Source organism: Delftia sp. RIT313 (genome assembly GCF_000632165.1).
Classification (GTDB): Bacteria; Pseudomonadota; Gammaproteobacteria; order Burkholderiales; family Burkholderiaceae_C; genus Comamonas; species Comamonas acidovorans.
Genome location: NZ_JFYT01000030.1, coordinates 1 through 57,461, shown reverse-complemented (window position 1 = coordinate 57,461; position 57,461 = coordinate 1). Strand labels below are relative to the sequence as shown.

Annotated in this window: 45 protein-coding genes (1 of these 45 running past the window's edge); 21 read left to right on the top strand and 24 right to left on the bottom strand. The window is 70.0% G+C overall.

From position 1 onward, the window contains the following. The 4 genes from BW39_RS05280 to BW39_RS05265 form a co-directional block, all read right to left on the bottom strand. Positions 1-2,087, bottom strand: the 5' portion of a protein-coding gene (locus tag BW39_RS05280) for an efflux RND transporter permease subunit (RefSeq protein WP_043820374.1). The gene continues 1,087 nt to the left of window position 1, outside the view; 2,087 of the gene's 3,174 nt are visible here — the first part of the coding sequence; its start codon is at positions 2,085-2,087; its stop codon lies beyond the left edge, outside the window. A gap of 23 nt (positions 2,088-2,110) precedes the next feature. Beyond that, a complete protein-coding gene (locus tag BW39_RS05275; RefSeq protein ID WP_043820372.1) occupies positions 2,111-3,490 on the bottom strand; it encodes an efflux RND transporter periplasmic adaptor subunit in 1,380 nt (459 codons plus the stop codon). 30 nt (positions 3,491-3,520) lie between these two features. Next, entirely contained in the window at positions 3,521-4,855 is a 1,335-nt protein-coding gene (locus tag BW39_RS05270) for a TolC family protein (RefSeq protein ID WP_043820370.1), read from the bottom strand. A 167-nt stretch (positions 4,856-5,022) separates the two neighbouring features. Next, entirely contained in the window at positions 5,023-5,427 is a 405-nt protein-coding gene (locus tag BW39_RS05265) for a hypothetical protein (RefSeq protein WP_043780713.1), read from the bottom strand. Positions 5,428-5,591: 164 nt separating this feature from the next. Here BW39_RS05265 and BW39_RS05260 point away from each other — a divergent pair, with 164 nt between their 5' ends. The 3 genes from BW39_RS05260 to BW39_RS05250 are packed head-to-tail and all read left to right on the top strand — an operon-like array spanning position 5,592 to position 8,136. Beyond that, the gene (locus BW39_RS05260) at positions 5,592-6,281 is read left to right on the top strand and encodes a heavy metal response regulator transcription factor (protein ID WP_200871500.1); all 690 of its coding nucleotides are present in this window, start codon (positions 5,592-5,594) and stop codon (positions 6,279-6,281) included. After that, on the top strand, positions 6,278-7,672 hold the full coding sequence (locus BW39_RS05255; RefSeq protein ID WP_012203023.1) for a heavy metal sensor histidine kinase: 1,395 nt from the start codon (positions 6,278-6,280) through the stop codon (positions 7,670-7,672). Before BW39_RS05260 ends, BW39_RS05255 begins: the two co-directional genes overlap by 4 nt. 35 nt (positions 7,673-7,707) lie before the next feature. Further along, complete coding sequence (locus tag BW39_RS05250) at positions 7,708-8,136, top strand: hypothetical protein (RefSeq protein ID WP_016446659.1); 429 nt, start codon at positions 7,708-7,710, stop codon at positions 8,134-8,136. 7 nt (positions 8,137-8,143) lie between these two features. Here BW39_RS05250 and BW39_RS05245 read toward each other — a convergent pair whose 3' ends face one another. Genes BW39_RS05245 through BW39_RS05220 form a run of 6 tightly spaced genes read right to left on the bottom strand, consistent with a single transcriptional unit; the run spans position 8,144 to position 14,886 of the window. After that, a complete protein-coding gene (locus BW39_RS05245; protein WP_012203025.1) occupies positions 8,144-8,581 on the bottom strand; it encodes a PaaI family thioesterase in 438 nt (145 codons plus the stop codon). Further along, complete coding sequence (locus BW39_RS05240; protein ID WP_012203026.1) at positions 8,578-8,802, bottom strand: acetyl-CoA carboxylase biotin carboxyl carrier protein subunit; 225 nt, start codon at positions 8,800-8,802, stop codon at positions 8,578-8,580. The genes BW39_RS05245 and BW39_RS05240 overlap by 4 nt, the downstream gene beginning before the upstream one ends. Positions 8,803-8,813: 11 nt before the next feature. After that, on the bottom strand, positions 8,814-10,175 hold the full coding sequence (locus BW39_RS05235; protein WP_043820366.1) for an acetyl-CoA carboxylase biotin carboxylase subunit: 1,362 nt from the start codon (positions 10,173-10,175) through the stop codon (positions 8,814-8,816). After that, the gene (locus BW39_RS05230; protein WP_043820364.1) at positions 10,172-12,280 is read right to left on the bottom strand and encodes an acetate--CoA ligase family protein; all 2,109 of its coding nucleotides are present in this window, start codon (positions 12,278-12,280) and stop codon (positions 10,172-10,174) included. The genes BW39_RS05235 and BW39_RS05230 overlap by 4 nt, the downstream gene beginning before the upstream one ends. A gap of 10 nt (positions 12,281-12,290) precedes the next feature. Then, positions 12,291-13,310, bottom strand: coding sequence for a tripartite tricarboxylate transporter substrate binding protein (locus BW39_RS05225; protein ID WP_043820361.1), 1,020 nt, complete (start codon positions 13,308-13,310; stop codon positions 12,291-12,293). A gap of 28 nt (positions 13,311-13,338) precedes the next feature. Continuing rightward, positions 13,339-14,886 (bottom strand): acyl-CoA carboxylase subunit beta, encoded by a 1,548-nt coding sequence (locus tag BW39_RS05220; RefSeq protein WP_012203030.1) that lies wholly within the window; start codon positions 14,884-14,886, stop codon positions 13,339-13,341. 222 nt (positions 14,887-15,108) lie between these two features. Between BW39_RS05220 and BW39_RS05215 the strand changes: the two genes are divergently transcribed. Both BW39_RS05215 and BW39_RS05210 read left to right on the top strand, forming a co-directional pair. After that, positions 15,109-16,791: a sigma-54 interaction domain-containing protein gene (locus BW39_RS05215; RefSeq protein ID WP_043820359.1), complete on the top strand. Its 1,683-nt coding sequence runs from the start codon at positions 15,109-15,111 to the stop codon at positions 16,789-16,791. 114 nt (positions 16,792-16,905) lie between these two features. Further along, positions 16,906-17,907 carry an arsenic resistance protein gene (locus tag BW39_RS05210; RefSeq protein ID WP_043820356.1) on the top strand — a complete coding sequence of 334 codons (1,002 nt, stop codon included), beginning with the start codon at positions 16,906-16,908 and terminating at the stop codon, positions 17,905-17,907. On the opposite strand, the gene BW39_RS05205 is transcribed toward BW39_RS05210, so the two are convergent. Both BW39_RS05205 and BW39_RS05200 read right to left on the bottom strand, forming a co-directional pair. Next, on the bottom strand, positions 17,883-18,827 hold the full coding sequence (locus BW39_RS05205; protein WP_043820355.1) for a siderophore ABC transporter substrate-binding protein: 945 nt from the start codon (positions 18,825-18,827) through the stop codon (positions 17,883-17,885). The genes BW39_RS05210 and BW39_RS05205 overlap by 25 nt on opposite strands. 121 nt (positions 18,828-18,948) lie before the next feature. Then, entirely contained in the window at positions 18,949-20,976 is a 2,028-nt protein-coding gene (locus BW39_RS05200; RefSeq protein ID WP_043820351.1) for a ligand-gated channel protein, read from the bottom strand. On the opposite strand from BW39_RS05200, the gene BW39_RS31480 reads away from it, so the two are divergent. After that, the gene (locus BW39_RS31480; RefSeq protein WP_156517036.1) at positions 20,975-21,142 is read left to right on the top strand and encodes a hypothetical protein; all 168 of its coding nucleotides are present in this window, start codon (positions 20,975-20,977) and stop codon (positions 21,140-21,142) included. The genes BW39_RS05200 and BW39_RS31480 overlap by 2 nt on opposite strands. Positions 21,143-21,308: 166 nt before the next feature. Here BW39_RS31480 and BW39_RS05195 read toward each other — a convergent pair whose 3' ends face one another. After that, on the bottom strand, positions 21,309-22,613 hold the full coding sequence (locus BW39_RS05195) for a DUF445 domain-containing protein (RefSeq protein ID WP_081816128.1): 1,305 nt from the start codon (positions 22,611-22,613) through the stop codon (positions 21,309-21,311). A gap of 121 nt (positions 22,614-22,734) precedes the next feature. Here BW39_RS05195 and BW39_RS05190 point away from each other — a divergent pair, with 121 nt between their 5' ends. Next, positions 22,735-22,992, top strand: a complete 258-nt coding sequence (locus tag BW39_RS05190; protein ID WP_012203034.1) for a DUF3297 family protein — start codon at positions 22,735-22,737, stop codon at positions 22,990-22,992. Between the two features lie 51 nt (positions 22,993-23,043). On the opposite strand, the gene BW39_RS05185 is transcribed toward BW39_RS05190, so the two are convergent. Next, entirely contained in the window at positions 23,044-23,919 is an 876-nt protein-coding gene (locus BW39_RS05185; protein WP_043820350.1) for a ChaN family lipoprotein, read from the bottom strand. 160 nt (positions 23,920-24,079) lie between these two features. Here BW39_RS05185 and BW39_RS05180 point away from each other — a divergent pair, with 160 nt between their 5' ends. Further along, positions 24,080-25,978 carry a type IV pili methyl-accepting chemotaxis transducer N-terminal domain-containing protein gene (locus BW39_RS05180; RefSeq protein WP_043820417.1) on the top strand — a complete coding sequence of 633 codons (1,899 nt, stop codon included), beginning with the start codon at positions 24,080-24,082 and terminating at the stop codon, positions 25,976-25,978. Positions 25,979-26,006: 28 nt separating this feature from the next. Beyond that, entirely contained in the window at positions 26,007-26,678 is a 672-nt protein-coding gene (locus BW39_RS05175) for a response regulator (protein ID WP_012203037.1), read from the top strand. A 4-nt stretch (positions 26,679-26,682) separates the two neighbouring features. Here BW39_RS05175 and BW39_RS05170 read toward each other — a convergent pair whose 3' ends face one another. The 3 genes from BW39_RS05170 to BW39_RS05160 are packed head-to-tail and all read right to left on the bottom strand — an operon-like array spanning position 26,683 to position 31,021. Continuing rightward, the gene (locus tag BW39_RS05170; RefSeq protein WP_043820348.1) at positions 26,683-27,924 is read right to left on the bottom strand and encodes an MFS transporter; all 1,242 of its coding nucleotides are present in this window, start codon (positions 27,922-27,924) and stop codon (positions 26,683-26,685) included. Further along, positions 27,921-29,000, bottom strand: a complete 1,080-nt coding sequence (locus BW39_RS05165; RefSeq protein WP_043820345.1) for a class I SAM-dependent methyltransferase — start codon at positions 28,998-29,000, stop codon at positions 27,921-27,923. The genes BW39_RS05170 and BW39_RS05165 overlap by 4 nt, the downstream gene beginning before the upstream one ends. A 26-nt stretch (positions 29,001-29,026) precedes the next feature. Next, on the bottom strand, positions 29,027-31,021 hold the full coding sequence (locus tag BW39_RS05160) for a TonB-dependent receptor (RefSeq protein ID WP_043820342.1): 1,995 nt from the start codon (positions 31,019-31,021) through the stop codon (positions 29,027-29,029). A 130-nt stretch (positions 31,022-31,151) separates the two neighbouring features. Between BW39_RS05160 and BW39_RS05155 the strand changes: the two genes are divergently transcribed. From BW39_RS05155 to BW39_RS05100, 12 genes are all read left to right on the top strand, one after another. Next, positions 31,152-32,114, top strand: a complete 963-nt coding sequence (locus BW39_RS05155; protein ID WP_043820340.1) for a helix-turn-helix transcriptional regulator — start codon at positions 31,152-31,154, stop codon at positions 32,112-32,114. 156 nt (positions 32,115-32,270) lie between these two features. Then, a complete protein-coding gene (locus BW39_RS05150) occupies positions 32,271-33,593 on the top strand; it encodes an MFS transporter (RefSeq protein ID WP_043820338.1) in 1,323 nt (440 codons plus the stop codon). A gap of 16 nt (positions 33,594-33,609) precedes the next feature. Continuing rightward, positions 33,610-35,070, top strand: coding sequence for an MFS transporter (locus tag BW39_RS05145; protein WP_043820416.1), 1,461 nt, complete (start codon positions 33,610-33,612; stop codon positions 35,068-35,070). 47 nt (positions 35,071-35,117) lie between these two features. Further along, positions 35,118-38,903 (top strand): nitrate reductase subunit alpha, encoded by a 3,786-nt coding sequence (locus BW39_RS05140; RefSeq protein WP_043820335.1) that lies wholly within the window; start codon positions 35,118-35,120, stop codon positions 38,901-38,903. 18 nt (positions 38,904-38,921) lie between these two features. Further along, positions 38,922-40,463, top strand: coding sequence for a nitrate reductase subunit beta (gene narH, locus BW39_RS05135; protein WP_043820333.1), 1,542 nt, complete (start codon positions 38,922-38,924; stop codon positions 40,461-40,463). 11 nt (positions 40,464-40,474) lie between these two features. Further along, complete coding sequence (narJ, locus tag BW39_RS05130) at positions 40,475-41,188, top strand: nitrate reductase molybdenum cofactor assembly chaperone (protein WP_043820331.1); 714 nt, start codon at positions 40,475-40,477, stop codon at positions 41,186-41,188. Then, positions 41,185-41,922 (top strand): respiratory nitrate reductase subunit gamma, encoded by a 738-nt coding sequence (gene narI, locus BW39_RS05125; protein ID WP_043820328.1) that lies wholly within the window; start codon positions 41,185-41,187, stop codon positions 41,920-41,922. Before narJ ends, narI begins: the two co-directional genes overlap by 4 nt. Positions 41,923-42,016: 94 nt before the next feature. Continuing rightward, positions 42,017-42,838 carry a peptidylprolyl isomerase gene (locus BW39_RS05120; protein ID WP_017405246.1) on the top strand — a complete coding sequence of 274 codons (822 nt, stop codon included), beginning with the start codon at positions 42,017-42,019 and terminating at the stop codon, positions 42,836-42,838. A gap of 14 nt (positions 42,839-42,852) precedes the next feature. Next, positions 42,853-43,530: a carbonic anhydrase gene (locus tag BW39_RS05115; protein WP_013804384.1), complete on the top strand. Its 678-nt coding sequence runs from the start codon at positions 42,853-42,855 to the stop codon at positions 43,528-43,530. 55 nt (positions 43,531-43,585) lie between these two features. Beyond that, complete coding sequence (locus BW39_RS05110; RefSeq protein WP_043820325.1) at positions 43,586-47,179, top strand: LAGLIDADG family homing endonuclease; 3,594 nt, start codon at positions 43,586-43,588, stop codon at positions 47,177-47,179. Continuing rightward, positions 47,176-47,754 (top strand): hemerythrin domain-containing protein, encoded by a 579-nt coding sequence (locus BW39_RS05105; protein ID WP_052155281.1) that lies wholly within the window; start codon positions 47,176-47,178, stop codon positions 47,752-47,754. The genes BW39_RS05110 and BW39_RS05105 overlap by 4 nt, the downstream gene beginning before the upstream one ends. 71 nt (positions 47,755-47,825) lie before the next feature. After that, positions 47,826-48,920, top strand: a complete 1,095-nt coding sequence (locus tag BW39_RS05100; RefSeq protein ID WP_043820322.1) for an AbrB family transcriptional regulator — start codon at positions 47,826-47,828, stop codon at positions 48,918-48,920. An 8-nt stretch (positions 48,921-48,928) separates the two neighbouring features. On the opposite strand, the gene BW39_RS05095 is transcribed toward BW39_RS05100, so the two are convergent. From BW39_RS05095 to BW39_RS05065, 7 genes are all read right to left on the bottom strand, one after another. Further along, positions 48,929-49,495, bottom strand: a complete 567-nt coding sequence (locus BW39_RS05095) for a glycerol-3-phosphate responsive antiterminator (RefSeq protein WP_012203049.1) — start codon at positions 49,493-49,495, stop codon at positions 48,929-48,931. Between the two features lies 1 nt (position 49,496). Continuing rightward, positions 49,497-51,047: an FAD-binding oxidoreductase gene (locus BW39_RS05090; protein ID WP_043820319.1), complete on the bottom strand. Its 1,551-nt coding sequence runs from the start codon at positions 51,045-51,047 to the stop codon at positions 49,497-49,499. Beyond that, entirely contained in the window at positions 51,041-52,723 is a 1,683-nt protein-coding gene (locus BW39_RS05085; RefSeq protein WP_043820317.1) for a glycerol-3-phosphate dehydrogenase/oxidase, read from the bottom strand. Before BW39_RS05085 ends, BW39_RS05090 begins: the two co-directional genes overlap by 7 nt. After that, positions 52,720-54,261, bottom strand: coding sequence for an FGGY family carbohydrate kinase (locus BW39_RS05080; RefSeq protein ID WP_043820314.1), 1,542 nt, complete (start codon positions 54,259-54,261; stop codon positions 52,720-52,722). The genes BW39_RS05085 and BW39_RS05080 overlap by 4 nt, the downstream gene beginning before the upstream one ends. Before the next feature lie 13 nt (positions 54,262-54,274). Continuing rightward, complete coding sequence (locus BW39_RS05075; RefSeq protein ID WP_043820313.1) at positions 54,275-55,723, bottom strand: MFS transporter; 1,449 nt, start codon at positions 55,721-55,723, stop codon at positions 54,275-54,277. A 241-nt stretch (positions 55,724-55,964) separates the two neighbouring features. Next, positions 55,965-56,258: a BTH_I0359 family protein gene (locus BW39_RS05070; RefSeq protein ID WP_012203054.1), complete on the bottom strand. Its 294-nt coding sequence runs from the start codon at positions 56,256-56,258 to the stop codon at positions 55,965-55,967. 205 nt (positions 56,259-56,463) lie between these two features. Further along, positions 56,464-57,461 (bottom strand): DUF3108 domain-containing protein (locus BW39_RS05065; RefSeq protein WP_043820311.1); only part of this gene is annotated, 998 nt, incomplete at its 5' end.

Sequence of the window (57,461 nt, the reverse complement as noted above, 5' to 3'; positions counted from 1 at the left end):
ACGGCCATGTCGTCGCCGAAGATCTTCACGGCCACGTCGCTGCGCACGCCCGAGATCAGCTCGTTGAAGCGCAGCTGGATGGGCTGGGAGAACTCGTAGTTGTTGCCAGGGATGCGGTCCACCGACGCCTGCACGGCGGCCAGCAGCTCATCGCGCGGGCGCGCCGGGTCGGGCCACTCGCTGCGGGCTTTCAGCATGATGTAGCCGTCGGAGATGTTGGGCGGCATGGGGTCGGAGGCGATCTCGGCCGTGCCGGTGCGCGCGAACACGCGGTCGATCTCGGGGAACTCCTTCTTGAGCGCCTTCTCGATCTGCATCTGCATTTCCAGCGACTGCGTAAGGCTGGTGCCGGGGATGCGCAGCGCCTGGATGGCGAAGTCCCCCTCGTTGAGGTTGGGCGCGAACTCGCTGCCCAGGCGCGTGGCCAGCAGCAGGCTCAGCGCCACGGCCACGGCGGCGGCCGTGAGCACCACGGCGGGCGCGGCCATGACGCGCGCCAGCACGGGCGCATAGCCGCGGCGTGCCCAGCCCATGAGGCGGTTTTCCTTCTCGGCCACCTTGTCGCCCATGAACAGCGCAATCGCCGCCGGGATGAAGGTGATGGACAGCAGCATGGCGCCGGCCAGCGCAATGACCACCGTGAGCGCCATAGGATGGAACATCTTCCCCTCCACGCCCGTGAGCGCGAAGATGGGCAGGTAGACCACCATGATGATGAGCTGGCCGAACAGCAGCGGGCGGCGCGCTTCCTTCGCGGCGGCGAAGACTTCATGGAAGCGTTCGCTGCGCGTCAGCGACCGTCCGCGCGCCTCCTGCGCATGGGCCAGGCGGCGCACGCAGTTCTCCACGATGACCACGGCCCCGTCGATGATGATGCCGAAGTCCAGCGCCCCCAGGCTCATGAGGTTGGCGCTGACCTTGTAGTGCACCATGCCCGTGAAGGTGAACAGCATGGACAGCGGGATGATCAGTGCCGTGATCAGCGCCGCGCGCAGGTTGCCCAGGAACAGGAAGAGGATGACCACCACCAGGGCCGCGCCCTCCACCAGGTTCTTCTTGACCGTGGCGATGGCCTTGTCCACCAGGTTGGTGCGGTCGTAGACGGTGATGGCCTTGACGCCAGGGGGCAGGCCCCGGTTGATCTCGGCCATGCGCTGGTCCACGGCGCGCGAGACGGTGCGGCTGTTCTCGCCGATCAGCATGAACACCGTGCCCAGCACCACCTCGCGGCCGTTGTCGGTGGCCGCGCCCGTGCGCAGCTCCTGCCCCAGGCCGACCTCGGCCAGGTCGCGGATGCGGATGGGCTGGCCCTGGGCCGAGCCCACGATGACCTCGCGGATGTCGGCGATGCCGCCGACCTGGCCCGGCGCGCGGATCAGGTACTGCTCGCCCTGGCGCTCGATATAGCCCGCACCCACGTTGCTGTTGTTGCGCTGCAGGGCGGTGACGATGTCGGCCAGCGTGAAGCCGTAGGCGGCCAGCTTCTCGGGCGCTGGCGCCACCAGGTACTCCTTGGCGTAGCCGCCGATGGAGTTGATTTCGGTCACGCCGGGCACGTTGCGCAGCTGCGGCTTGATGACCCAGTCCTGGATCTCGCGCAGGTCCATGGGCGTGTAGGGCGTGCCGTCGGGCTTTTTCGCATCGTCCTCGGCCTCCACGGTCCACAGGTAGATCTCGCCCAGGCCCGTGGAGATGGGGCCCAGCGTGGGCGTGATGCCCGCAGGCAGGCTGTCGCGCGCCTGCTGTATGCGCTCGCCCACCAGCTGCCGTGCGAAGTAGATGTCCGTGCCGTCCTTGAACACCACGGTGACCTGGGACAGGCCGTAGCGCGACAGCGAGCGCGTCTGCTCCAGATGGGGCAGGCCGGCCATCACCGTCTCTATGGGATAGGTGACGCGCTGCTCGGTCTCCAGCGGCGAGTAGCCGCTGGCCTGGGTGTTGATCTGCACCTGGACATTGGTGATGTCGGGCACGGCGTCGATGGGCAGGCGCTGGTAGTTGTAGATGCCCAGCCCTGCCATGGCCAGCACGGCCAGCAGGACCAGCCAGCGCTGCTCTATGGCAAATCGGATGATGCGTTCAAACATGGAGTTCTCCGTTCATGCCCGCATCAATGGGAGTGCTCGGCCGTGGCCTTGCCCAGCTCGGCCTTGAGCATGAAGCTGCCCTCGGCCACGTAGGATTGGCCGGGTTTCAGCCCTTCCAGCACCTCGGTGGTCTTGCCGTCGGCGCGGCCCACGCGCACGGGCTGGGCGCGAAAGCCCCCCTGCACGGGCACGAAGACCACGGTCTGCTGCTCCATCTTCTGCAGTGCCTGCGTGGCCACGGCCAGCGGCGCCTGCCGGGACGATGCCGTCAGCTCCACGTTCACGAACAGGCCCGGGCGCCACACGCCATCAGGGTTGGGCAGGGTGATGCGCGCGGGGGCCGTGCGCGTGTCCTGGCCGATCAGTGCGCCCACATAGGCCACCTCGCCCGTGGCCGAGGAGTCGAAGGCCGTGGCGCGCACCGTGGCCTTCTCGCCCACGCGCACGGCGGGCAGGTCGGGCGCGGCCACGCGCATCTCGGCCCAGACGCTGCGCAGGTCGGAGATGGTGAAGACCTGGGTGGTGTCCTGCACGGCCTCGCCCACGGACAGGTGCTTTTCCACGATCACGCCGTCAAACGGCGCGCGCAGCTCGAAGCGGTTGAGCCCGCCCGCACCACCGCCGGCACCGGCGCCCGTGGCGGCCAGCTTCTGCTGGGCATTGGAGACGGCGATCTCGGCCTCGCGCAGCGCCTGGCGCGCCTGCAGGTAGTCCTGCTCGGCCGAGACTTTTTCCTCCCACAGCTGCTTTTCACGTGCGTAGGTGGTGCGGGCCAGCTCCAGGCGCTTGCTGGCGGCCAGCAGTTCGCTGCGCTGCTCGGACACGGCGGCGCTGCTGAGCACGGCCAGCAACTGGCCCTTCTTCACGTTCTGGCCCAGGTTGGCGGGAACGCTCTCGGCAATGCCGGCCACGCGCGGCACGACGTGGGCCGTGCGGTCTTCGTTGAAGCGGATCTCCCCGGGCAGCTGCAGCACGGAGCGCACGGTGGCCGGGCCGGCCTCGGCCAGGCGCACGCCGGCCGCCTGCATGCGCTGGGCGTCCATGGCGATCAGGCCTTCCTCGTCGCCATGGCCGGCTTCTGCAGCCGGTTTGGCGGCAGGTTGGGCGGCAGGCCTGGCCTCGGCTTTTTCCGCCTTGGAGTCTTCATGGTGTTCATCGTCGGCATGGCCTTCGTCGTGCTTGTGGCCATCGGCTGCGGCTGCGGCTGCGGCGCCGTGGTGCTCGCCATCGGCATGGCCTGCGGCCTCGCTGTGGCCATGGCCATGGCTGTCGGCCTTGGCAGCGCCCGGCGTGCCGCTGCGCAGGATCAGCGTGGCGGCCAGCGCGCCCAGGGCCAGGATGACGGCAATGGCCACGAGGGTGCGGCGCGGTCCGAGGGGGGAGGAGGAGGGCTTGGTGTTCATGGTCTGGATGCAATCAGGTTGCTATCGGAATCAGAGGCCGGATTCGGTGCCCAGCAGGCGGTCGATGTCGGCGGCGGCGCGGTGGGTGGCCAGCAGCTGGTCCAGGTACTGGCTGCGCGCCTCGGACCAGGTGCGTTGTGCGTCCAGCACGTCGAGGTAGCCAAACTTGCCCAGCGCAAACCCGCGCGAGGCCAGCTCGTAGGCTGTGCGCGCCGTGGGCAGCACCTCCTCGGCCAGCTGGCGCGCCTGCTCGCGGCTGGCCTGCAGCAGCTCGCGCGCCTCGAACAGCTGGGCCTGCAGCTGGACGCGCGTGGCCAGCAACTGCTCCTCGGCCTGGTCGGCCAGGCGCAGGGCCTGCAGCTGGTTGCCCCGGTTGCTGTCGAGCACGGGCAGGGGCACGGAGACGCCGACCACGAGCTGGTTGCGCCCGACTTCGGTGGCGCGCTTGACGCCCAGGCTGACGGTGGGATCGGGCAGGCGCCGCGCACGCTCCAGGTCGGCCGTGGCGCGGCTTTGCTCCAGCGCCTGGCGCGCACGCAGCACGGCGGGAGCCTGTTCGATGCGCTGCTGCAGGGCTGCCAGCTCAGGCAGCTGGGGCAGGGCGTCCACCGCGCCCTCGGCCTGGCCGAAGGGGCGCACTCGCTCGCCCCACAGCGCCTGCAGCTGGCCGCGCGCCACGCGCAGGCCCGAGCGGGCCCGGGCCTGCTCCAGGCGGGCGCCGGATTCGGCCACGCGGGCCCGGGTTTCCTCCAGCGGCGCCACCTTGCCGGCCGCCACGCGCCGGGCTGCGGCCTCGCGCGCGCTGCTGGCGATCTCCAGCGTCTGCCCGGCCAGGACCACGCGTTGCTGCGCAGCCAGCACGCCGAAGAAGGCCGTGCCCACGTCGGCGCGCAGCGCAGCCTCGGCCCCCGCCAGCTCGGCCTGCGCCAGGTCGCGCCCGCGCTCGGCCACGCGCATGCGGGCCTCGCGCTTGCCGCCCACTTCCAGGGTCTGGTTCAGCTGCACGGTCAGCGTGCGGGTGCTGCGGCGCGTGTCCTCCTGCGACCAGGCCAGCTCGGGGTTGGGCCGGGCACGGCTTTGCAGCACGGCGCCATCGCTGGCCTCCAGCGCACGGCGGGCCGCACGCAGGCCGGGGTTGCCGTCCAGCGCCAGGGCCAGGGCCTGCTGCAGGTCCAGCGGCGGGCCGGCCGGTGTGGACTCGGAAACAGCGGCTGCAGATGGCGCAGCCGCATCGGCAGGCTCGCCCGCCTGCACGGCGCCGCAAGCGGTCAGCACGGCCATCACCAGCAGGGCGCGCGGCCCGGGCCAGGCGCTCCATGGTGCGTGGGAAGCCGTCCTCGACGGAAAGGACGAAGGGAAAGACATACACGGACTCCTTGCCCGCGCGCGGGTCAGGCCTGATCGTTCATCAGCCGGTCAGGCCGCTGCGGCGGGCGCGCACGGCCCATGGCCGCTGAGCGCGAGGGGATTTCAGGGGAATGCCGGTCCGGGGCAGAAACAGGGCCATGCCCGGCCGGCGGCTGCAGGGGGCGTCAGCCCTGCCAGCGGGGCCGATCGGGGCGCAGCAGCACGGCCGAGGCATGGCGGCGCAGCGGCTCGGCGAATGGCATGGGGGGAGGCGCCACCGGCGCGGCCTTGGCGTAGTGGGTGGCGACGGCCACCCAGGCATGGCACATGGAGCAATCGACGCTGAGCGACGACGGCTGGCCCTGGTCCGACTTCTTTGCCGGTTGCCCCGGTTCGGCGCCAGCGCCCGGATCTGCGTTGGCATGGCGCTCGGCACCCATGCCATGCAGGCTCACGCCGTGGACATGGTGGCCGAAGTGCCGGGTCTCATGTCCGTCGTGCCGGCACAGTGCAGCGGCCGCCATCCAGCTCCACTGGAACAGCAGCGCGATCACGAGGACGGCGAGGGCGGCGAGACGGGGCCGGGTCATGGAGGAGGGCATGGGGCAGGTGGGGATTGTCGTGCATGGCGTTTGCCCACAACCACGACTCCCCCAAGCCGGCGAGTCTAGGGCCGTGCGGCGACCTGTGGCTGTCGGGCACATGACAAATTTGTCATCTTGGCAAACCATGCCCTTCCCCGACAATGCTCGGCATGAAAGTCCTGGTCATCGAAGACGAAATCAAGCTGGCCGACTACCTCCGCAAGGGCCTGACCGAGGAGGGGTTCGTGGTCGATGTCGCGCACGACGGCATCGACGGCCTGCACCTGGCCACGGAGCTGGCCTACGACCTCATCGTGCTCGACGGCATGCTGCCCGGCGTCGACGGCCTGGCCGTGCTGGCGGCGCTGCGCCAGTCGCGCCAGACGCCGGTGCTGATGCTGACGGCGCGCGGCCAGGTGGAGGACCGCGTGCGCGGCCTGCAGGGCGGCGCCGACGACTACCTGGTCAAGCCCTTTGCCTTCTCCGAGCTGGTGGCGCGCATGCATGTGCTGCTGCGCCGCAGTGTCGGCACGGCGCATCCGGCGGCCGAGGCCACCATGCTGCGCATGGCCGACCTGGAGCTGGACCTGATCCGCCGACGCGCCACGCGCGCCGGCCAGCGCCTGGACCTCACGGCCAAGGAATTCAACCTGCTGAGCCTGCTGCTGCGCCGCCAGGGCGAGGTGCTGTCGCGCACCGAGCTGGCCTCCCAGGTCTGGGACATGAACTTCGACAGCGAGACCAACGTGGTCGAGGTGGCCGTGCGCCGCCTGCGCCTGAAGCTGGACCAGCCCTTCGAGCAGCCGCTGCTGCACACGGTGCGCGGCATGGGCTATGTGCTGGAGTCGCGCGCACCGTGAGCGCCGCCCCTGCCGCACCTCCCGCCGCCGACATTCCCCACCTGGGCCGGCGCCTGTCGCGCTGGCTGGCGCTGCAGACCATGCTGGGCCTGGGCCTGGTGTGCGCGGCCGTCTACGGGGTGGCCTCGATGACGCTGGAGCAGCACCAGCACGAGACGCTGGACCTCAAGCAGCAGGCCGTGCTGCACCTGATGACGGAAAGCCGCAGCGCCCACAACGAGGCCGGTCTGGCCCACATGCTGGACGACTTTCTCACGGGCCTGGACGAGATGTCGCTGCGCATCACCGACCTGCAGGGCCGCGTGATCTACGAGCGCCTGCGCATTCCCAAGACGCCGGGCCGCACGCTGCAGCGCAGCTTCGAGGTGGTGCTGGCCGACAGTGGCCAGCATGCACAGGCCCAGCTCACCCTGGACCGCGCCGACGATGACCGGCAGCTGTCCCTGCTGGCCTGGACGCTGGCCCTGGCTGCCGTGGGCGGTGCGCTGCTGGTGTCGTTGACCGGCATCTGGCTGGTGCGCCTGGGCCTGGCGCCGCTGCGCGAACTGACCGAGCAGACGCGCAAGCTGTCGGCCCAGGACCTGCAGCGGCGCCTGGACGACAGCGGACAGCCGCAGGAGTTGCGCCCGCTGATCGCGCAATTCAACGCCCTGCTGGAACGGCTGGCCGTGGCCTACCGGCAGATGGAGGCCTTCAACGCCGACGTGGCCCATGAGCTGAACACGCCGCTGACCACGCTGATCAGCAGCTGCGAGCTGGCCCTGCGCAAGCCGCGCAGCGAGGCCGAGCTGCGCGAGGTGCTGGCTTCCAACCTGGAGGACCTGCGGCGCATGGCCGGCATCGTGGCCGACATGCTGTTTCTCTCCCAGGCCGACCGGGGCCAGGGCGCGCGCCTGGCGCCCTGGGCCAGCCTGGCTGCGCTGGCCCACGAGGTCATCGACTTCCACGAGGCCGCGCTGCAGGAGGCCGACCTGCAGGTCGTCGTCCAGGGCGACGCGGCCGCCGAGGTCGATGCGCGGCTGCTGCGCCGGGCGCTGTCCAACCTGCTGGGCAATGCCACACGCTATGCACAGCGCGGCTCCACCATCACCGTGCAGATAGGCGCACGGCCCTGTGCCCACCACGGTGGCGCCGGTGATGTGGCGCTGGCGGTGCTCAACCGGGGCCCGACCATAGCCCCCGCCGACCTGCCGCGCCTGTTCGACCGCTTCTACCGGGCCGACGCCGCGCGCAGCCAGGCCGACCGCAACCATGGCCTGGGCCTGGCCATCGTGGCCGCCATCGCGCGCATGCACGGCGGGCGCTGTTTTGCCGAGTCCGAAGGCGGCTTCACGCGCATCGGCCTGGAACTGCCCGACAGCCCGAGCCCGCCGCGCGATTCCCCGGCCTGAACACAGGCACCGGAGCGGCGGCACAATGGCGCCCCATGACGCAAGACGCCCCCTCCTCCTACGCAACGCTGCTGGCCGAAGGCAATGCCCTGGTGGCCCAGGCACAGCGGGCCGCCACCCAGGATTTCGCCCAGGCCCGGGCGCTGTGGCAGCAGGCCGGCAAGCACTTCTACCTGGCCCACAAGGCCGACCCCGACCAGGCCGAGGGCGCGTTTCGCCTGGCCCAGGCCTGGATGGCAGAAGCCCATGCGCTGCAAAAGGAAGAATCGCCAGACGCCGTGGTGATGTGGCGCAACGCCGCCGCGCAATGCGAGCTGGCGTTCGACCTGGAACCCGAAAACGGCCGCCTGGCCATGACGGCCGCCAGCTGCCACATGTTCGGCGGCCAGCATGACGCGGCCAAGGCCTGGCAGCAGATCGGCCAGCACCTGCTGCCGCCGGCGCCCGAAGGCGACGGCGCCTGAAGCCAGGCTACAGCGCGATCAGCTTGAACACGGCCCGCGCCGTGCACACGGCCTGGCCCGCGCTGTCCAGCACATTGCCCTCGCAGAACACGGTGCGCGCGCCTGCGCGCAGCACGCGGGCCTCGATCAGCAGGTCGGTGGTGGCCGAGGCGAGGAAATGCGTGCTCATCTCGATGGTCACCACGCCCAGCCCCAGCGGGTTGGACGAGCGCGCGGCCGCGCTCAGCGTGAAGTCCAGCGCGCTCATCAGCGCGCCGCCATGGCCATGCCCCCGGCTGTTGGCCAGGTGCGGGCGCATGGGCAGCCGCGTGCGCGCCAGGCCGGGCGCCAGGCTCACGGGCTCCAGGCCGATATGGGACATGAAGGGCACGTCGATGCCGAAGTAGCCGCGCGCCAGCGCGGCGGCCTCCAGGTCCGGGGCGGTGGAGATTCCAACGGCGTTCATCCGATCTCCGCAATCGCCTGGCCTTCGGCCACCGGCTCGCCCACGGCCACGAGCATGCGGCGCACGACGCCTGCCACCTCGCTTTCCACGGGAATCTCCATCTTCATGGACTCCACGATGATGAGGGTGTCGCCCAGGGCGACGGTGCCGCCTTCGGCGGCTTCCACAGCGGCCACGAGGCCGGCGATGGGGCTTGTGATCATGTTCGGGGTGGTGGTCATGGGTAGGGCTTTCAAAGGTGGGCCAGCACGCGCTGGGCGATGCCGGTGTCGATGCGCAGGTCCAGGAAATCGGCGTGACCCAGGATGCGTTCGATGAAGGGGATATTGGTCTTCACGCCCTCGATGCGGGTCTGCGCCAGTGCCTGGCGCAGCCGTGCGATGGCCTGGGCGCGGTCGCTGCCATGGGCCACGAGCTTGGCGACCATGGGGTCGTAGAAGGGCGTGACGCTGCAGCCCTGGGCATAGCCGGTCTCCACGCGCAGGCCTTCGCCCTGGGGCATCTCGAAGCGGTCCAGGCGCCCCGGCGAGGGCAGGAAGCGCACGGGGTCTTCGGCATAGATGCGCGCCTCGATGGCATGGCCGCGGGCCACGGGTTCGGCGGGCAGCACCTCCCGCATGCGCTCGCCGGCGGCCAGGCGGATCTGGGCCTCGACGATGTCGATGCCCGTGATCTCCTCGGTCACCGCATGCTCGACCTGCAGCCGCGTGTTCATCTCCAGAAAGACAAAGCCGTGCTGCGGCGTGTAGAGCATCTCCACGGTGCCGATCACGTCATAGCCCGTGCGCGCCAGCAGGCCGGCCAGCAGTTGCCGCATGTCGGCCAGGGCCTGCGCGGGAATGCCTGCGGGGCGGGCCTCTTCCACCACCTTCTGGTGGCGGCGCTGCACCGAGCAGTCGCGCTCGAACAGCACGCGCACCTCGCCATGGCGGTCGGCCAGCACCTGGAACTCGATGTGGCGCGGCGCCTCGATCAGCTTTTCCAGGTACAGCTCGGCCGTGCCGAAGTACTTGGCGGCAATGCCGCTGGCCTTGGACCAGGCGGCCTCCAGCTGCGGTGCATCGTGCGCGGGCAGCATGCCGATGCCGCCGCCCCCGCCTGCGGGCTTGACCAGCACGGGAAAGCCGATGCGCGCCGCCTCCGCCTGCGCCTCATGCAGGCTGTGCAGCACGGCCGAGCTGGCCGCCTGCGGCATGCCCTGGGCGGCCATGAAGGCCCGCGCCTGGGTCTTGTGGCCCAGCGTGCGTATCCAGTGCGGCGAGGGGCCGATGAAGCACAGGCCCTGGCGCTGCACGGCCTCGGCGAAGTCCGCGTTCTCGGAGAGAAAGCCGTAGCCCGGGTGCACGGCATCGGCGCCGGTCTCGCGCGCCAACTGCAGCAACCGCGCCTGGTCCAGATAGCTTTGCGCGGCGGGCGCAGGGCCTATGCACACGGCCTGGTCGGCCGCCTGGACATAGGGCAGGCCGGCATCGGCCTCGGAGTACACGGCCACGGATTCGAGGCCCATGCGCCGCAGCGTGCGGATCACGCGCGCGGCCACGGCGCCCCGGTTGGCGACCAGCACGCGGCCGATGGGGTGCGGGGCGCCGCTCATGCCGCCTCCGAGGAGACCGCTGGCGCGGCGGCCACGGCCACCACCGCATCGACGATGACCGGCGCCTGCGCGCCGCGTGCCACGAGCACGGGATTGGCATCGACCGACTGCACGCGCCCGCCCTGGGCCAGCATCCAGTCGCCCAGCCTCACCATCATGGCGGCAACGGCGTCCAGCTCCACGGCCGGCATGCCGCGCACGGCCGCAAAGGCCGGGGCGATGGACAGGCGCGCAAGGGCATCCAGCGCCTGCCGCGCACTGAAGGGAGCCACGAGGAACTGCACGTCCCTGAGCGCCTCCACCAGCACGCCGCCCTGGCCGACCATGACCACCACGCCGAACTCGGCATCGACATGGGCACCCAGCGCCAGCTCGAAGTCGGCCCTGTGCTGGGCTCCCAGCAGCAGGCCGCCATCGGCCGCGCCCAGGCGGGCCAGCGTGGCGGCGAAGTCGCCAAAGGCCTGCAGCGCCTGCTCCGCCTCGCGGATGTTGAGCCGCACCAGGCCATGCTCGGACTTGTGCGAGAGATCGGCGGACACGCCCTTGGCCACCAGGGGCCGGGGCAGGGACTCGATGGCGGCGCGCACCTCGTCCTCGCTCCTGCAGACCAGATGGCGCATCACCGGCAGGCCGGCGCGAGCGAGTTCGGACAGGCTGGAGGGCTCGTCAAGCGTGAGGGAGCGGGAGGCCGCCACCGGCACCGATGCCTCGGCAGACGGCACCTGTGCCTGCCTGCCACCGGCCTGCTCGGCCAGCAGCGCCAGGCCGCGCATGGCGGCGCGTTCGCTCCAGAAGGTGGGCACGCCCTGGTCCTGGAAGGCCTGGGCCACCCAGTCCTGGTTGACGCTGACCGCAATGGGCACGCCGGTATCGCGCGCAAAGCGGCTGGCCTGGCCCGCGAAGTCGGCGAAGTCATAGCCCTCGCCGCCGATCGGGAAGCCCACGTGCACCAGATCGGCGGCACCGCTGCCCGACAAGGCCCGCAGCGTGTCGCCAAAGGTCTGCGGCCTGCCCAGCAGGGCCGTGGTCATGTCGATGGGGTTGCGCGCCGTGACATAGGACGGCAGGGCCTGGGACAGGCCGTCCAGCGTGGCGGCATCGAACGGCTCCAGGGCCAGGCCGTATTCCTCGGCCGCGTCGGCCGACAGCACGCAGGTGGCGCCCGAATTGCTGATGCTGACCACGCGGCGACCGCGCGGCGCGGGCTGGGACAGGAACAGCGGCGCGTAGTCGATCAGCTCGCGGAAGTCGGCCAGGCGCGGTATGCCGTGCTGGCGCAGGAAGGCATCGGCCAGCGCGTCCTCGGCCGCCAGCGTGCCCGTGTGCGAGCTGGCCGTGGCCTGGCCTGCGCGCGTGCGGCCGGCCTTCACGGCCAGGATGGTGACGCCGCGCGCATGCGCCAGGCGCGCAGCCTCGGCCAGCCAGGCGCTTTGCCTGAGCGTCTCGATGTAGAGCACGACCAGGCGGATGCCTTCGTCCTCGACCACGGCGCGCACGGCCTCGGCTGCGCAGACATCGGCCTCGTTGCCCGTGGACAGCATGTAGCGCACGCCGATGCCCGCGCGGCGCAGGCCGCCGTAGAGAATGGCCGCGCCCGCACCGCTCTGGCTGACGATGGCCACGGGGCCGTCGGCCGGCGCGTTCTCGTTGATCATGGTCGAGAAGTTGAGGATGGCGCCCGTGGCGAAGTTGGCCACGCCCTGGCAATTGGGGCCGAACAGGCGCAGCCCGCCGCCTGGCGCCCGGCGCGCCCGCGCCACCAGGTCGGCCTGCTGCCGGCGACCCTCCTCGCCCAGCTCCGCAAAGCCCGAGGAATAGATCACAGCCAGGCGCGCGCCCACGGCCACGCAGTCGTCGATGGCGGCGGCCACATCCTCGCCGGGCAGGCTGATGACCACGGCATCGGGCGCCTCGGGCAGCGCGCGCAGCGAGGGGTAGGCGGCCAGGCCCTGGACCTCGGCGCGCTTGGGATTGACGGGCAGGATGCGGCCTGCGAAACCATGGCGCCGCAGGTAATCGATGGGCCGGCCACCGGCCTTGATGGGGTTGTCGGATGCGCCGAGGATGGCGACCGAGCGGGGGTTCAGTGCTTGCAACAGAGACATGCGTACCTCATCAATCCAAAGACAAGGCTTCGCGCTGGATGACTTGGCCCCAGTCGGCCACTTCCTTGGCGATGCGCTGGCCGAACGGCGCGGGCGGCATCATCACGGGCTCGCCCTGGCTGCTGAGCACGGCGCGGATGCGTGCGTCCTGCAGCACGCCCCTGGAGGCCTCGTAGAGCCGGTTGACGATGGCCGGCGGCGTGCCCGCGGGCGCCAGCAGGCCGGCCCAGAAGGTGACGTCGAAATCGGCATAGCCGGCCTCGGCCATGGTGGGCACCTCGGGCAGCTGCTGCATGCGCCGGGGCGCTGTGACGGCCAGCGCCACGAGCTTGCCGCTGGCGATGTGGGGCAGCGCGCTCCAGGTGTCGAACTGCGTGTCCAGCTCGCCGCTGAGCACGGCCATCTGCGCCTGCGATGCGCTCTTGTAGGGCACATGCGTGGTCTTCACGCCCGTGCGGTTGCTCCAGGCCGCATAGGCCAGGTGGGCGATGTTGCCGGGGCCGGCCGAGCCGTAGCTGAGCTTGTCGGGATGGCCCTTGGCGAAGGCGATCACATCCTTGGCCGAGCGGATCTGGTGCTTCTGCGCCCACTCGGGGTTGACGGTGAGGATGAAGGGCGCATCCAGCACCATGGTGATGGGCGCGAAGTCCTTGGCGCGGTAGGTGATCTTCTTGTAGATCTGGGGGTTGATGGTGATGCTGCTGGAGTTGGTGACCAGCAGGGTGTAGCCGTCGGGCGCGGCGCGCGCCACCTCGCCCACGCCGATGGCGCCGTTGGCGCCGGGCTTGTTCTCCACCACCACGGGCTGGCCCAGCGACTTGCTCAGCGGCTCGGACAGCGCACGTGCAATGGTGTCGGTGAACGAGCCTGCAGGAAAGCCGACCACGATGCGCACGGGGCGCGTGGGCCACTTGTCCTCCTGGGGGGCCTGGGCCTGGGCCGCCGTCGCGGCGCACAGGGTCAGGCATGGCGCCAGGCACAGGGCCAGGGCGGTGCGGCGCGAGGGCGCGCGCGGTTGTCTGGTTGTCATTGCTTTGTCTCCTTGGGTTTTTATGCGTTCAGGGCCGCAGGCCGAACTGCGGCGCTCCGGCCTCGCGCAGCGGCGCGGCCAGTTCCACGAATTCGCTGAGCAGGGCGCGCGTGTCGCGCGGATCGATCACCTCGTCGATGCCGAAGGCCTCGGCCGTGCGGAAGGGCGAGGTCAGGCTGCGCACGCGCTGCTCGATCTCGGCGCGCTTTTGCACGGGGTCGTCGGCGCCTTCGATCTCGGCCTTGTAGGCCACCTCCAGCCCGCCCTCGATGGGCAGCGAGCCCCAGTTGGCCGAGGGCCAGGCATAGCGGAAGTTGAAGCGGCCCATGTGCTGGTGGCCGGCCGCCGCCACGCCGTAGGCGCGGCGGATGAGGATGCTGCACCAGGGCACGGTGGCCTGGTAGACGGCGGCCAGGGCGCGCACGCCGTAGCGCATGACGCCGGCCTTCTCGGCCTCCACGCCGATCTGGAAGCCCGCGATGTCCACCAGGTTGACCACGGGCAGGTGGAAGGTCTGGGCCATGTCCACGAAGCGCGTGAACTTCTCGGCCGAGGGGCCGTCCCAGCCGCCGCCGTAGAAGTACGGGTCGCTGGCCACCACGGCCACGGGCCAGCCGTCGATGCGCGCCAGCCCCGTGACGATGGCCCGGCCCCAGTGGCGGCCCGTCTCCAGGAAGGAGCCCTCATCGACCAGGCATTCGACGATGGGCCGGATCTTGTAGACCTTGCGGCCATCGCGCGGAATGGCCGACAGCAGCCATTCGTCGCGCCGCCGCGGATCGTCCTGCGGCGCGGTGCGCGCAGGCAGCTCGTACACCGACGATGGCAGGTAGGACAGGAAGCGGCGCACGCGCTCGAAGGCCTCCTGCTCGGTGGCCACCTCGTCATCGACCACGCCGTTGCGCGTGTGCACCTGGCTGCCGCCCAGCTCGTTCTTGGTCACGTTCTGGCCGATGCGCGCCACCACGGGCGGGCCGGCATTGAACAGCTGGGCGGTCTCCTTGACCATCACCGAGTAATGGCTGGAGGCCACGCGCGCCGCGCCCATGCCGGCCACCGAGCCCAGGGCCAGCGAGACCACGGGCACGGTGGACAGGTTCTGCACCACCTGGCTCCAGACCTTCATGGTGGGCACGCTGGTGTAGCCCTTGGTCTCGATGTTGCGCACCGAGCCGCCGCCGCCCGTGCCGTCCACCAGGCGCACCATGGGCAGGCGCAGGTCGTGCGCCATCTTCTCGGCAAAGATCAGCTTGTCGCCCACGGCGCCGTCGTTGGCGCCGCCGCGCACCGTGAAATCGTCGCCCACCACGACCACGGGCCGCCCGCCCACGCGCGCCCGGCCCATGATGAGGTTGGAGGGCGTGAAGTCCGTCAGCCGGCCCAGGCCGTCGTACTGGCCCGAGCCGGTGAGCGAGCCCACCTCCACGAAGGACTGCGCGTCCGTGCAGGCATCGATGCGCTCGCGCACCGTGAGCTTGCCCGCGGCCTTGTGCCGCGCCACCTTGTCCTCTCCGCCCAGTTTGGCCGCCAGTGCGCGGCGGTATGCGATCTCGTCCACTTCGGGTTGCCAGCTCATGTCGTTGTGTCTCCTTGTGCCTGTAGAGATGCACAAGGCGTGCCAGAACGCAGTGCGTTGAATTCAAAGGATTTTTTCCACAGTCGACCTTCACGTGTCCACATCAAGGACAACCTCGAATACACGGGTTGAGCACTGTCTTCAATGGAGACACCACGGGGACAGACCCGTAGCCTGCGCGCCGCTAGAGTGCGTTCACCCCAGCCACTGCCCGCCATGCCCATGCCCAGCTCCCCCGACCACCGATTCGGCGTTCTCGTCTGGCGACGCGACTCGCCCGAGCCCGTGGCGCGGCTGGGCCTGGCGCAGGAGCCGCTGCTGCATGCAGCCGTCACCGAGGCCCTGGCCCGCGCGCACGGCGACGGGCACAACCCCATCGGCCATGGCCAGTTGCTGCACGTGGAAACACCGGGCCCGCGCGGCACGGTGGCCCGCCATGTGGCCGTGGTGCTGGCCGATGCCGAGGGCGAGGTCGCCCTGCTGCGCCCGGCCGACGAGGCGGCGGCGCTGTTCGACATGGTGGCCAGCGTGCCCTTCGCCTTCGCCATCCTCAACATGTTCCTGACCAACCCATACCAGGCGATCACGGTGGCCGACCATGAAGGGCTGATGCGCTACATCAGCCCCGTGCACGAGAAGTTCTTCGGCCTGGCGCCCGGCACGGCCACAGGCCGGCGCGCCGAGGACGTGATCCCCAACTCGCGCCTGCCCCACGTGGTGCGCAGCGGCCGGGCCGAGATCGGCGACCTGCAGCAGCTGGGGCCGGGCGTGAGCCGCATCGTCAACCGCATGCCGGTCTACGAGGGCGGCGCCGTGGTGGGTGCCGTGGGCCAGGTCAGCTTCAGCGGCGTGGAGGCACTCAACCGCATGCAGCAGCGGCTGAACCAGCTGCATGACGAGGTGCAGCACTACAAGCGCGAACTGAGCCAGTTGCGCGGCGGCACGCCCACGGCGCAGATGGTGGGCGCCAGCGCCCCCATGCAAAGGCTGGCCCGCGAGATCGACGCCGTGGCGCGGCTCGATGTGCCCGTGCTCATCCTGGGCGAGAGCGGCAGCGGCAAGGAGCTGGTGGCCCAGGCCCTGCATGCGCGCGGCCGCGATGCCGACGCGCCCCTGGTCAGCCTCAACCTCGCGGCCCTGCCGGCCACGCTGATCGAGTCCGAGCTGTTCGGCTACGAGGCCGGCGCCTTCACGGGCGGGCGCCGGCAGGGCCAGCCCGGCAAGCTGGAGCAGGCCGAGGGCGGCACGCTCTTCCTCGACGAAGTGGCCGACATTCCCATGGAGATCCAGGTCAAGCTGCTGCGCGTGCTGGAGGACCGCCAGGTGCAGCGCCTGGGCGCGCACAGCGGCCGGCAGGTGAATTTCCGCATCGTGGCCGCCACGCACCGCGACCTGCGCGGCCTCATCGACAGCGGCCGCTTCCGGCTGGACCTGTTCTACCGCCTCAGCGGCGTGGTGCTGCATGTGCCCGCCCTGCGCCAGCGCCTGGAGGACATCCCGGCCCTGGTGCAGCGCTTTGCCCAGTCGTTCTGCGAGCGCAACGGCATTGCGCTGCCGCGCATCGCGCCCGGTGTCATGCCCTACCTGGCCCGCCAGGCCTGGCCCGGCAATGTGCGCCAGCTGCGCCAGCGCGTGGAAGAGGCCCTGGTGTTCTGCGACGGCCACCTGCTGGGTGTGGACAACTTCGCGCGCCACGAGGACCCGCTGGCCGGCGCACGACCTTTGCCCGCCGCCGAGGCCGACATGCCCTCCACCGGCGCCGTGGCCCCGCTCAAGGACCAGGAGCGCAACGCCATCCTCGACGCCATCGCACGCTGCGGCGGCAACAAGAAGCTGGCCGCGCAGGAGCTGGGCATCTCGCGCTCCTACCTCTACAAGGTGCTGGGCGCGGCATCGCCCGGCTGAGCCTGTCGGGCCGAGGGCAGGGAATTCGAGACAGCGGCTGGCCGCACCGTTGCCATACTAGGCACCCCGTACCCCCTGCCGTCCCTGCCGCCCCTGCCGCACCCGGCGCCCCGAATGCAAGACACCCGAGACGCGCTCGAACAGCGCCAGATCCCCATCTACTTCGCCGCCGTGGCCCTGGCCGCAGCCGCCGCCTGGGCGCTGCCCGGCACGGGCGTGCTGGAGCGTGCCATCAACCCCGCGCTGGCGCTGATGCTCTATGTGACCTTCTTGCAGGTGCCCGTGGCCGAGCTGCGGCGCGCCTTCGGCCAGGTGCGCTTCCTGGCGGCGCTGATGGTGGCCAACTTCATCATGGTGCCGCTGCTGGTCTGGGCCCTGCTGCAGTTCCTGCCCGCCGACCCCCTGCTGCGCCTGGGCGCGCTGCTGGTGCTGCTGGCGCCCTGCATCGACTACGTGGTCACCTTCTCCCACCTGGGACGCGCCGACGCGCGCCTGCTGCTGGCGGCCACGCCGGCCCTGCTGATCGCGCAGATGCTGGCCCTGCCCGGCTACCTGGGCCTGTTCCTGGGAGACGATGCGGCGCGGCTGGTGCAGGCGGGGCCTTTCCTGCATGCGTTCGTGTGGCTGATCGCCGTGCCGCTGGCCCTGGCCGCTGCCACGCAGCTGTGGGCGGCCCGCAGCCGGCGCGGCGCCAGCGCCTCGGCATGGCTGGGCCTGCTGCCCGTGCCGGCCACCGCGCTGGTGCTGTTCGTGGTGATCGCCTCCGTGCTGCCCCAACTGGGCCCGGCAACGCAGGCTGCCTGGAGCATGGTGCCCGTCTACGCGGCCTTCGCGGTGGCGGCGCCCGCGCTGGGCTGGCTGGTGGCGCGCGCCTTCCGGCTACCGGCAGCCTCGGGCCGCGCCGTCGCGTTCAGCGCGGGCACGCGCAATTCGCTGGTCGTGTTGCCGCTGGCCCTGGCCGTGCCTGGCGCCATTCCCGTGCTGCCGGCCGTCATCGTCACGCAGACGCTGGTGGAGCTGCTGGCCGAGCTGGCCTATGTGCGCGTGATTGCGCTGTGGGGCCGGGACCGGGAGCCGGCCCTGGCCCGCGGTCAACGCGATGACGCCGCGCCATAGGCCTGGCGCAGCTGCGCCATGTTGTCCAGCAGCGCCGTCGGCCCGGCGCTGCCCATCAGGTACCAGCCCTTGGGATCGAGGAAGACGACCTGCCCCTTGCGGCCGGCCGCCGTGGCGTGGATCCGCGCGTTGTCGAACACCTTGCGCGAAGCCATGATCTCGCCGCCGCCTGCCGCCTGGCCCGTGGCCGTGTTGCGGTCGATGACGTAGATCCACTCGGGGTCCAGCCGCGCCACATCATCGAAGCCGTAGGCGGTGCCGCGGGCTGGCAGTTGCGCAGCCGATAGCGCCGAGCGCGCGCCGAACACATCGAACAGAAAGCCGAAGCGCGATCCCGGCGCCTGCGGCAGGAGCTTGTCGTTCACGGCCATCAGCAGCAGGCCCGGCGCGGCCTGCGAGGCCTGGACACGCAGGCCCTGCAGCTCGGCCTGGATGCGCTGCACCAGCGCACGGCCCTGCGCCTGGCGGCCGAACAGCAGCGCCAGCGTGGCGATGTTGCGTTCGATATCGGCCAGCATGTGCTTGCCGCTGACGCTCAGGTCCAGCGTGGGCGCGATGCGTCCCAGCACCTCGGCCTTGCCGGCGGAGCGCCCGCCCACGATGATCAGGTCGGGCGCCAGCCGGCTCAGCGCCTCGTAGTCGGGCTCGAACAGCCCGCCCGCCGCAGGCCGCTGCGCGAAGCTGTCCAGATACCGGGGCAGCTGCGCCCGGGGCACGCCTGCGACCGCCGACGCGGGCACGCCCAGCGCATGCAGTGCATCCAGCGCCCCCAGGTCATAAACCACCGCGCGCCGGGGTGCGCCGGGCAGGCTGGTCATTCCCCCGGCATGCCGCACGGACAGCGGGGCTGCCACCGCAGTCCCCAGGAACAATGCCGGCAGGGCCAGCGCCGCCGCGCGGCGCGTGATATCGAAGGTCATGGCAAAGAATCCCAGGAAAAAATGAATGGAGTTCCGGCCTCCGGAGGCGGGTGCCGCGCCGGGAAGCGGCGCGGCCCGATCCGCAGGCCACGGGCAGCGGCCGCCCTTGCGGCCGGGATGCCTAGAACTTCACGTTCATGCCGATCCAGTAGCGCCGGCCGTCCTGCACCGTGGCGTAGTCCTCGTAGTACACGTCCTTGTCGAACAGGTTGTAGATGCCTGCGTAGAAGGTCACGTCCTTGCTGTAGTTGTAGGAGCCGCCCATGTCGAACATGGCATAGCTGCCGGCCACCCAGGTGCGCGCCGAACGGCCGCCCGTGGGCTGGCTTTCCTTGCCCCGGTAGGACAGCTTGGCCCAGCCCGCCCATTGCTGCGAAGGCTTCCAGTTCAGCGCCAGGTTGAGCATGTGGCGCGGCAGCTGGCTCAGCGGCTGCCCCGCGAACTCGCCGCTCTTTTGCTCGGACTTGGTGAAGGTGTAGCTGCTGCTCAGGTCCAGCGTGCGCGCCAGCGGGGCCTTGAACGTGGCTTCGATGCCGCGCGTGATGGCCTTGTCGATATTGACGTTGGTGGTGGGCGTGTTGCCCGAGGAATTGGCCGGCCCGCACTCGGGACAGGCGATGCGCGTGATCTTGTCGTTGAACTCGTTGTCGAACACCGTCAGGCCTGCCGACAGGCCGGCGCCGTTGTTGTAGAGCACGCCCAGTTCCTTGCTCAGCGAGGTTTCGGGCTTCAGGTCGGGGTTGCCGTAGATGTTGCCGCCGCGGCTGGACTGGCCCCAGTCGCCCAGGGTCTGGCGCAACGAGGGCGCGCGAAAGCCGGTGGACACGCCGCCCTTGACGGTCCATTGCGCGTCGAGGTTCCACACGCCATACAGGCGCGGGCTCCATTGCGACCCGCCCTTGCTGTCGTGGTCGTAGCGCAGGCCGCCGGTCAGGGCGAAGTTCTCGCGCAGGCGCCACTCGTCCTCGGCGAACCAGGCGTACTGCGTGCGATCGGCCGTGGTGCGCGCCGAGCCCGGCAGCGTATTGGTCGTCGTGTCGCGCAGGTCCTGCTGGTTGTAGTACACGCCCGTGGTCAGCAGGTGCTGGCGGCCCAGCGGCGCTACCCAGCTGCTGTTGAACACCGTGTTCCTGATGGTCATGTCGCGCGACAGGTTGCGCGTTTCCTCGCGCTGCAGATAGGTGTCGGAGGAAGCCCAGCCCCAGCGGCCCTTGTGCTGCAGCGAGTAGTTCTCGCGCTCGAACTTGCGGTCGCTGGGCGCATCGGTGGGCAGCAGGGTCATGCCAGGCGACGAAACGAAGTGCTGGCGCGAAGTGCCGATCTCGGCGATCAGGTCGTGGTCCTTGCTGGGGGTCAGCGCCAGGCGCAGGTTCAGCGAACGGTTGTCGCTCTTGTTGTAGCCCTGGTAGATGCGGTCCTGGTCGCGCTTGCCGTAGTTGCCGTACAGGCTCAGGCCCAGCAGGTCGGTCTTGATCGGGCCTGACAGGTAGAAGTTGGTCTGGTAGGCATCGCCCGAGGTGGAGCGCTCCTGCAGCGTGGTGTCGGCACGCACCGAGCCATGCCAGTTCTTCGCCACCTTGCGCGTGATGACGTTGATCACGCCGCCCATGGCGTCCGAGCCGTACAGCGAGGACATGGGGCCGCGCACCACCTCGATGCGCTCGATGGCCTCCAGCGGCGGAATCCAGCTCTGGTCCGTGCCCGTGCTGCCGTTGGTCTGGGTCTCGCGCGTGCTCATGCGCTTGCCGTCCACCAGGATCAGGGTGTAGTTGGCGCCCATGCCGCGCAACGAGATGTCGTTGGAGTTGTTGTCCGAGGGCGTGAGGATCACGCCGGGCACATCGCGCAGGGCATCGTGCAGGTTGCGGTAGGCGCCCTGCTCCAGTTCCTGGCGCGTGATCACCGAGATCGAGGCCGGCGCCTGGCTGATCTCCTGCTCGAAGCCGCTGGCCGTCACGACCAGGGTTTCCAGCGTCGCCCCGCCTGCTGCCTGGGCCAGCGCGCTGCCCGAGGCCAGCAGGCCCAGGCAGGCGCCCAGCGCGGTGCGGCGCAGGGGAACGACGGTGGAGGGAAACGAAGCACGCAGGGAGGTGCAAAGGGCGGACAGGGCAAAGCCACGGCCCGCCGCGGGGGCTGTGCAGTTGTGCATGGGAAAGCTCGCAAGAAGAATCACGGACGGTCGAACGACCGGGGTGCGCATCCGCTCTGTTGTTTTTGATGAGTGCGAATCGTTCTTATTTTATTTTCCCGTCGACAACGGCCTGGCCGACGGCAGCGCAGCTGCTGTTTTTCTTTACAAGCGGGCCGATCTGTGAGCAATTCATTCAGGATGCTGAATGTTGCCTTGTTCATCAATGACATGCAGGGCCGCCAGTGCCCGGGCGCGTGCAGCGCCCGGCACGATTCACGGCGTTCCGGCGAGCACGGCGGCTTTGTAAAGTTGGCCCGATGTGGCCCGCAGGCAACATCCTGATACGAAGATCAGGACCACAGCCGCCCCGCATTGGAGACCAGGAACAGCACCAGCCCCACGGCACCGCCGACCACGGTGCCGTTGATGCGGATGTACTGCAGGTCCTTGCCGATGTGCAGCTCGATCAGCTCGGACAGCTCGCGCGCATCCCAGCGCCGCACGGTATCGGCGATGTGCTGGGCCAGGAACTGCGAGACATCGGGCGCCAGCGCCTGGGCCCAGCGCTTGAGGCGCTCGTTCATGGAGCTGCGCAGCGCCTCGTCGTGCGCCAGCGACTGGCCCAGCCAGCGGCCCATGGCGGCGGTCTTGCGCGCCACCTGCGAATGCTCGTTGGCCAGGTCCGCCTGCAGCTTGGCGCGCAGGCCCAGCCACAGCGCCCGCAGGTAGCCGGCCAGCTTTTCGTCGTGCAGCAGGTAGTGGCGCAGCCGCTCGGCGCGCTCTGACATAGCGGGGTCGGACTGCAGCCGCGTGACCAGCCGGTCCACGGAGGCGTCGAAGGCCTTGCGCATGTGGTGCTCGGGATTGCTGGCAATGTCCTGCAGCAGGCTGTCGAGCGCGCCCGCAATGGCGCTGGCGCCCTTGTCGCTGAGCCAGTCCGTGGGCAGCATCTTTTCCTTGAGCGGATGCTCGCGCTTGAGCCACAGCACGATGGTCTGGGCGATCAGCACATGGGTCTCGGCCTCGCGCAGCACGCCGCTGACGCGGGCCAGCACGTCGTCCAGCACGGCCTGGTGGCGGCCGTCCTTGGTCAGCCCCGACAACAGATCCGCCGCCGCGCGGGGCAGGTCCACCTGGGCCAGCAAGGCCTTGAATGCCTGTGTCAGAAAGCGCTCCACCTGCCGGTCCTGCACCATCTCCAGCGCCGCCAGCGCCAGCCGCGCCACTTGCCGCCCCAGCAGGGTGCTGTTGGCCGGCGTGGTCAGCCAGCCGGCCAGCACGCGCGCGGGATCATGGCGCTCGATCAGCGCCACCAGCGAAGGCCCGTCCAGGAACTTGTCGCGCACGAAATTCGCCAGGTTCTCGCCGATGCGGTCCTTGTTGCGCGGGATGATGGCCGTATGGCGCCCGACCAGGGGCAGCGGAATGCGCCGGAACAGCGCCGACACCGCAAACCAGTCGGCCAGCGCGCCGACCAGCGAGGCCTCGGTCACAGCCTTGATGCAGGCCAGCCACAGCGGCACCTGCTGCCAGTGCCCCGCCGCCACGGACGAGGCCACGAAGCCCAGCGCCACGAACAGCAGCAGCGCCAGCGGCAGGCGCTTGGCCGACTTCAGTGTTTGACGTTGCTCTGGCGACAGCATGGAGCGCAGCATACGACGCCCGCCCGCCATCCGCATGACGATGCCTGCCGCCAAAGCCTGTCAGCCAGCGCCTGCCTGCGAATTGCGCGGACAATACCGGCTTTCTTCAGAACCCTCTTGCGAGAACAAGACCATGACCGACGCCAACGCACCCGCCGATCGCCCCGCACTGCCCGACCATCTGTCCATCGACCCGCGCAGCCCGCACCATGTGGCCGCCGTGTTCGAGCACGACATCGGCATCCGCTTCAACGGCAACGAGCGCTTCGATGTGGAGGAATACTGCGTGAGCGAGGGATGGATCAAGGTGCCGGCCGGCAAGACTGTGGACCGCAAGGGAAGGCCCCTGCTGATCAAGCTCAAGGGCGCCGTGGAAGCTTTCTACCGCTGATTTCCGGCCGGTCGCAAGGCCGGCCGCAACCTCTTCAGGAATCAGCGGGCTTCAGCCCGCATCGGCCCGCGGCGCCGGCGGATTCCTGAACTTCTCCCGCAGCTCGGCGCAGTGGTCCTTGGCGGGCAGGGCATCCGTCTTCTGCAGCCAATCCACATCCGAGGCCTGCGCCACCGATGTCTCCCCCGCCTGCGCCACGGCCACCTTGGCGCCTGCGGCCTCGCGCAGCCAGCTGGGAATGCCCACGCCGCGCAGCACGTGGCCGCGCCCGGCCACCAGCAGCACGGTCTTGCCGGGCTTGACTGCGGCCCTGGCCACCTCGGCCATGCTGGCATCGCGGGCCAGCTGGATGCGGGCCATGGGCGCCAGCTGGGTGTCGGGCAGCAGGCCGCAGTGGCCTTCGCGGATGGCGTCGAGCTGGCGCTGCCAGCCCTCGGGCGGCAGGTGGGTGTCCAGGTTCTCGTTGCGCATGGCCTGCTTCATGTCGGCGCGCGGCAGGTTGCCGCCCAGCACGGGCACGCCCGCGCGCACGGCGGCCATGACCACGCCGCGGTAGCGCGGCCAGGGCCAGGCCGCGTCCTGCCATTGCAGGGCCTGCTGCACCGCGTCCTCGGAGGCATCGCGTGCCAGGCTGGCCGTGGAGCCCGTGCGCGGCGCCATCTCGATCACCAGCGCGGCCAGGCGCTCCTGTTTTGCCAACTGCTCCACCGTGGCCTGCTGCCAGGCCTGGTGGGCGACCGCATCGTGCTGCTCGCCCAGCAGCACGATGGGCGCGTCGGACCAGCGCTGCAGCTGCTGCGTCCAGTCCCGCGCCGGGGCGGAGGAGCTGGCGCAGCCGGCAAGGGCTGCCGCCAGCAATGCGGCCACAGCCAGGCCGGCAAGGCGCGGGGTGCGGATGAAGGGGCGGAGGTGGGAGCGGACTTGCATGGCCCCATGCTAAACACTGGCTTCGCGCGGGGGCCCCATAGGCCCTGTGGGCATTGGGGGCAGTTGAAAGGATCCTAGGAATCGGGGCGGGGCACGGCGCAAACGGGCGGCGCTTGATTCAGGTCAAGACGCGCAAATGTGCCGTGGCTACAGTGCAGCCATGCATGGCAAGCCCTCGCTTTCGACCAAGCTGCTGCTCATGGGCGCGGCCTGCCTGCTCGCGGCCGTGGCATCGATCGGTTTCACGCTGTGGGTGGCCTGGCAGCTGGAAGGCGGTGCGGCGGCGGTGAACGAGGCCGGGCGGCTGCGCATGAGCATGGTGCGCATGGCCATGGCGCGCCAGAACGAGGCGCCAGCGCAGTGGCAGGAGCGCGCACGGCAGTTCGATGCCAGCCTGGACCTGCTTCGCAGCGGCGACATGTCGCGGCCGCTGTTCGTGCCCTGGAGCGATGCGGTCAGCGCGCGCTACGAGCGCATACGCGGCGACTGGAGTGCGCTGCGCACGCAGTGGCAGGCCGAGGACCATGTCGATGCGCAGGCCATCATGGGCAGCGCCGATGCCTTCGTGCGCGAGGTGGACGGCTTTGTCGAGGCCATCGAGGACCGGCTCTCGCGCTGGACGGCCATCCTGCACCTGTTTCAGATGTGTCTGATGGCGCTGGCCATCATCGCGGCCGTGAGCTTCATGGCCACCAGCTACTGGCTGGTGCTGCATCCCGTGGGCCAGCTGCGCTCGGCGCTGGAGCGCATGCGCCGCGGACACCTGGACACGCGCATGAGCGTGGAGGTGGACGACGAGTTCGGCCAGCTGGCGGCCGGCTTCAACCTCATGGCCCAGTCGCTGCAGAGCTCGCACGCCGAGCTGGAGGACAAGGTGCGCGAGAAGACCGCCAGCCTCAACGTGCAGCACCAGCAGCTGCAGGCGCTGTACGCGGTCAGCGTGCAGGCGTCGGAGGCCGCCAGCCTGCAGTCCCTGGCCGAAGGCTTTGTGCGCCAGGTCCGCCTGGCGGCCCAGGCCGATGCGGCCACGGTGCGCTGGTCCGACGAGGCCAACGAGCGCTACGTGCTGCTGGCCGGCGACGGCCTGCCCCAGTCCATGTCGGTGCAGGAGCACTGCCTGCACACGGGCGCCTGCCTGTGCGGCCAGCCGCGCGAGCAGGCGCGGCTGCGCGTGATCCCCATCACGCCAGCCAGCGACCTGCAGCTGCCGCACTGCCGCGAGGCCGGCTTCGAGACCGTGGTCAGCATCCCCGTGCAACTGCAGCAGCGCCTGCTGGGCGAGGTCAACCTGTTCTTTCGCTCCACCGTGGTGCTCACGGACGACATGCGCGACCTGCTGTCCGCCATGGCGCGCCACCTGGCCAGTGCCATGGAAAGCCTGCGCGCCACGGCGCTGGAGCGTGAGGCCGCCGTGGCCGAGGAGCGCGGCCTGATCGCGCGCGAGCTGCATGACTCCATTGCCCAGTCGCTGGCCTTTCTCAAGATACAGACCCAGCTGCTGCGCGACGCCGTGGCCAAGGGCCGCGACGAGGCGCGCGACCGCAGCCTGGGCGAGCTGGAAGTGGGCGTGCGCGAATGCTATGCCGACGTGCGCGAGCTGCTGGTGCATTTCCGCACGCGCACCAGCGCCGAGGACATCGAGGCCGCGCTGCGCGCCACGCTGTCCAAGTTCGAGCACCAGACGGGCATTGCCACCTCGCTGAGCATGTCGGGCCAGGGCCTGCCGCTGGCGCCCGACGTGCAGATCCAGGTGCTGCACATGGTGCAGGAGGCGCTGTCCAACGTGCGCAAGCACGCGGGTGCCAGGCATGTGGAGCTGCGCGTGGGGCGCCACCCCTGGCGCTTCGAAGTCTGCGACGACGGCTGCGGCTTCGTCCCCGCCGCCGTTGCGCCGGACTCGCTGCATGTGGGCCTGGGCATCATGCGCGAGCGCGCCCTGCTGGCGCAGGCGCTGGTCCATGTCCACTCCCGCCCCGGGGAGGGCACGCGCGTGCTGATCGAGCTGCCGCCGTCGGCCTCGGCCGGCGCGCCAGCGCAGGCCCTCCCCTCGAACGCGTGACACGCTCCCGCAAGAAAAAGACCGCCCCATGTCCTTCTCCAGCCCCATCTCCGTCTTCGTCATCGACGACCACACGCTGTTCCGCCGCGGCCTGATCGCCCTCATCGCCCAGGACGCAGGCCTGCGCGTGGTCGGCGAGGCCGGCGACGCGGGCGAGGCCCTGCGCCTGGTGCCCGCGCTGGCGCCCCAGGTCATCCTGCTGGACAACCATCTGCCCGGCGTGCTGGGCGTCGATGCCATCGCAGGCCTGCGGGCCGCATCGCCCGGCAGCCGCGTCGTCATGCTCACCGTGAGCGAGGACGGCCAGGACCTGGCGGCCGCGCTGCGCAACGGTGCCCAGGGCTATCTGCTCAAGACCATCGACGGCGACCTGCTGTCCGAGGCCCTGCGCCGCGCCGCGCGCGGCGAGCCCGTGGTCAGCCCCGAGATGATGGGTAAGCTGGTGGCCGCCTTCCAGTCCCAGGGCGCGCCCGAGCCCCAGGCGCCCGAGCCGGACGAGGCCCCGGCCTCGCCGCTGTCCCCGCGCGAGGAAGAGGTGCTGGTCCAGATCGCCCGAGGCGCCAGCAACAAGGAAATCGCCCGCACGCTGGACATTGCCGAGACCACGGTCAAGATCCATGTGCAACACATCCTGCGCAAGCTCGGCCTGAGCTCGCGCGTGCAGGCGGCGGTGTATGCGTCAGAGCGGCAGCGGGATTAGCGGCCTACGCTGTGGCTGAAGCCCAACCATCCCCCGCACACCGCAGCGCCCAGACCCAGGCCAGCGCGGCCGCCACGGCCAGCCCGGTGAGCATGGCTGCCGCTCCCATGGCGTCCAGCGCCACGCCGGCGGCCAGCGGCACCAGCATGCGGCTGGCGGCGAAGAGGCTGGCCTGCAGGCCGTAGTCGAAGGCCTGCCAGCGTGGGCGGGCGAATTGCATCATCAGTCCGAAGACGCAGGCCGAGGAGGCGCCCATGGCTGCTGCCACGCAGGCCACGGCCGCGACCAGGCCCGGGGGCGGGGCGCCGGCTGCGATGACGGCGGCCAGCAGTGCCAGCGCCGCCACATTGCAGCCCGCATACAGGGGCAGGGCGCGCCGGGTGCCCAGGCGGCGCGTGAGCAGGGGCGAGGCCGCGCCCGCCAGCGCAGCCACCACGCCGCCGCCCATGCCGGCCAGCAGGGCGGCCTGGGCGGGTGCGAAGCCATGGTCCAACATTAGCGGCTTCAGGTAGAACCAGGCCGCGCCGATGAAGGGGAAGTAGCTGACCAGCACCAGGGTCCAGCGCCAGGCGCCGGGCTGGGCGCCATAGCCGCGGACCATGGCGGCCAGTCCAGCTTTGGGCGCAGGCAGCAGCACAGGCGAGGGCGCATCCCCGGGCTCATGACGCACCACCCAGGCCAGCAGCAGGGCGCCCAGGGCCAGCGTGCCGGCCAGGCAGAGGAAGGGCGCGCGCCAGCCCCATTTCGCCTGCATGAGCAGCATCATCCCGCCGCCCACGATGGCGCCCAGCGACAGCGCCGATGCGCGCACGCCCCCGGCGCGCATGCGCTCGGACGCGGGCAGCAGGCGGATGGCCAGGGCGCTGACGGGAATGTCGGCCCAGGTGGCGGCCAGCGCGGCCGCGAAGGCCAGGCCGAACAGCCACAGGCGCTCGGCCAGCAACTGCTGCCAGCCCAGGGCCAGCAGCACGGCCGCATAGGCCAGGCACAGGGCCAGCGCCCAGGCGCGGTAGCGCGGCTGGCCGTTCGCGCTGCGCGCTTCCACGGGCGCGGCCAGCGCGAACTTGATCAGCGCGGGCAGCCCCGCCAGCTGGAACAGGCCGATGGCCGTGCCCGACCAGCCATGCTGGCGCATGACCAGGGGCAGGCCCAGCCAGAGGTAGACGCTGGGGGCGGTGAGCGCCAGGTGCAGCCAGCCGAAAAGTGCCTGGAGCAGCCAGACAGGGCGGGGAGCTGCGGCCGTCATGGCGCGGCCTTGCGGGCAATGAGCACGGCCAGCGGCGCCATCGGAAACTCGCGCGACTCGATGCGTTCGATGCGCTCGAAACCCGCCTGCGCCAGCAGCGCCTGCAGCTCGCCGCGCCGGGTCACGCTGCGGCCCAGCAGGCGCATGGGCAGGTAGTAGGGCAGGGTGCGCAGGGCGGCTTCGGGCGTGTCGTCGACCTCGGCATGGGCGCAGACGAAGACGCCGCCGGGCGCCAGCGCGTCGAACACCTTGGCGACCACGGCTGCCGCATCGGGCACGAAGTGCAGCACGGACGAGCACCAGACCAGGTCGTAGCCGCTGCCTATGCCGTCCGTGGCCAGGTTGCCGCCCAGCGCGGTGAAGCGGTCGGACAGGCGGGACTGGCGGGCGTTGTCCGCCGCCACGGCCACGGCCTCGGGCCAGTCGAAAACGCTGGCCTGCAGCGCAGGCTGCCGGCGCAGCAGGGCCAGCGCGATCCAGCCGGGGCCGCCGCCCAGGTCCAGCATGCGGCGCGCGGCGCCCGCACCGGCAGCGACCTCGGGCACCTGGTCCAGCACCTGCAGCGCGGCAGGCACGCTGACGGCGCGCTGCTCCTGGCCGATCTGGGCGCGCGCGGCGGCGGCCCAGCCTTCGGCATTGCCCGTGGCCAAGGGGGCGCGGCAGGCCGAGCTGTCCCCGGCAGGGCCGTGCTCGACCAGGCCGCGCAGCAGCGTGGCGGAGTGGCGCAGCGAGCGCAGGCGGAACAGCCAGGCCGCGCCGCAGGACTCCGGCGATGCGCTGTGCAGGTAGCGCAGCGCATCGGTGGCCAGCAGGTAGCTCACGGGCTCGTGCTGGCCGCGCCGCAGCAGGCCCATGCTCCACAGCAATTCCAGCCAGTGGGAGGTATTGGCCTCGTTCCAGCCCTGGGCCAGGGCCAGCTCGGCCGGCGTCTGGGGCGTGGCCAGCCGGTCCAGTGCCCCCGATTCGAGGGCCAGCACCAGGGCCTCGGCCTGGATCTGGGCGGCGGCCAGGTCCCACAGCGGTTGCAGGGCGTGAGAGGGGGCGTGGGGAGGGGATTCACGGCGGGGTGTATTCATCGGAAGGTCCTTTTCACGAAAGGGAGTCACATGCGCCAGGTCAGCCGCACGCCGAACTCGCGCGGCGGGCTGTAGACCACGACCTGGCCGTTGAGGTAGCCCACGGCGTCGTAGCGGCGGTTGGCGGGCTTGCGCAGGGAGGCGGCGGTTTCCCCGGACCCCTGGGCATAGCCGGCCGACAGGTTGAGCAGCCCGTAGCCGGGGCGGCGGTAGGCGTTGGCGGCGTCCAGGTAGACCTTGCCCGTGCCCTGCACGGCGGCCTGCGCCCACCAGCGGCCGGGCGCGTCGTAGCGCAGGGCCACATGGGCCGTCATGTCGGGCGCAAACGGGTTGCGGTGGCCGTCGTAGACGGCGGCGCCGTCGCGGAACGTGCCGAAGCGCGTGCGGTTCAGGCCCAGGGCCGTCTGCAATTGCCAGCCGCCGCCGAACACATAGTCCAGCTCGAAGTCCGCACCCGTGGAGCGCGCCCGCGCCGCATTGGTGATGTAGACCACGCCCGGCAGGCCCATCTGCTGCACCTGCATGTCGCGCACCTGCTGGGTGTAGACCGAGGCCGCATAGCGCAGGCGCTGCCCCAGCAGCCGGCCCTTGGCGCCGATCTCCCAGGCGCGCACGGTCTCTGGCTCGTAGGCCGCATAGCCCATGGCCGGAGAGAACACGTTGAAGCCGCCCGCGCGGTAGCCCTCGCTGAGGCTGGTGTAGATCTGGCCCTGGGGCGACCACTGGTATTGCAGCGAGAGCTTGGGGCTCAAGCGCGACCAGTCGTCGCTGCGCGCCGCCGCGCCCACGGGGGCCAGTTCCACGCGGTTGCGCTCCACGCGCGCGCCGGCCGCCAGCGTCCAGCGCTCGGACAGCGGGACGGTCCAGTGCGTGAACAGCGCCGCCGTGCTGCCCTTGAGCCCGGCCGTGGGCCGCATCAGCGCGGCGGGCAGCTTTTGCTCGTAGCGCAGGTCATGGTCGTCGCGGTCCAGGTACAGGCCGGCCAGCCAGCGCGCGTTCCGCAGGCCTGCGGCCTCGCCCTCCAGGCGCAGTTCCTGCGAGGTCGTGGCCAGGCGGTAGTCGCGCCGCACGTGGAGCAGGTCGGCGCTCTGGAAGTCCGTGTCCTGCAGCACGCGGTCGTCGAAGACATTGCGCGCGGTGATGGAGCGCAGCCGCAGGCCTGAGGCAAAGCGGTGCGAGACATCGAGCGACAGCGTCTGCCCGCGCGAGCGGTTCCAGCTGTCCGTGCCCGAGTTCACCGTGGCGCGTGGCGCGGCAATGCTGCCCCATTGCGCGGCGCCGTCGTCCCAGCGCTGCTGGGCGTAGCGCAGCGTGGCCTCGGTCTCGGCCGTGGGCGTCCAGCGTAGGGCCAGGCGGCCGCTGGCGCGCTCGCGGCCGTCCACGCGCGCTCCCGTCGCCTGCTGGCGTATGAATCCGTCCTGCGCGCGCCACTCGCCCGACAGGCCGATATGGAGCTGGCCCGGCACCAGGGCGCGGCCCAGCTCGAAGCTGCCCGCGCGCTGGCCGTGGTTGCCGGCCTCGGCGCTGATCGATGCATACGGCGCGTCGCCGGGCTGGCGCGTGACGATGCTGACCACGCCCGCTTCGGCATTGCGTCCATACAAGGTCGATTGCGGGCCGCGCAGCACCTCCACGCGGTCCACGCCCTGCAGGTTGTGCTCGAAGCCCTGGGCCATCAGCGTGGGCACGCCATCGACCAGCAGCAGCGTGGACGAGGAGAACGACACGAAGTTGGCCGTCAGCCCGCGCATCACGGGCGGCTGCACGCCCGACTGGCCGAAGGCCTGGAACACAAAGCCCGGCACCTGGGCGGACAGCGCGTCCAGCCCGCGCACGCCGGCCGCCTCCAGCGCCGCGCCGTCGAAGACGGAGACGCTGGCGGGCACGGCGTCCAGGCTCTCGGCCTGCTTGTTCACCGTGACCGTGATCTCGGGCAGGGCGGCTTCGGGCGCCTGGCCCTGGGCCGCCACCGTGAAGGGGGCCAGGGCCAGCGCGGCCGGCCAGCGAAGGGGGAATGCCATGGTTTTCTCGTCCTCTCCAAAAGGGAATCTCGTTGGAGACCGATGCTAGGGAAGATGAGAATCGCTATCATTTGAAAACGTATGCGCGCCGGAGCATTTCCTATGCGAAGCGCGCATCCATTCCTCTCACATGACCTCCCGCATCCCTTCCTCGCTTGCCTTGCCCCAGCCCTGTGCGCCGGGCTGGACGCGGCATGCCCTGCCCGCCGAGCTGGGCGACTGCCATGCGGAGCGCTTCACGCTGGGTGACGGCATCGTGCTGGCGCGCTCGCACTACTGCCCGCTGCGCGACCTGGTGGAGGACAGCGTGCAGGCCGATGCCTCGGACCAGGGCCGCACCCTGGTCATCACGCTGGGGCTGGCCGGGCAATCGGGCTTTGTGGCGCGCACGGGCGCGGCGCTGCGCTTCGGCGCAGGGCAGACCACGCTGGCAGCCTTTCGCGGCAGCCAGGGCGAGCGCCGCTATGCGGCAGGCCAGACCGTGCGCCAGCTGCGCCTGCTGCTGTCGGGCGCGGCGCTGGACCGCTATCTGGGGGCCGAGCTTTCGCGGCGGCTGACGCAGGTGGACGGCGCGGCCGGCGTGCGGCCCTTGGACCACCGCGCCAGCCTGCCGGCCAGTCTGGCCCTTGCGCGGCGCCTGGCCCAACCACCCGGACACCAGCCCACCGATGCGCTGGACCGCCACATCGCCATGCTGAGCCTGGCCGCGCTGGAGCTGCGCCACCTGGCGCCTGCGCCGCAGCCGGCCAAGGCGGCACCGCGCTGGTCGGCCGACGAGCTGGCCCGGCTGGAGCAGGCGCGCGAACTGCTGTCCACCCAGATGGACCGCGCGCTGACCCTGGCCTACCTGAGCGCCGCCGTGGGCCTGGGCGAGCACCGGCTCAAGCAGGGATTTAGCGCCGTCTTCGGCACCACGCCCCAGGCCCTGCTGCTGGAGCTGCGCATGCGCCGCGCCTGGGCGCTGCTGGAGACCGGCTGCCAGGTCGCCCAGGCCGGCTGGCAGGTGGGCTATGCCCATCCGTCGAACTTCAGTGCGGCATTTGCGCGGTTCTACGGGCGCAGCCCGAAGTCCGTTTTTGGCCGCCGCTCCTGATCTGCGTCAAGCCTTTTTGTCCCCGATAGTTCTTTGGAACTAGGCCCGCCTGCGCGCTCCTAGTTCTTCCGCCTTGTCCGAGCGTACGGCTGGCGGATGTGCGGCGCGGCCCTCGCGCGGGACCATGGAAGCCATAGCCCCCACGAGGAAAACAAAATGGCAAACACAGCGCCCACCGCACAGGGCGACCCCCGCAAGAGCACCAGCACAGGCACACGCCACGACCGCCAGGCCTGGTCGGTCCTGGCCGTCAGCACCCTGGCCTTCACGGTCTGCTTCATGGTCTGGATGATGTTCGGCATCATCGGCATCCCCATCAAGAAGATGCTGGATCTGAACGCCACGCAGTTCGGCCTGCTCACGGCCATGCCCGTGCTCACGGGCTCGCTGGTGCGCGTGCCGCTGGGCATCTGGACCGACCGCTTCGGCGGGCGCATCGTGATGGCGGTGCTGATGGCCGTCACCGTGCCCGCGATCTGGGTGATGGGCTATGCCACCGAGTACTGGCACTTCCTGACCATCGGCCTGTTCGTGGGCCTGGCGGGCGGCTCGTTCTCGGTGGGCACGCCCTATGTGGCACGCTGGTTTCCCAAGGAGCGCCAGGGCATGGCCATGGGCATCTACGGCGCGGGCAACTCGGGCGCGGCGGTCAACAAGTTCGTGGCGCCGGTGATCCTGGTGGCCTTCGGCTGGGCCGCCGTGCCGCATGCCTATGCGGCCATCATGCTGGGCGCGCTGGTGCTGTTCTGGCTGTTCAGCCACAGCGACCCGGCCCACCTGGTGCCCAGCAACGTGCGCTTCAGCGACCAGCTGAAGGCGCTCAAGGACCCGCGCGTGCTCAAGTACTGCCAGTACTACAGCATCGTCTTCGGCGGCTATGTGGCGCTGAGCCTGTGGATGGTGCAGTACTACGTGGGCGAGTACGGCCTGGACATCCGCGTGGCGGCCCTGCTGGCGGCCTGCTTTTCACTGCCGGGCGGCGTGCTGCGCGCCATCGGCGGCTGGCTGTCGGACAAGTACGGCGCACACAGCGTGACCTGGTGGGTGCTGTGGGTGTGCTGGATCTGCCTGTTCCTGCTGTCCTATCCGCAGACCGATTTCACGGTGCTCACCACCGAGGGCAGCACCCGCTTTCACCTGGGCCTGAACGTCTATGCCTTCACCGCGCTGATGTTCGTGCTGGGCATTGCCATGGCCTTCGGCAAGGCCAGCGTCTTCAAGTACATCAGCGACGACTACCCCGGAAACATCGGCGCCATCAGCGGCATCGTGGGCCTGGCCGGCGGCATGGGCGGCTTCATCCTGCCCATCCTGTTCGGCGTGCTGCTGGACTGGACGGGCATCCGCTCCAGCGCCTTCATGCTGCTGTACGGCGTGGTCGGGGTATCGCTGATCTGGATGTATTTCACCGAGGTGCGCCGCACCGACGTGCTCAACAGCCACGGCGGCCACAGCGATGTGCAGCCGGCCGCGCGCTGAACCGCAGGAGTTGCACATGCATGCGAACACCAAGACCGCCGCAAAGGCATCCGCGCGCAGCCGCCCCGGCAGCGTGCTGACCCTCTGGCGCCCCGAGGACAAACAGTTCTGGGAGCGCGAGGGCGAGGCCATCGCCAGGATCAACCTCTGGATCTCGGTGCCCGCCCTGTTCCTGGCCTTTGCCATCTGGCAGGTCTGGAGCGTGGTGGCCGTGAACCTGCCCGCGCTGGGCTTCACCTACTCCACCAACCAGCTGTTCTGGCTGGCGGCGGCGCCCGCGCTGTCGGGCGCCACGCTGCGCATCTTCTATTCCTTCATGGTGCCGCTGATGGGCGGGCGCCGCTGGACGGCGCTGTCCACGGCCTCGCTGCTGATCCCGGCCATCGGCATCGGCTACGCCGTGCAGGACGCCAGCACCGGCTATCCGACCATGCTGATCCTGGCCCTGCTGTGCGGCCTGGGCGGGGGCAACTTCAGCTCCAGCATGGCCAACATCAGCTTCTTCTTTCCCAAGGAGCGCAAGGGCTCGGCCCTGGGCGTGAACGCGGGCCTGGGCAACCTGGGCGTGTCGGTGGTGCAGTTCCTGAGCCCGCTGGTGATCACGGCCGGCATCTTCGGCGTCTTCGGCGGCGATGCGCAGACCATCACCAAGGCCGGCGAGACCACCCGGGTGTGGGCGCAGAACGCGGCCTTCATCTGGGTGCCGTGGATCGCCATCGCCTCGCTGGCCGCCTGGTTCGGCATGAACGACATCGCCGACGCCAAGGCCAGCTTCGCGGCCCAGGCCGCCATCTTCCGGCGCAAGCACAACTGGGTGATGTGCCTGCTGTACCTGGGCACCTTCGGCTCGTTCATCGGCTTTGCCGCCGGCTTTCCGCTGCTGATCAAGAGCCAGTTCCCGGCGGTCAATCCGCTGGCCTATGCCTGGCTGGGCCCGCTGCTGGGCGCGCTGTCGCGGCCCTTTGGCGGCTGGCTGGCCGACAAGGCGGGCGGCGCGCGCGTGACGTTCTGGAACTTCCTCGTCATGGCCGTGGCCGTGGTGGGCGTGCTGTATTTCCTGCCCAAGGGCAGCGGCGGCTACGCGCTGGGCTTCGGCCCTGCCGAGGGCAGCTTCATGGGCTTCTTCCTGATGTTCCTGGTGCTGTTCCTGACCACGGGCATCGGCAACGGATCGACCTTCAGCATGATCCCGGCGATTTTCCTGGCCCTCAAGCAGCGCGAGCTCGGCGCCCATCCCAGCGAGGAAGCGCAGGCCCATGCCCTCAAGGAGGGCAATACCGAAGGCGCGGCCGCCCTGGGCTTTGCGGGCGCGCTGGGAGCCTACGGCGGCTTCTTCATCCCCAAGAGCTACGGCAGCTCCATCGCCGCCACGGGCGGGCCCGAGTTGGCGCTGTGGGTGTTTGCCGCCTTCTATGTGCTGTGCGTGGGCGTGACCTGGTGGTACTACGCGCGCAGGAACGCCGAGATGCCCTGCTGAGCCCTGGGCCGCAGACCGCACCGCAACGAACAACAAGGAGTCCCGCGATGAGCCATTTTCTGGACAAGCTTTCCTACTTCTCCCTGCCCCGGCAGGAATTCTCCAACGGCCATGGCCAGGTGACGGGCGAGGACCGCACCTGGGAAGACGCCTACCGCGACCGCTGGGCGCATGACAAGGTGGTGCGCTCCACGCACGGCGTGAACTGCACGGGCTCGTGCTCGTGGAAGATCTACGTCAAGGGCGGCATCGTGACCTGGGAGACCCAGCAGACCGACTACCCGCGCACGCGCGCCGACCTGCCCAACCACGAGCCGCGCGGCTGCGCGCGCGGCGCCAGCTACAGCTGGTACCTGTACAGCGCCAACCGCGTCAAATACCCCATGGTGCGCGGCCGGCTGCTCAAGCACTGGCGTGCTGCCCTGGCCGTGGCCAGGAGCCCGGTCGATGCCTGGGCCGCCATCGTCGAGAACGAGGATGCGCGCAGCGAGTGGCAAAAGCAGCGCGGCCTGGGCGGCTTCGTGCGCAGCAGCTGGGACGAGGTCAACCGCATGATCGCGGCGGCCAACGTCTACACCATCAAGAAGCACGGGCCGGACCGCATCATCGGCTTCTCGCCGATTCCGGCCATGTCCATGATCTCGTATGCCGCAGGCAGCCGCTACCTGAGCCTGATCGGCGGCGTGTGCATGAGCTTCTACGACTGGTACTGCGACCTGCCGCCGGCCAGCCCCCAGACCTGGGGCGAGCAGACCGACGTGCCAGAGAGCGCCGACTGGTACAACTCCAACTTCATCATCGCCTGGGGCTCCAACGTGCCCCAGACGCGCACCCCCGACGCCCACTTCTTCACCGAGGTCCGCTACAAGGGCGCCAAGGTCGTGGCCGTCACGCCCGACTACTCCGAGGTCGCCAAGCTGGCCGACCTGTGGATGCACCCCAAGCAGGGCACGGATGCCGCCGTGGCCATGGCCATGGGCCACGTCATCCTCAAGGAGTTCTACTTCGGCGAGCGCGGCCGCCCGGCCTATTTCGAGGACTATGCGCGCCGCTACACCGACCTGCCGCTGCTGATCCGCCTCAAGCGCCAGCAACTGCCCGATGGCCGCACGGCCCTGGTGCCCGAGCGCTATGTGCGCGCCAGCGACTTCGACGGCCACCTGGGCCAGGACAGCAACCCCGAATGGAAGACCGTGGCCTACGGCGAGGACGGCGGCGTGGCCCTGCCCAATGGCTCCATCGGCTTTCGCTGGGGCGAGGCCGGCCGTGCCGACGAGGGCCTGTGGAACCTCGAATCCAAGGAGGCGCGCACGGGCAATGACGTGCAGCTCAAGCTCTCGGTGCTGGACGGCCAGGGCGTGGACAGTGAAGTGGCCGACGTGGCCTTCCCCTACTTCGGCGGCCTGCAGTCGCCGGGGTTTGACGCCAACGAGCAGGGCACGGATGTGCTGCTGCGCCGCGTGCCCGTCTCGCGCATGGTGCTGGACGGCGAGGAGGCCATCGTGGCCACCGTGTTCGACCTGCTGGCGGGCAACTACGGCATCCACCGCGGTCTGGAAGGCGAGGGCGCTGATGGCGGCTATGACGCCGATGCGCCCTACACCCCGGCCTGGCAGGAAAAGATCACCGGCGTGCCGCGTGACCAGGTGATCGCCATTGCGCGCCAGTTCGCCGACAACGCCGAGAAGACGCGCGGCAAGTCCATGGTCATCATCGGCGCGGCCATGAACCACTGGTACCACTGCGACATGAACTACCGCGGCATCATCAACATGCTGATGCTGTGCGGCTGCATAGGCCAGAGCGGCGGGGGCTGGGCGCACTACGTGGGCCAGGAAAAGCTGCGCCCGCAGACCGGCTGGACCGCGCTGGCCTTTGCGCTGGACTGGCTGCGCCCGCCGCGCCAGATGAACTCCACCAGCTTCTTCTACGCCCACACCGACCAGTGGCGCTACGAGAAGCTGGGCGTGGAAGAGGTGCTGTCCCCGCTGGCCGACCGCAGCCAGTACGGCGGCGCCATGATCGACTACAACGTGCGCGCCGAGCGCATGGGCTGGCTGCCCAGCGCACCGCAGCTGCAGGCCAACCCGCTGCAGCTGGTGCGCGACGCCCAGGCCCAGGGCCTGGACGTGAAGGACCACGTGGTGCAGTCCCTGCAGGACGGCTCGCTGTCCATGAGCTGCGAGGACCCCGACCACCCGGCCAACTGGCCGCGCAACATGTTCGTGTGGCGCTCCAACATCCTGGGCAGCTCGGGCAAGGGCCATGAGTACTTCCTCAAGCACCTGCTGGGCACCACCCATGGCGTGCAAGGAAAAGACCTGGGCCACGATGAAGCCAAGCCGCAGGAAGTGCGCTGGCACGACAAGGCGCCCGAAGGCAAGCTGGACCTGCTGGTCACGCTGGACTTCCGCATGAGCACCACCTGCCTGTACTCGGACATCGTCCTGCCCACGGCCACCTGGTATGAGAAGAACGACCTCAACACCAGCGACATGCACCCCTTCATCCATCCGCTGTCGGCGGCCGTGGACCCGGCCTGGCAGGCCAGGAGCGACTGGGAGATCTACAAGGGCTTCGCCAAGTCCTTCAGCGAGGTCTGCGTGGGCCACCTGGGCGTGGAAAAGGACGTGGTGCTGACGCCGCTGATGCACGACACCCCCGCCGAGCTGGCCCAGCCCGATGGCGTGCGCGACTGGAAGAAGGGCGAGTGTGCCCTGATCCCCGGCAAGACCGCGCCGCAGATTGCGGTGGTCGAGCGCGACTATCCCAACCTCTACAAGCGCTTCACGGCCCTGGGCCCGCTGATGGACAGGCTGGGCAACGGCGGCAAGGGCATCGGCTGGAACACCGAGACCGAGGTGGAGCAGTTGGGCGAGCTCAACGGCCTGGTGCGCGAGGAAGGCGTGAGCCAGGGCCGCCCGCGCATCGTCACCGACATCGACGCCACCGAGGTGGTGATGATGCTGGCGCCCGAGACCAACGGCCACGTGGCCGTCAAGGCCTGGGAGGCGCTGTCGAAGCAGACGGGGCGCGAGCACGCCCACCTGGCCCTGCACCGCGAGGACGAGAAGATCCGCTTTCGCGACATCCAGGCCCAGCCGCGCAAGATCATCAGCTCGCCCACCTGGTCGGGCCTGGAAAGCGAGAAGGTCAGCTACAACGCCTGCTACACCAACGTGCATGAGCTGATCCCATGGCGCACCCTCACCGGCCGCCAGCAGTTCTACCAGGACCATCCGTGGATGCGCGACTTCGGCGAAGGCTTCGTCAGCTACCGCCCGCCCGTGCACATGAAGGCGCTGCAGGAAGTGCAGGGCCAAAAGCCCAACGGCCACCCCGAGATCGCGCTGAACTTCATCACGCCGCACCAGAAGTGGGGCATCCACTCCACCTATGGCGACAACCTGATGATGCTCACGCTGGCGCGTGGCGGCCCCATCGTCTGGCTCAGCGAGGACGACGCCAAGAGCGCCGGCATCGCCGACAACGACTGGGTGGAGCTGTACAACGCCAACGGCGCCATCGCGGCGCGGGCCGTGGTCAGCCAGCGCGTCAAGCCGGGCATGGTGATGATGTACCACGCGCAGGAGAAGACCATCAACACGCCGGGCTCGGAGATCACCGGCACGCGCGGCGGCATCCACAACTCGGTCACGCGCATCGTGCTCAAGCCCACCCACATGATCGGCGGCTACGCGCAGTACAGCTACGGCTTCAACTACTACGGAACCATCGGCACCAACCGCGACGAGTTCGTCCTGGTCCGAAAGATGCGCCGCATCGACTGGCTTGACGACGAAGCCGAGGCCGGCGCAGCCGCCCATGCCTGAACAACAAGGAGAAACACGATGAAAATCCGCGCACAGATCGGCATGGTGCTGAACCTGGACAAGTGCATCGGCTGCCACACCTGCTCCGTCACCTGCAAGAACGTCTGGACCAGCCGCCCCGGCGTCGAATACGCCTGGTTCAACAACGTCGAGACCAAGCCCGGCATCGGCTACCCGCGCGAGTGGGAAAACCAGGCCAAGTGGAACGGCGGCTGGATGCGCCGCACGGACGGCTCCATCGCGCCCCGCCAGGGCGGCAAGTGGAGCCTGTTGATGCGCATCTTCGCCAACCCCAACCTGCCCCAGATCGACGACTACTACGAACCCTTCACCTACGACTACGAGCACCTGCAGTCGGCCAGGGAAAGCAAGGCCGCGCCCACGGCGCGCGCGCGCAGCCTGATCTCGGGCCAGCGCATGGAGAAGATCGAATGGGGTCCGAACTGGGAGGAAATCCTGGGCGGCGAATTCAGCAAGCGCAGCCATGACGTGAACTTCGAGCAGATCCAGAAGGACATCTACGGCCAGTTCGAGAACACCTTCATGATGTACCTGCCGCGCCTGTGCGAGCACTGCCTGAACCCGGCCTGCGTGGCGTCCTGTCCCTCGGGCTCGATCTACAAGCGCGAGGAGGACGGCATCGTCCTCATCGACCAGGACAAGTGCCGCGGCTGGCGCATGTGCGTCTCGGGCTGCCCCTACAAGAAGATCTACTACAACTGGCAAAGCGGCAAGGCCGAAAAATGCATCTTCTGCTACCCGCGCATCGAGGCCGGCCAGCCCACCGTCTGCTCCGAAACCTGCGTGGGCCGCATCCGCTATCTGGGCGTGCTGCTGTACGACGCCGACCGCATCGAGGAGGCGGCCAGCGTGGAGCGCGACCGCGACCTCTACCAGGCGCAGCTGGACATCTTCCTGGACCCCAATGACCCCGAGGTCATCCGCCAGGCCCGCATCGACGGCATCCCCGACGCCTGGATCGAGGCCGCCCAGTCCAGCCCCGTCTACAAGATGGCCGTGGACTGGAAGGTGGCCCTGCCGCTGCACCCCGAGTACCGCACCCTGCCCATGGTCTGGTATGTGCCGCCGCTGTCGCCCATCACCTCGGCGGCGAACGCCGGGCATCTCGACAGTGTCGGCCGCAGCCCCATCAATGGCGACCTGCCCGATGTCTCGCAGCTGCGCATCCCCGTGCAGTACCTGGCCAACCTGCTCACCGCCGGCGACACCACGCCCGTGGTGCGCGCGCTGGAGCGCATGCTGGCCATGCGCGCGTACCAGCGCAGCAAGCACGTGGACCAGGAACAGAACCTGGCCGTGCTCCAGTACGCGGGACTGACGGTGCACGAGGTCGAGGACATGTACCAGACCATGGCGATCGCCAACTACGAGGACCGCTTCGTCATCCCCTCGGCCCACCGCGAATACGCCGAAAGCGCGTTCGATTTGCGCGGCGGCTGCGGCTTCTCGTTCGGCAACGGCTGCTCCGACGGCAACACCGACGCCAGCCTGTTCGGCGGCAAGAAGCCGCGCACCATCCCCATCCGCGCGCAAATGTGAGGACTGCCGCCATGTTCAATCACAACACCTCCTCCCCCGTGCGCCTGACGCTGCGCGCGCTGGCCTGCCTCATCGGCTACCCCGGCGCCGAGCTGCGCGCCCTGCTGCCGGGCCTGATCGACGCCCTGCGCCTGGAGCAATCCGTGGCGCCCGCGCGGCTGCGCGAGTTGCAGCAGCTGGCCGAGCAGCTGCAGTCCATGGACCCCTTCGAGGCCGAGGCCCGCTACGTGGACACCTTCGACCGGGGCCACCAGACCTCGCTGCACCTGTTCGAGCATGTGCACGGCGACTCGGCCGACCGGGGCCCGGCGCTGATCGACCTGCAGCAGACCTACGAGCGCGCGGGCCTGGCCTTCGAGGCCGACGAACTGCCCGACCACCTGGCCGTGGTGCTGGAGTTCGCCTCCACCCAGCCGCCGGCCATCGCCCGTGAATTCCTGGGCGAGATGGCCCACATCCTCAACGCCCTGTTCACGGCGCTGGCGCGGCGCGACAGCCCCTATGCCAGCGTGATCGCTGCCGTGCTGGAGATCACCGGCCACAGGGCCGAGCGCGTGGAAATCCGCCCCGAGCCCGCCATGGACGAGGCCTGGGCCGAACCCGCCGCCTTCGACGGCTGCAGCAGCCAGGGCAAATCCCGTCCCGGCGCCGAGCAGCCCGTGCATTTCGTACGCCGCACGGCGGCGCCCCAAGCCCAAGGACCCCGCCAAAGGAGCCTGACATGACCCCCTCCTGGATAGACCACCTGCTCTTCGGCCTCTACCCCTACATCTGCCTGGCCGTGTTCTTCATCGGCAGCTGGCTGCGCTTCGACCGCGACCAGTACACCTGGAAGAGCGACTCATCGCAGCTGCTGCGCAGCGGCAGCCTGCGCTGGGGCAGCAACCTGTTCCACATCGGCGTGCTGTTCCTGTTCTTCGGCCACACCGTGGGCATGCTCACGCCGCACTTCGTCTACGAGCCCTTCATGGCCGCAGGCGCCAAGCAGCTGCTGGCCATGGTCAGCGGCGGCATCGCGGGCACGCTGGGCTTCATCGGCCTCACCATCTTGCTGCACCGCCGGCTGTCGGACGTGCGCATCCGCGCCAACTCCAGGTTCAGCGACATCGCCATCCTCTGGCTGCTGTGGCTGCAGCTGCTGCTGGGTCTGGCCACCATCCCGCTGTCGGCAAAGCACATGGACGGCTCCATGATGATGGCCCTGGCCGAATGGGCGCAGCGCATCGTCACCTTCCGTGGCGGCGCAGCCCAACTGCTGGCCGATGCCGGCTGGGTGTTCAAGGCCCACATGTTCCTGGGCATGAGCATCTTCCTGGTCTTCCCCTTCACGCGCCTGGTCCACGTCTGGAGCGGCTTCGGCACCCTGGTCTACCTGCTGCGCCCCTACCAGCTGGTGCGCTCGCGCCGCCTGGGCCTGCCCGCATCAGCGGCACGCCGTGACGCCAAGCCCGGCCATTGAGGAGATCGACATGGAACATGGATGCAACGGATCGGGCGGCGGCCACTGCGGCTGCGCGTCTTCAACCCCTTCTTCTTCTACTTCTTCTTCCCCGATGGGGGATCTCCCGGCGATTCCCGAAGTGCCGGCCTTCCAGCCCGTGGGCGAGGCCGGTGCCGAGGTGGCCCGCATCAACAACACGCCGCTGCACGCACCCGGACAGCGCCCGCCCGAGCGCGAACTGCGCCAGCGCGCCTGCACCGAGCTGCTGCGCCAGGCGGCCCAGCGCGAAGGCCTGCTGGGCGCCGATGATGCGGCCGGCGACGACGGCGTCATCAGCGAGCGCGCCTCCCAGGCCATAGAGCAGCTGCTGGAGCAATCGCTGCACCTGCCCGAGCCCGGCGAGGACGCCTGCCGCCGCCACTTCGATGCCAACCCCGCGCGCTTCGCCCAGGGCGAGCGCGTGCGCCTGCGCCACGTACTGTTTGCCGTCACGCCCGGCGTGGACGTGCGTGCCCTCACCCAGCGGGCCGAGGCCCTGCTGATCGAGCTGCGCTGCGCCGACGACGGCGGCCTGCGCTTTGCCGAGGCCGCGCGCCAATGGTCCAACTGCCCCAGCGGCCAGCACGGCGGCGAACTGGGCTGGCTGGGCCGCAGCGACTGCGCGCCCGAATTCGCGCGCGACGTCTTTGCCTCCCAGGAAATCGGCGTGCTGCCGCGCCTGGTGCACAGCCGCTTCGGCCTGCACGTGGTCGAAGTCTGCGCGCGCGAGGCGGGCGTTCTGCCCGACTGGCAGCAGGCGCGCCCGGCCGTCGCCCAGGCCCTGCACCAGCAGACCTGGGTGAGCGCGCTCCACCAGTACCTGCAACTGCTGGCCGGCCAGTCCGAAGTGGTGGGCGTGCGCATCGCTGCGGCCGACTCGCCGCTGGTGCAATAGCCGGGGAAGTGCCCATGCCCGACGACGAACTGCTGCTGCGCCTGCGGCGCTTCCACGAGCACGCCTTCCCGCAGTACCGCGCGCAGTTCCGCACCCTGGTCGACGAGGGCCAGCACCCGACCACGCTGTTCATCGGCTGCTCGGACTCGCGCCTCGTGCCCTACCTGCTCACGGGGGCGCCGCCGGGCGAGCTGTTCCTGGTGCGCAACGTGGGCGCCTTCGTGCCGCCGTACGACGGATCGCACGGCCACCACGGCACGGCGGCGGCCATCGAATTCGCCGTGCTCAACCTGCAGGTCAGCCGCATCGTGGTCTGCGGCCACAGCCACTGCGGGGCCATCAAGGCCCTGTATGGAGAAGTCTCGCCCGAGGCGCGCAACCTGCAGCGCTGGCTGGACCTGGGCCGCGAGGCCGTGCTGCCCGTGCAGGCCGGCCCCGAGGCGCTGCGCCGCACCGAGCAGCGCGCCGTCGTGCTGCAGCTCGAACGGCTGATGGACTATCCCATGGTGAGATCGCGGGTAGAGGCCGGGCAGCTCAGCCTGCACGGATGGCACTATGTCATCGAAGACGGCGAAGTCCATGTCTTCGATGTCCAGACCGGCCGCTTTGTTGCGGCATCTCAAGCTCCGCACAGCGGCACCGGGCCGTACCCGCCCTACGTGGAGCATGATGGACAAGTGCTTGTCGACTGAGGCCCGAGCAAGTGCCAGGGACGGCGGCAGGCAAGTCAACACGGGAGCCATGCCAATGCATCGCGAAAACCTGGGCCGCGCGCAGGACGCGGCGGATCTGCAGCCCATCAGCCTCGATGTGCTGCGCGAGAAATACCTCAAGGACGGCGAGACCGGCGTGGGCGAGCTCTACGCCCGCGTGGCCCGCGCCCTGGCCTCGGTCGAGCCCGAGGCGCGCCGCGCCGAATGCGAGGCCCTGTTCCTGGCCAACCTGCAGGCCGGCGCCATAGGCGCAGGGCGCATCATGAGCGCGGCCGGCACCGACCTGCAGGCCACGCTGATCAACTGCTTCGTGCAGCCCGTGGGCGACTGCATCCAGGGCGTGGACGACGGCGGCTACCCCGGCATCTACGAAGCCCTGCGCGAAGCCGCCGAAACCATGCGCCGCGGCGGCGGCGTGGGCTACGACTTCTCGCGCATCCGCCCCCGTGGCGCCGAGGTGCGCGCCACCGCCTCGCTGGCCTCGGGCCCGTGCAGCTACATCAACGTCTTCGACCAGTCCTGCGCCACCGTGGAAAGCGCGGGCGCGCGGCGCGGCGCCCAGATGGGCGTGCTGCGCATCGACCACCCCGACGTGCTCGAATTCATCACCGCCAAGCGCACGCCGGGCCGCTGGAACAACTTCAACGTCTCGGTCGGCGTCAGCGACGCGTTCATGCAGGCCGTGGCCGAAGACCGGCCCTGGCACCTGGTGCATCGCGCCCGCCCCGGCACCGCCCTGCTGGAGCAGGGTGCCCACCAGCGCGCCGACGGCCAGTGGGTCTACCAGACCCTGCCCGCCCGCACGCTGTGGGACACCATCATGCGCTCGGCCTACGACTTCGCCGAGCCCGGCATCCTCTTCCTGGACCACATCAACGACGACAACAACCTGCGCTACTGCGAGGAGATCGCGGCGACGAATCCTTGCGTCACGGCAGATACCTGGGTACTCACCGAGTCGGGACCAGCTCAGGTTGCAGACCTCGTCGGAAAGACATTTGGCGCCGTGGTCGACGGCCAGGTTTACGCCACCGAAAGCGCGGGCTTCTTTGCCACCGGCCGCAAGCCGGTGCTGCGGCTGACCACACGCGAGGGCCAGGTGCTGCGCCTGACCGCAGACCATCTGGTGCGGCGTGTCGCTCGCCGCACGCGCTATGCGTTGCAGGCTGAATGGACTCCGGCCGCCCAACTGCAGGCAGGCGACGAGGTACTGCTGCACAACCACCGTGCGTTTCAAGGCTGGGATGGGCAGGGCACCGAGGCCGAAGGCTACCTGCTGGGCCTGCTGATAGGCGATGGAACCCTCAAGGCCGACAAGGCCGTGATCAGCGTATGGGCGCCCGAGCTGCGCCAGGTCGCAGGCAACGCCGGCAGTGCGGTGGCCTATGCCGCCACGGGCGCGGCAGGCATCATGCAGGCCGCCGAGGCTGCAGCAGCCAGCTTGCGTCACCGCGCGGATTTCCGTGGATTCCAGCGGCCAGTGGCTGGACGTGGCGAGGCGCGCATGGCCAGTGCCGCATTGCGCGATCTGGCGCTTGGCATGGGGATGGAGCCAGGGCGCAAGTGCATCACCAAGTCCATGGAAGCGGCCTCTTCTGCATTTTCCGCAGGGCTGCTGCGCGGCCTGTTTGATGCCGATGGATCGGTTCAGGGCACACAGGACAAGGGCTTGAGCCTGCGCCTGTCCCAGAGCGATTCTGAGTTGCTGCGTACCGTGCAGCGCATGCTGCTGCGCCAGGGCATGGCGTCGACGATTTATGAGAACCGTCGGCCAGCCCAACTGCGCGCCATGCCCGACGGCAAAGGCGGCCAGCGCGACTATGCAACCCAGGCACAGCATGAACTGGTCATCAGCGGCGACAACCTTGGCATCTTTGCCGACCGCATAGGCCTTGCGGACACCGACAAGGCCGAACGGCTGGAGCAGGCCCTGGCCCAGTACCGGCGTACCCCGAACCGTGAGCGCTTCACTGCCACCGTCCAGGCGTTGGAGAGCGACGGCGAGGAAATGGTCTATGACGTCACGGTGGCAGACTGCCACGCCTTCGACGCCAATGGCCTGTATGTGCACAACTGCGGCGAACAGCCGCTTCCCTCCTACGGCTGCTGCGACCTCGGCCCCGTCATCCTCACGCGCTTCGTGCGCCATCCGTTCGGCTTCGCGGGCGAGCCTGTGTTCGACTTCGAGGCCTTCGAGCGCGCCGTGGCCGTGCAGGTGCGTGCGCTGGACAACGTGCTGGAGCTGACCTGGTGGCCGCTGCCGCAGCAGCGCGAGGAAAGCGAGGCCAAGCGGCGCATCGGCGTGGGCTTCACGGGCATGGGCAATGCGCTGGCCATGCTGCGCCTGCGCTACGACGCGCCCGAGGGCCGGGCCATGGCCGCGCGCATTGCCGAGCGCATGCGCGATGCGGCCTACGGCGCCTCGGTGGAGCTGGCGCGCGAGAAGGGGGCCTTCCCCAAGTTCGACGCCGATGGCTATCTGGCCGAAGGCACCTTCGCAAGCCGCCTGCCCGATGCGCTGCGCCAGCGCATACGCACGCACGGCATACGCAACAGTCACCTGCTGTCCATCGCGCCCACGGGCACGGTCAGCCTGGCCTTTGCCGACAACGCCTCCAACGGCATAGAGCCGCCGTTCTCCTGGACCTACAAGCGCAAGAAGCGCACGGCCGATGGCGGCAGCGCCGAGTACGCGGTCGAAGACCATGCCTGGCGCCTGTACCGCTCGCTGGGCGGCGACGTGCAGCAGCTGCCCGACTACTTCGTCAGCGCGCTGCAGATGCCTGCGGCCGGCCACATCGCCATGATGCAGGCCGTGCAACCCTTCGTGGACACGGCGATCTCCAAGACCGTCAACGTGGCCGCCGACTATCCCTACGAGGACTTCAAGGACCTGTACCGCCAGGCCTGGAAGGCCGGCCTCAAGGGCCTGGCCACCTACCGGCCCAACACCATCCTGGGCGCTGTGCTCGAGACCCATGCGCCTGAATCTGCTGAAAAGCCGGCCTCCCCCGCGCCGGCAGGGGCCGCGGCTTCCGCACCCGACCCCCTGCGCACCGTGATAGAAAGCCGCCCGCAGGGCGCGCTGGACGCCGTGGCCGAGAAGATCGAGTACTGGACCCAGCAAGGCCCCAAGCGCCTGTACCTGGTCGTCTCCTTCCTGCCCGTGGTGCTGCCCGATGGCCGCACGGTGGACCGCGCCATCGAATTCTTCATGCCCGTGGGCCAGAGCGGCGAATCCCAGCAATGGGTGACCTCCAGCATGCGCCTGCTGTCACTGGCCGCGCGCGGCGGCTTCCTGGAGCGCGCCCTCAGCGACATGCGCAAGGTGGCCTGGGACCGGGGCCCCGTGCGCCTGGGCACCCTCCAGCGCGACGACGGCACGCGCGTGCCCATGTGGCACGACTCCGAGGTGGCCGCCATCGCCTATGCGGTGCAGAACATCCTGGCCCGGCGCGGCAGCGGCGCGCCGCCCGCCCCATCGCCGCTGCCCGAGCCCGAAGCTCTGGCCACCGACCCCATGGTCATGGCCGGCCGCAAATGCGAGGAATGCGGCGCCCATGCCGTGATCCGCAAGGACGGCTGCGAGTACTGCACGGCCTGCGGCAACCTGGGGAGTTGCGGGTGAAAGTTACCGTGGCCCCGCGCCCGCAGGGCGATGCCGTGCCCGGTTGGCGCGCGCCCGGCACGGGCTTCGACCAGCCCTTCGAGATGCTCGAAGCCTGCCACGAGCGCGTGCTGCGCATGCTGGCGCTGCTGGACCGGCTGCGCGTGTATCTCCGGACCAAAGGTTGCGACGACAGCGCACGCCAGGCGGCGCGCGACATCCTGCGCTACTTCGACCAGGCGGCGCCTCTGCACCATGAGGATGAGGAGCTGCATGTCTTCCCGCCGCTGTTGGAGCAGGGCGATGCGCAGACCGTGGCCCTGGTGCAGCGCCTGCAGCGCGAGCACGGCCTGATGAGCGCCGACTGGACGCTGGCGCGCCAGCCGCTGCTGGACATGGCCGAGGGGCGTTGCCAGGGCTTTGGCGCGGCTGACGAGGCGGTGTTCGAACGCTTCGCGGCCTGCTATGCCAGCCATGTCGAGAATGAAGAGCGGCTGGCCTACCCGCAGGCGCGCGGCCTGCTGCCAGAGGCAACGCAGGCGGCCATGGGCCGTGAGATGGCCGTGCGCCGGGGCGCGGACCTGTCACGGAGATAGCGCCGCCGGCAGCGCGCGGGAGCCGGCGCGGCGATACTCGCAGGCTTTGAACCTGTCCCGCCTCGCCTGCCATGCCCGAGCGCCGCCCCATTTTCCTGCTTCGCATCGCACTGACCCTGCTGGGCGCCTTTGCCGCCGCCCAGCTGTGCCTGTGGCTGCGCACGCCGCTGCCCTGGATGCTGGGGCCGCTGATCGCCACCTCGCTGGCCTCCATCCTGGGCGCGCCCACGGCCAGCGCGGGCCGGCTGCGCAACGGCGGGCAGTGGATCATCGGCGCCTCGCTGGGCCTGTATTTCACGCCGGCCGTGGTGCAGTTGATCGCGGGGCTGTGGTGGGCGATTGCCGTGGCCATCGTCTGGGCGCTGCTGCTGGGCTGGGGCTTCGGCGCCTGGCTGTACCGCGTGCATGCGCCGCGCATGCCGCAGATACCGGCTGGCGAGATGCGCGCCACCACCTACTTCGCGGGCGCCATTGGCGCGGCCTCTGAAATGACGCTGCTGGCCGAGCGCGAGAACGCGCGCACCGACCTGGTGGCGGCCAGCCACAGCCTGCGCCTGGTCATCGTCACCGTGAGCATTCCGTTTGCGCTGCAGTGGAGCGGCCTGCATGGGCTGGAGGGGCTGACGCCTCCCAGCATCCGCATCGTCGAATGGCCGGGGCTGGCGCTGCTGGCCGTGCTCACGGGACTGGGCGCCTGGGCCATGGACCGGCTCAAGCGGGCCAACCCCTGGTTCCTGGGCGCGCTGCTGGTGTCCATGCTGCTGACCATGTGCGGCCAGGAACTGTCGGCCGTGCCCCAGGCCCTGGTCAATGCGGCGCAGCTGGTGATCGGCATCAGCCTGGGCGTGCGCTTCAAGCGCGAATTCCTGCACACCGCGCCGCGCTGGCTGGGTTCCGTGGCCGTGGGCACCGTGGGGCTCATGGCGATCTGCGCGGGATTTGCCTGGCTGCTGCACCTGGCCGTGGACCTGCCCTGGGTCACGCTGCTGCTGGGCACCTCGCCGGGCGGCATCACCGAGATGGCCATCACCGCCAAGGTGCTGCAGCTGGGCGTGCCCGTGGTCACGGCCTTCCAGGTCTGCCGGCTGATCGCCGTGCTGCTGCTGGTGGCGCCGCTGTTCCGCTGGGTGGAGGCGCGCGGGCCGGCCGCGTCGCGCACGGCCTAGGGTCCACCTCACCACAGCCCACTGTCGCTGGTAGACACCGCAATCGCCCCACCGGCCAGCGCCTGCTGGACCTGCTCCTGGCTGCAGACGAAGCCCGAGGCCACGAGCGGCGGCAGGATGCGGCGCTCGGCCTCGGTGATGTGGGCCAGCATGGGGGCGGGCATGATCTGCACGAGGTTGGGGTCGCTCTGCTCCACGGCCTTGATGCTGCGCGGCCAGGTGGAGCGGTCGGTGACGAAGACCTTTTGCATGGTCAGCAGCCCGGCCTTGTTGGCGCGCTGGATGGTGGCCACGCGCGTGGACAGCAGGCTGCTGGCGCCCAGGTCCACAAGGTAGTCCACGCCGCCCTTGTCGGGCGAGATGCCGTCGCAGCTGTCGATGTTGACGATGGCGATCTTGCCCGCCCCGGTGATGGTGGAGATCACCGAGCGCAGGCGGCGCAGTTCGATGTTGGCGACGATGGCGACTTCGGCCTGGCTGGCCAGCAGCGCGTCCATCTGCTCGGCCCCGTACAGGGTGGCGATGACGGGGCGGCGCGCCAGCCGCGCGCCCAGGGAGTTGTCCGGGCGGCCCATGTCAGAGGTCCAGCCCCAGCTTGCCGGGGTTGAGCAGGTTCTTGGGGTCCAGCATGCGCTTGGTGGCCTCCAGCAGGGCAAAGGCCGGGCCCAGCGATTGCCGCATGTAGGGCGCGCGCAGCAGGCCCACGCCGTGGTGGTGGCTGAGCGTGGCGCCGTGGCGCAGCAGCACGGCGTTGGCCGCGTCCCAGGCCGCGCGGTACCACTGGGCGCGCTGGTCCACGGCCACCTCGCCGCGCAGCGAAAAGTACAGGCAGGCGCCATCCACATAGGCATGCGACTGGTGGGCCGAGCCGGCCAGGGTGCCGGGGATGGCCTGCAGGGCGGCGACCACTTCCTCGTAGATGGCCGGCAGGTCTTTCCAGGGGCCGCACATCTCCAGCGTGTCGGCGACGAAGCCCGGGCCTTTCTTGAAGCCCTCGGCGCTCTTGCCGGTCAGGTAGCGCGTGTCCAGCCAGCGCTCCAGGGTGGCGGCGCCGTCCAGCCGTTCACCCAAGGGTGCACACACACGTTCGCAGATGGCCATGACGGCATCGACGATCTCGGGTGCGCCTTCGTCGGCGATCAGCAGCACGTTGAGGTCGCTGCGGCCGAATTGCACGCCGCTTTCCAGTGCGTCATACAGCCGCAGCGCGGCGGGGTTGGCGCCTTGCTGCAGGATCTGGCGGCAGGCCTCCAGGCCCTGGGCAAAGCTGGCGAAGCCATAGGCGATGGCGCGGCCGTGGTCGGGCAGGCGGTGCAGCTTGAAGCGGATGCGCACGATCACGCCCAGCGTGCCTTCCGAGCCGATGAACAGCTGCTGCAGGTCCGGGCCGATGGCCGCGCGCGCGTAGCCGCCCACGGTGACGAGGCGGCCATCGGCCAGCACCACGTCCATGCCGTGGACCATGTCCTCGATCTTTCCGTAGCGCGTGGACAGCTGGCCCGCGCCCCGGCAGGCCACCCAGCCGCCCACGGTGCTGATGCCGAAGGACGAGGGCCAGTGGCCCATGGTCATGCCGTGGCGGCGCTGGATGGTTTCCTCGAACACGTCGCCGAACATGCCCGCCTCGACCTCGACGATCTGGCTTTGCTCGTCCATGGCGATGAAACGGTTGAGTTCGCACAGGTCCAGCACGATGCCGCCGCGCAGGGGCAGGGCCGCGCCCGTGACGTTGCTGCGCCCGGCCGAGACGGTAACGGGAATGGCGTGCGCGTCGGCAATGCGCATCACGGCCTGCACCTGCTCCACGGTGGATGCATGGGCGATGACGGCCTGCGGCGTGGCCGGGTGGCCCGAGGTCTCGGCCACCATGGTGCGGGCCCACCAGTCGCGCGTGCCGGCGACGATCTCGGCGCGCTCGGTCTGCACGCGGTCGCAGGCGGTGCGCAGTGCGGCGAGCGCGGCCTCGGGCACGGCCACGGGTTCGTGCTGCAGGCCGCAGGCAGGACCTTCGGAGGCAGGGCGGTCGGCTGCAGGTGCGGCCTGCGCCGCCCAGCCCGGGGTCGTGGGGGCGCCCACCACGTAGTTGCGGCGGTTGTAGCCGCGGGCGATTGCGTCTTTGCTCAGCATTGGATGTCTCCCATCAAAATCTGTTTTTCGCGCTCCACGGCGCGGCGGTAGTCGTGGACCTGTTGCGCCACCTGCGCGGGTGCCAGTCCCAGTTCATCGGCCAGGATGTCGCCCACGCGCTGCGCGGCGTGGGCCGATGCATCGCGCGCCATGAGGCGGGCGCGCAGGCGGCGCGAGAGCACGTCGTCCACGCTGGCCGCCATTTCGTGGCGCACGGCGTAGAGGACCTCGGCCTCGGTATGGGGCAGGCCCTGCACGATGGGCCGGGCCAGTTCGGGGCGTGCGGCCAGCAGGTCGCTGACGAAGCGTGCCTCCGTGCCGTAGCGCTCGCCCAGGTGGGCCGACAGGCCGCCCGTGGCCGTGATGGCCTGGGCGTCGTAGCCGGCCGCACCCAGCACAAAGGCCGAGGTGGTGGTGCAGCGCGTGCGCCGGCCCAGCAGTTTTTCCACGGCGTCCACGGTCTGCTCGGCCATGTGGCGCGAGGTGGTGAGCTTGCCGCCGACGATGGTGACCAGGCCGTCGGCCGCCACATGGATTTCGTGGTTGCGCTTCATCTCCACGGTCTTGCCGCCGGGCGGGCCGACCAGGGGGCGGCAGCCGGCGATGGAGCCGACCACATCCTCGGGCGACAGGTCCACCTTGAGCGCCGATCGGGCGCCTTCGAGCAGGAAGTCCAGCTCGGTACGCGTGCAGTGCACATCGTCCAGGCCGCCTGCGTAGTCCTCGTCGGTGGTTCCCAGGTAGGAGACATCGCCCCAGCGCGTGATGGTGGCGCGCCGGCTGCGGCCCGGCACGGGAATGGTGACGGTGCAGTCGTTGCGTATGCGCAGCCAGGGAATGGCCACGTGCACGCCCTTGGCGGGGCGCACGTGCAGCCGGGGCTCCTGGCCGGGCTTGCGGCCATCCCAGTCGCGCAGCCACACGCCCGTGGCCATGACCACGCTGCGCGCGCGCACCGTGATCTCGCGGCCATCGGCCTGGACGATGGCGCCATCCACGCGGCCGTGGGCGTTGCGCGTGACGGCGGTGGCCTGGCAGTGGTTGAGCACGGCCGCGCCATGGAAGGCCGCGGTGCGGGCCACGGCCAGCGTGAGCCGCGCATCGTCCACGCGCGCGTCGAAGTACATGTAGCCGCCCAGGAGCTGCTCTTCGCGAAAGCTCGGGCAGTGCGACAGCACCTCGGCCTTGCCGAGCTTGCGGTGCAGGATGCCTTCGCGCCAGCCGCCGGCCAGGTCATAGGTCCACAGCAGGCTGCCGAAGGCCTTGGCCAGGCGGGCGTCGAAGACGCCGTCGCGCTCCATCACGGGAAACAGGAAGGGCAGGCGCTGCACCAGATGCCGCGCATTGCGGCGCAGGCGCTGGCGCTCCAGCAGCGAGTGTCGCACCAGTCCCAGGTTGCCCTGCTCGATGTAGCGCAGGCCGCCGTGCACCATCTTGGAGGACTTGGACGAGGTGCCCGAGGCGAAGTCGTCCTTCTCCACCAGCGCCACGCGCAGGCCGCGCAGGCTGGCGTCCAGCGCCGCATAGGCGCCCGTGATGCCGCCGCCGATGACCAGCAGGTCGAAGGCCTCGTCACCCAGCCGCGCGAGCTGGTCCGCGCGCTGCAGCTGCAGCGGCGCGGTCTGGGTCAGTGCGGCGCTGTCCCTGCGCTCCTTGCCAAAGGGCCATTGCATCATGCGCAGCCCTCCAGGGCGGCGCTGCGGCCGGGGGCCCGGGCGCGGGCCAGTTCGTCGCCCACGCGGGCGCGCCAGATGCGGCGGCGCTCGCCGCGCTCGTCGGCCGCCATGCGCGGGGTGAAGACCGCTTCGGTGCGCAGCGTGGCGCAGGCCTGCTCCAGCCCGTCCCACAGCAGGCCCGCGCTGCCGGCCATGAAGGCGATGCCGCGTAGGCTGGCCTTGTCGGTATCGGCCAGGCGGCGCACGGGCAGGCCGCCCAGGTCGGCCTGGATCTGCAGCAGCGCATCGCTGCCCGACAGGCCGCCGCCCACCAGCAGCTCGCCAACCTCGGTGCCAGAGGCCGCCTCGTCCGCCTGCACGCAGGAGGCCACGGAATGCGCAATGCCTTCGAGGATGGAGCGCGCCAGCTGCGGCCGCGAGGTGGCCATGGACACGCCCGAGATCGAGGCCCGCGCGCCCGGCTCCATGGCGGGCAGGCGCAGGCCCGTGAGCGCGGGGATGAAGACCAGGTCGGCCGGCGTCTCGGCCTCGCGGGCCAGGGTGCTGATCTGCTGCGGGTTGTCGAACCACTGCAGCTTCTCGCAGATCCAGTTGAGCGCCGAGCCCGTGGTGGGCACATAGGTCTCGATGGCATAGCGCGAGACACCGCCCATGCGCCGCGCGGTCATGGTCAGCGAGCTTTCATGGGCCGCGTCATGCGCGGGCAGCTTTGTTCCCGTGAGCACATCGACGAAGCTGCCCGTGCCATGCACGCACAGCGCCTGGCCCCGCTCCAGGCAGCCCAGGCCCACGGCGGCCGCATGCTGGTCGCCCGCGCAGGCCAGGATGGGCACGGCCAGGCCCAGCAGCTCGGTGCGCGTGCGGCCGAAGTCCTGCACGTCCTCGCACAGGCGGGGCAGCAGTTCGGCGGGAAACTCCAGCGCGTCCAGCCAGTCCTGCAGGTAGCGGTGATCGCCCAGCGCATAGGCGTTGCCCGAGGTCACATTGGTGGGCGTGGTGACCACGGCGCGCGCATCCGACAGATGCCACAGCAGCCAGGAGTCGATGGTGCCGAAGGCCAGGCGGCGCTGCTGCCAGGCACGGGCCACGGCCGCATCCTCACGCAGCTTGCGCGCGGCCCACAGGTAGGGCGAACGCACGCCCACGGGCCGGCCCGCGTGGCGGATCAGCCGGGCATCCCAGTCGCCGGCCAGCAGGGCCAGTTCGTCGCGGTGGCGCGAGTCCTGCCAGACCATGATGGGGGCCAGCGACCGGCCCGTGACCGTGTCCCAGAGCACGGCCGAGCAGCGCTGGTTGGCAATGGCCAGGGCCACGATCTGCTGGCCGCAGCCCTGGGCGCGGGCGATGGCGCGGCGGCACACGTCCAGCGTGCGCTCCAGCAGCAGGTCGGCGTTCTGCTCGACCACGCCGGGGCGCGGGCAGTGGATTTCCAGCGGCAGATAGTCCTGGGCGGACACCTGCCCGTCGCGTCCCACGACGGCGGCGCGCGTGCCCGAGGTGCCTTCGTCTATGCAAAGGATCACGGCTTCATGGTGCATGGGGTGGTCTCTTTCAGGCGGTGGTTTGAGCGACCTTGGCGGGCGGGGCTGCGTCGTCCGCGAACTGGGGCGCGCCGGGCTCGTCGTCGGGATTCACCGTGGTGCGCGTGGGGTCCCAGCGGATGGAAAAGCAGACGATGCTGGCCAGCAGCGGCACCACGGACAGGATGAGGAAGGTGTTCTCCAGCCCGTACTGCTGGCGGAACAGCGGGAACACCAGCAGCCCCAGCGCCGCGCCCATGGCGCCCAGCGCACCGATCACGCCATTGGCGCCCGCGCGCAGCTCGCTGCGGAACGACAGGGTGGACAGGCTCTTGCCGTTGGCGCCGGGCCCGCCCGAGTGAAAGAGGATGAACAGCGAGGGCACGGCCACGGCCAGCCAGATGGGCATGCGGCCGTTGAACAGGCCCAGCACCAGCAGCATCAGGAACACCAGCGCAAAGCCGAAGGCCGAGGCCCGCCGCAGGCCCAGCCGGCGCCCGATGACGGGCGACAGGAAACCGCCGACGATGCCGAACACGTTGAACACCAGCGCGCCCAGCGTGGCCTCGCGGAAGTCCTTGCCGAACAGCGAGGCGCTGATCAGCGGCAGGTACCAGCCCACGGCAAAGTACTGGATGGACTGGCCTATCTGCACCGTGGCCGCCAGCAGCGTGCGCGGCAGGTAGATGCCGCGAAAGATCAGCAGCACATTGGCCAGGCCGCGCCGGGCCGGGTTGAGCACGGGCAGGCGCTCGGCAAGGGGCGCTGCCCTGAAGGTCTGGCCATAGATGCGCGTCATGGCGCGGGCCGCGTCATCAAGCCGCTCCTTGCGTGCCAGCCAGGTCGGGCTTTCCACCAGCAGCGCGGCCTGCATGCCCAGGATGAACACGCCGAACACGGCCGTGGCCGCGACCGAGTAGCGCCACAGCGAATCGCCCACATCCCAGGAGTGGAACCACAGCGCCAGCACCAGGTTGCTGCACACGGCCATGTACCACATGCCCTGCCAGACATTGAGCCGGCTCTTGAGGCGGGCGGGCGTGAATTCGGCCAGCACCGCCATGGCGATGGCGAAGTCGATGCCATAGGCCGCGCCCACGAAGAAGCGGCCGAAGAGGATGGTGGCGTAGTCGGGCGCCATGCTGACCAGCAGCGCACCGGCCACGGCCAGCACCTTGGCGATGACCAGGGGGCGCATGCGGCCCCAGCGGTCGGCCATCCAGCCGCCGATGGGGTTGAAGGCGATGGACACCCAGGAGGCCAGCGACGTCATCCAGGCCACCTCGGCCGGCGTGAGCTGCTGGTCGCGCGTCATGGGCCCCAGGCCCACGCTGAGCGCGGAGTTGGAAAAGGCGTCGAGGAAAAGGCCGCCGAGTGCCAGCCACCAGATGGTGCCGGCGCGGCCTGAAATGCCCTGGCGTGCGTCGATGTACGAGATGACATCATGAACGCCACGAATGCTGTGGCCTGTGGTTTGCATCGCTGCCTCCTGGTTGTCTGCAAGAGGCCGGCGCACACCACACAGGCGTGACAAGACCATCTCACAGATGGTCTTCAAATCTTGAACCTGCGCTCAGGATTCTAGGCAGGAGGCGCTCGCTGCGGATCGGTGAAAGCACCAGGGTCCTTGCAATGGCCGCGCCCAAAGAAAAAGCCCGCCGCAGAGAATCTGCGGCGGGCTTGGCACGCGGCCCCTTCAGGGGGCCGTGCGCTGTGTGCTGTCAGTGGACCACGACGGGCTGCTGGGCCAGGCCGGCGTAGCGATCCAGCGCGTCTTCCACCTCTTCCTCGGTGGGGGCGTCGAGCTGCCAGGCAATGATCTGCTTTTGGAACATCTCGGCCCAGGAACCGTCCAGGTAGACCTCCTTGCCCGAGCGCTTGTCCACGATCTCGAAGCCGTGGCGTGGCAGTTGGCGGGCGGTGTCGACTGCCTCATTGCCAGCCGTTGCATCCGGATCCATGTCGGGACGCAGATGGAGCACCACAAAAGATTCGGAGTCGTAAAGCATTTGCATGGTGTTCCCTTTCTGGCCCGTTGCTGGGCGTCGCACAGCCTACATGGCTGCGAAGCGCCGGATTTCAAGAACCGTGGGGGTCCCGATCTATCACAGGCACTTGCATGCAGTATTCCACGGATTGGCATGCGCGGCGGCGTGCGCCGCAGGCCGCGCTGTGGTAGGCGGGCGGCAGCGGTGCCTGCAAGTGCCGGCCTACCCGCGATCAGGGTGCCTGGCGGCCCTTGAGCTGCAGGTCGGCGAAGTCGCCGTTGTCCTGCGCCAGCCGGATGCGCACGGGAAGGTATTGCATGGACGGCGCCAGCCACAGCGAGGCCTGCTGGTCATCGCCGGCCGCCGCGATCTTGTCCAGCCGCAGCGCCTGCGTACTGCCCGAGGGCAGGTCCAGCGTCTCGGTCTCGCCCACGCGGAAGGTCCAGCGGTCGGCGCGCCGTGCGCTGACGGTGATGAAGCTGATCTGCGTGCCCGCCGGGTAGCGCTGCGGCGCCGCCGCCAGCAGGGCCGACAGTTGCAGGAACACGCTGAGCCGGTCCTGCGCGCCGGGCGCGATGGCGGCATCGGGCGCGCCCGTGCTGAAGTGCGCCAGGTTCTGGTCGAACGCCAGCTGCGCCGATTGCTCCTTGCGTGCCTTGTCGTTGAAGCGGCTGGGCTCCAGGCCCCTGTCGGTGATGCGGCCCTCGCTGGTCTGCGAGCGCGAGCCCAGCAGGAACAGGCTGACTTCCTGGCTGGCCTGGTACTGGCCGTTGGCATGGCGCCAGACCAGCTCGGCACTGGCCGAGTAGTTGAAGCGCTTGGCCTGGCCGGTGACGGCGAACGACAGCCGCGCGGGATCGGGCATTTGCACGGGAACGGGGGCGTCGGAGGCCAGCGGCGTGCCGTCGGGCGAGGTGATGGCCATGCCCTGGGCCGGGCCGGCCGAGGGTGTGGGTGGTGTTTCGGGTTCGGGCTTGGGAGCGGGCGGCGCCGGCGGTGTGGCCGGGGTTGCCCCGCTGCCGGCATCGGCAGCGGCGGTTTCCGAGGCGTCCGATGCGGCAGGCTCCTGCGCTGCGGCCATCGGCAAGGGTTCGACGGTTTCGCGGATGGGCGTGTCCAGCGGTTCGGGCGTGGGCGCGGGTGCGGCGGGTGCCGGGCGCTGGACCTTGGGGCGAGGCTGCTGCGGCTTGGGCGCAGGCGCCTTCGAGGCGGGGACGGGCGCTGCAGGCG

What these genes read in the sequence shown, in the direction of transcription:
- BW39_RS05200 (WP_043820351.1), bottom strand. Translation starts at nt 20,976, where the DNA reads ATGCACAACTGCACAGCCCCCGCGGCGGGCCGTGGCTTTGCCCTGTCC.
- BW39_RS05165 (WP_043820345.1), bottom strand. Translation starts at nt 29,000, where the DNA reads ATGAATACACCCCGCCGTGAATCCCCTCCCCACGCCCCCTCTCACGCC.
- BW39_RS05170 (WP_043820348.1), bottom strand. Translation starts at nt 27,924, where the DNA reads ATGACGGCCGCAGCTCCCCGCCCTGTCTGGCTGCTCCAGGCACTTTTC.
- BW39_RS05245 (WP_012203025.1), bottom strand. Translation starts at nt 8,581, where the DNA reads ATGAACGCCGTTGGAATCTCCACCGCCCCGGACCTGGAGGCCGCCGCG.
- narI (WP_043820328.1), top strand. Translation starts at nt 41,185, where the DNA reads ATGACCCCCTCCTGGATAGACCACCTGCTCTTCGGCCTCTACCCCTAC.
- BW39_RS05180 (WP_043820417.1), top strand. Translation starts at nt 24,080, where the DNA reads ATGCATGGCAAGCCCTCGCTTTCGACCAAGCTGCTGCTCATGGGCGCG.
- BW39_RS05265 (WP_043780713.1), bottom strand. Translation starts at nt 5,427, where the DNA reads ATGACCCGGCCCCGTCTCGCCGCCCTCGCCGTCCTCGTGATCGCGCTG.
- BW39_RS05150 (WP_043820338.1), top strand. Translation starts at nt 32,271, where the DNA reads ATGGCAAACACAGCGCCCACCGCACAGGGCGACCCCCGCAAGAGCACC.
- BW39_RS05160 (WP_043820342.1), bottom strand. Translation starts at nt 31,021, where the DNA reads ATGGCATTCCCCCTTCGCTGGCCGGCCGCGCTGGCCCTGGCCCCCTTC.
- BW39_RS05240 (WP_012203026.1), bottom strand. Translation starts at nt 8,802, where the DNA reads ATGACCACCACCCCGAACATGATCACAAGCCCCATCGCCGGCCTCGTG.
- BW39_RS31480 (WP_156517036.1), top strand. Translation starts at nt 20,975, where the DNA reads ATGGGAAAGCTCGCAAGAAGAATCACGGACGGTCGAACGACCGGGGTG.
- narJ (WP_043820331.1), top strand. Translation starts at nt 40,475, where the DNA reads ATGTTCAATCACAACACCTCCTCCCCCGTGCGCCTGACGCTGCGCGCG.
- BW39_RS05225 (WP_043820361.1), bottom strand. Translation starts at nt 13,310, where the DNA reads ATGACAACCAGACAACCGCGCGCGCCCTCGCGCCGCACCGCCCTGGCC.
- BW39_RS05155 (WP_043820340.1), top strand. Translation starts at nt 31,152, where the DNA reads ATGACCTCCCGCATCCCTTCCTCGCTTGCCTTGCCCCAGCCCTGTGCG.
- BW39_RS05210 (WP_043820356.1), top strand. Translation starts at nt 16,906, where the DNA reads ATGCAAGACACCCGAGACGCGCTCGAACAGCGCCAGATCCCCATCTAC.
- BW39_RS05205 (WP_043820355.1), bottom strand. Translation starts at nt 18,827, where the DNA reads ATGACCTTCGATATCACGCGCCGCGCGGCGGCGCTGGCCCTGCCGGCA.
- BW39_RS05095 (WP_012203049.1), bottom strand. Translation starts at nt 49,495, where the DNA reads ATGGGCCGCCCGGACAACTCCCTGGGCGCGCGGCTGGCGCGCCGCCCC.
- BW39_RS05175 (WP_012203037.1), top strand. Translation starts at nt 26,007, where the DNA reads ATGTCCTTCTCCAGCCCCATCTCCGTCTTCGTCATCGACGACCACACG.
- BW39_RS05235 (WP_043820366.1), bottom strand. Translation starts at nt 10,175, where the DNA reads ATGAGCGGCGCCCCGCACCCCATCGGCCGCGTGCTGGTCGCCAACCGG.
- BW39_RS05085 (WP_043820317.1), bottom strand. Translation starts at nt 52,723, where the DNA reads ATGATGCAATGGCCCTTTGGCAAGGAGCGCAGGGACAGCGCCGCACTG.
- BW39_RS05260 (WP_200871500.1), top strand. Translation starts at nt 5,592, where the DNA reads ATGAAAGTCCTGGTCATCGAAGACGAAATCAAGCTGGCCGACTACCTC.
- BW39_RS05110 (WP_043820325.1), top strand. Translation starts at nt 43,586, where the DNA reads ATGCATCGCGAAAACCTGGGCCGCGCGCAGGACGCGGCGGATCTGCAG.
- BW39_RS05115 (WP_013804384.1), top strand. Translation starts at nt 42,853, where the DNA reads ATGCCCGACGACGAACTGCTGCTGCGCCTGCGGCGCTTCCACGAGCAC.
- BW39_RS05275 (WP_043820372.1), bottom strand. Translation starts at nt 3,490, where the DNA reads ATGAACACCAAGCCCTCCTCCTCCCCCCTCGGACCGCGCCGCACCCTC.
- BW39_RS05250 (WP_016446659.1), top strand. Translation starts at nt 7,708, where the DNA reads ATGACGCAAGACGCCCCCTCCTCCTACGCAACGCTGCTGGCCGAAGGC.
- BW39_RS05080 (WP_043820314.1), bottom strand. Translation starts at nt 54,261, where the DNA reads ATGCACCATGAAGCCGTGATCCTTTGCATAGACGAAGGCACCTCGGGC.
- BW39_RS05120 (WP_017405246.1), top strand. Translation starts at nt 42,017, where the DNA reads ATGGGGGATCTCCCGGCGATTCCCGAAGTGCCGGCCTTCCAGCCCGTG.
- BW39_RS05090 (WP_043820319.1), bottom strand. Translation starts at nt 51,047, where the DNA reads ATGCTGAGCAAAGACGCAATCGCCCGCGGCTACAACCGCCGCAACTAC.
- BW39_RS05070 (WP_012203054.1), bottom strand. Translation starts at nt 56,258, where the DNA reads ATGCAAATGCTTTACGACTCCGAATCTTTTGTGGTGCTCCATCTGCGT.
- BW39_RS05215 (WP_043820359.1), top strand. Translation starts at nt 15,109, where the DNA reads ATGCCCAGCTCCCCCGACCACCGATTCGGCGTTCTCGTCTGGCGACGC.
- BW39_RS05230 (WP_043820364.1), bottom strand. Translation starts at nt 12,280, where the DNA reads ATGTCTCTGTTGCAAGCACTGAACCCCCGCTCGGTCGCCATCCTCGGC.
- BW39_RS05185 (WP_043820350.1), bottom strand. Translation starts at nt 23,919, where the DNA reads ATGCAAGTCCGCTCCCACCTCCGCCCCTTCATCCGCACCCCGCGCCTT.
- BW39_RS05195 (WP_081816128.1), bottom strand. Translation starts at nt 22,613, where the DNA reads ATGCTGCGCTCCATGCTGTCGCCAGAGCAACGTCAAACACTGAAGTCG.
- BW39_RS05145 (WP_043820416.1), top strand. Translation starts at nt 33,610, where the DNA reads ATGCATGCGAACACCAAGACCGCCGCAAAGGCATCCGCGCGCAGCCGC.
- BW39_RS05270 (WP_043820370.1), bottom strand. Translation starts at nt 4,855, where the DNA reads ATGTCTTTCCCTTCGTCCTTTCCGTCGAGGACGGCTTCCCACGCACCA.
- narH (WP_043820333.1), top strand. Translation starts at nt 38,922, where the DNA reads ATGAAAATCCGCGCACAGATCGGCATGGTGCTGAACCTGGACAAGTGC.
- BW39_RS05190 (WP_012203034.1), top strand. Translation starts at nt 22,735, where the DNA reads ATGACCGACGCCAACGCACCCGCCGATCGCCCCGCACTGCCCGACCAT.
- BW39_RS05100 (WP_043820322.1), top strand. Translation starts at nt 47,826, where the DNA reads ATGCCCGAGCGCCGCCCCATTTTCCTGCTTCGCATCGCACTGACCCTG.
- BW39_RS05075 (WP_043820313.1), bottom strand. Translation starts at nt 55,723, where the DNA reads ATGCAAACCACAGGCCACAGCATTCGTGGCGTTCATGATGTCATCTCG.
- BW39_RS05220 (WP_012203030.1), bottom strand. Translation starts at nt 14,886, where the DNA reads ATGAGCTGGCAACCCGAAGTGGACGAGATCGCATACCGCCGCGCACTG.
- BW39_RS05140 (WP_043820335.1), top strand. Translation starts at nt 35,118, where the DNA reads ATGAGCCATTTTCTGGACAAGCTTTCCTACTTCTCCCTGCCCCGGCAG.